A 57,671-nucleotide genomic window follows, 5' to 3' on the forward strand; every position below is an offset into this window, starting at 1 on the left:
TCAAGCAACTGAACAATCGCATCAATTGCATCTGGCATGTACATCATATCCATGAAAGTCCCTTTTCCGATAAAGGAATCATAATGTCCTTTTTTGAGTGCTTCATAATAAATATCTACGGCATAATCGGTTGTTCCGCCACCAGGAAGAGTTTTGTAAGAAATAAGACCTGGGAAGCGCACACCACGTGTGTCAACGCCGAATTTTGTATAGTAATAATCACAAAGAAGTTCCCCCGCTACTTTTGTTACTCCATACATAGTTGTTGGTCGTTGCAACGTATCTTGTGGCGTGTTTTCACTTGGTGTTCCTGGGCCAAATGAGCCAATTGAGCTCGGTGTGAAAAATTTCAAATTGAGTTCGCGAGCCACTTCAAGTGCATTCATAAGACCTCCCATATTAAGATCCCAAGCAAGTTGAGGTTTTGCTTCCGCAACCGCTGAAAGAAGAGCTGCCAAATGGATTAAAGTGTCTACTTCATATTTTTTAGCTAAATCTTGCATTTTTTGTTTATCGGTGACATCTAAAATTTCAAAGATTCCTTCATTGCAAACAGGGCTATCAATCTTACGAATATCTGTCGCAACCACATTGTCTGTTCCATAATCTTCACGCAAGCGAGTAGTCAATTCTGAACCAATTTGTCCAAGGCATCCTGTAATTAAAATCTTCTTCATTCAAATTCCCTCCAAGTTTTAACTTCCTTTTTTTGACTAGCTTTATTTGTGCTTTAATCAGCTGATTACACCAAGTTCTTTTCCAACTTTTTCATAAATCGCGAGAACTTGATCAAGCATTTCTTTCGTATGCGCTGCTGTTGGCATGTTACGTACACGACCTGTTCCTTTTGGCACCGTAGGGAAGACGATCGATTTTGCATAAACACCTTCTTCAAGCAAGCGGCGCGAGAATTTTTGCGTCAAGTTTTCATCACCAATGATACATGGCGTGATCGGTGTTTCTGAGTGACCAATATCAAATCCTAGCTCTTTTAAGCCAGCTTTCAAATAAGTTCCATTTTCCCATAGTTTATCAATCGTTCCAGGTTCTTTTTCCATCAAATCAAACGCAGTGATACAAGCTGCTGCTGAGCCAGGCGTAAGCGATGTGGAGAATAAAAACGGGCGAGCGCGAACTTTTAACCAGTCGATGAGTTCTCTAGAGCCTGCAACGTATCCACCGACAACCCCAATTGCTTTTGAAAGAGTCCCAATTTGGAAGTCGATTTTGTCCGATAATCCGAAATGTTTCACGGTTCCAGCACCACCGCCCATAACGCCAGAGCCGTGTGCGTCATCAATATAAGTAATGAGTCCAAATTCTTGGGCGATTTCAACGATTTCTGGAATTTTCGCCACATCACCATCCATTGAGAAGACGCCGTCACTGATATACATGACTTTTTCATATTCGCCACTTTCTGTCGCTTGTTTGGCAAGTTCGCGCAAGTGATCCATATCTTGATGGCGTGCCCGGATGACTTTAGCACCTGAGAGTCGACAGCCGTCAATGATCGAAGCATGATTTAATTCATCTGAGATAATCGCATCCTTTTTCGTCATTACTGCCGAAATTGCTCCCATGTTACAGTTGAATCCAGATTGGAATGCGATGGCAGCTTCGGTATGTTTGAATTCCGCGATGCGTTTTTCAAGCTCATCATGAATTGTCATCGTTCCGTTAATCGTACGTACAGCACCAGCACCAACGCCAAATTCTTCTGTCGCTTCTACACAACTTTTCTTAAGACGAGCATCATTTGAAAAACCTAGGTAGTTGTTAGAAGATAAATTGATGAGCTGTTTACCATTAATTTCGATTTCTGCGCCATTTGGACCTTGCAAAGAATCAATTTCGTTATACAATCCTTGTTCGCGAAGCGCTTTCAAATTTGGTTCTAAAAAATCATGTAATGTTGAACTTGTCATTTTTAAAATTCCTCCTGTTTATTTAAAAATATTCTTTATGAAAAGAAGTTTTGCGTCTTTTTTTGTTCCAGAAATTCGCGCAGACTAACAGCAAAGAACGCCTCTAAATTTTTCTTACCACCAGATTCAGCTAGAGGTACGAGGCTATCGTCTTCTGTTAGCATATTCAGCAAATACGTAATGATTTCAAGCTCCGCCGCATTAAGTTCATAAGGTAAAACAAAAATCATCACAAGTGAAACCCCGGATTTGACTTCTCCGTCCATCTGAAAATCAATGGAATGAGCCAGCTTGAAAGCGAAAAGAGCCGCCCGGTCAACATTTTCATTCACAACAAAAATCCCCGTATTCATACCTGCAGAAATCATTTTCCGATTCGACTCAAGCGAATTTAGTTTTCCAAAAAGTCTTGCTCCGTCAATGCTTTCATTTAGCTCAGCGATACGCCCGCTTAATTTTCGAAGGTTGTCTTCTGCGTTTCGTGTCATAGCACTTTCCTGCTCAATGACAATGGATTCAAGAAACGAAAGGACGAGCAGAGAGTAATTATGTATACGTTTAAGTTCCGCGATGGTACCCGTTAGACTCGTATCAAATAAGTGATTTTGAACCGCTTGTGTGTTTTTTTCAGCACTTACTTTTTGCTCCAGTTTCGCTTCGATTTTTGCGATTTCCTCGTCAGAAATGAAAATGCTAATCCATTCATAGTCCATAGAAAAATCGCTTAATTCCGTTGTAGAAAGAATGATGTCATATTTTTCGAAATCCGTTTCTTTCGTAAGCTCAAGTGGCGTGACAAATTTCATTTTTTGGAGTTTCGGCAGCCGTTTTTTAAACTTAGCCCGAATCCAAGTGGTGACACCGTTACTTCTTGAAGTTACAACGAGCGCGCTATAAGGACGTAAATTTTCAGCCTGTAAAATCGCGGCTTCAAAGTGTAAAACGATAAAACCACTTTCTTCTTCTGGTAAAGCAGGAAACGGGTAGAGTTCAGACGCAATTTTGTGCACCGAATCAAACAACTCGCCAAATTCGGAGCGAATCAAACTGAGGAGCGGGTTGTTTGGTGGCAGATTCTTTTTCAGCCGCACAAGCGAGTATTGAATATGCTCAGAAAGCCCTAGCAAAAGTGGCATTTCAGCAAGTGGGAGCCCTAGTTCACGCGTTACACGTGAAATCAATTTTTTAGCAATCCGAATAGCTTGAACCTTTTCGTTACGATAGAAAACCGCTTCTCCCGTGTGAATTTCCGATTCGAGAATTTGCATGGTCAATTCCGTTTTTTCCGTTTCAGGAATGGAAAATTCTGGAAGAGTATCTTGCAAAATTCGCTCGGCAATATCATATTCTGGATAGTCTTGGATAAAAATGGGTTGATCCTCTTTTTCAGCGGCAAACTGACCAAGTTCCATTTGCTTAACAGCAATCAGTAGATAAAGCAGTAAATGCAGATAAGAATCTTCTTGAATTTCGTAAGGTAGCTTTTTCATCCAACGTGTCAAGACATAATCCGTTTGCTTCAGCGAGTCAAAATTGATGAAAGCGCTTAAAAAATTAAATTCTTCTGGTGACGCGACAGATAGATCAGGATGACTGAAATAGTGCTGCAATTTAATTTTAGGAATCAACTGGAAAATTAATTCACGAATGAGTTCTCGTTTTATTGTAATCGAGGCCTCAAGTACCATGCCAATCCCGCGACGTCGTTTAATTCGCAATTTGCCATGCCACTCTTCTTCAATATGCGAAAGATCACTACTTACAGTGGACACCGTAACGCCAAGTTCGTAGGCAAGCGAAACAAGTTTAACGGGTTCTGTTTTCTTAAGCAAAATTTGAAGCAACTGCTGTTTGCGCTCAAAAGGTGTAAACTCATGTTTCCCGTTTTGAAGCAATGTCCGAAGAATGGTTTCACGGTTTTCATCGGCACCAGTTACAGATAAACGACTTCCTTTTTTGTTGAGCACAAGTTCAAATTGAGCCAAAGTTTGGCGAACCTCTTCCAAATCACGGCGAACAGTTCGCTCGCTGACATTTAGCCAGTGGGCAAGCTCCGAAACACTCAAATCCTGTTTTTTAGAAAGTAATTTCTCAAGAATAATGCGTGCTCTTGCGGACAAATACATCAGGTTTCTTCCTTTCCAAAAACGCCGGTCATTCTGCCATTTACAAGAACTGCTGGTGTAGACTTGGCTGCTTTATTCTACATCTATATCTTATGACCGCGCTAATTAATAAGCAATATAAACAAATTGTCAATTTGTCCAAAAAAGTTCAATTGAAATGGACAAAATCATGTGAACGATAGAAAAAATCGGAAGGAATCATGGAGAGAGTCTTAGAGGGAGAATCCATTTGCCATTTATATTTTGGCATGTTTGTGAAAAATGAATACTGACTGTTCTCTAAGTATACCGAAGAAAGCTCCAATCGTGAATTAATACCCATCCAAAAAAGAACTTGCGCGACCGTCAAGACAGTCGCGCAAGTTCCCGTTTATACTTTTTAATTTTCTTAATCGCCCAGTCATAGTGGCTGGAAGTGCTAGAAATGAAATACGATCCAAGGGACGTAGTGTTTGTCCAAGGATAGTAACGCTTCGTAAACAATTCCTCATCCGTATGAGCGCGGATCAATTCCATCATTCGAAGATGACTTTCCTTAAGCAACCGCTCGGCACATTCCAAATCCGTATCTTGATAGGCTTTCCAAATTTCAAAATTAAGAGCAGGAAGCGTTTTAAAAGTGTAGCCTTCTCTCGGGATGGCTGGCTTTTCCCCGCTCATGCCTATCTTATACCAGGTTTCCATCATATTGTGCCATTCGTGTAAATGGATGAAGACATCACGAATGTTGCGGTCGCGGTCTTCAAATGGAAAGGTTCCCTGTTTCGCATCTGCGCTAAGCGTTTCGATCTCTTTAAAAAGGCGATCAACCTGTTTCTTGCTCGCATCCAGTAATTCGGTTTTAGTTGCAGGTCGAACCATTCTTATCAGCTCCTTATAAAGTTAGTATAAAGGCTGACACGGTGTAAGAGTCAAATTTTTGGCATATACACGATTTCAAATAAGTGGCCATTAGGATCGTAAAAACTCTTGCTTATCATCTCGCCTTCGTTCATTTCCATGCCTCGTTCCGCTCCAGCTGCAATGGCTTTTTCATAGAGCTCATCAACTTCTTGTTTGGAACTCGTGGCTAAAGCAGTGATAACAGATGTTTCAGTATCAAATGAGCCAATTGGCTTTTTCGTAAATTGTTTCATAAATTCGGTTGTAAGTAGCATGATGAATAAATGATCACCGAGCACCATACAAGTAGCATTTTCATCAGTGTATTCGGGATTGAATTCAAAACCAAGTTCTGTAAAAAAAGCAATAGATTCGTCGAGATCATTTACGGGCAGATTAACAAAGATACTATCAAAACGTCTTGCCATACTATTCTCCTCCAATTTTAAAGCCCCGGGTCAATCTTTTACGAAAGGCTCCGGGGCAGTTGATTTAGTCTAATATTCTTCTGTGAAAATGCGGTTTTGCTTCTTGTTGCTGTTTTTGTTTCATTTGATTTTGCTCGGCATGCGGGTCATCTCGCTCATTTTGCTTAGCAATATCTTTAATGTCTGGCTGCTGCTTCTTTTCCTTTGAGAGATCCTTCAAGTTGGGTTTTAAGTCATCTTTCACGTTAAAATCCTCCTTAAAATAACGAACTAGTCTTGATATACCCGAAGGGAAAAGAACGAAACCAAAAAAGAAAAAACACTTCTGAAAAAGGGAATAAAAGCGATGAGAACGAGCTTGCAAACGGTTTCTCCGTATACTATAATAAAGAAAGATAATGAAAAAGGATTGTTACTGTTCGGCAGGCAAAACCTGGGTTAATTTAAGAACTGTTTTTGGTGTGCAGTGATTAAATTGATTAAGGTTTTTTTCTTTTGAAAGGAGGAGGAAACTGTATGAAAATCAAGAAGGTGCTGAATAATAATGTGGTGTGGGCAGAAAATGAACATGCAAAAGAGATTGTTGTGATGGGCCGAGGGATAGCCTTTCAAAAGAAAGTCGGGGATGAGGTTGATGAAGCAAAAATTGAAAAAACATTTATAATGCGATCAAATGAAATGTCAGAGCAGTTAATGGAATTACTAAATGAAATTTCTCCGAAAACCTTCCGTGTTGCGGATGATATTATTCAATATGCAAAAGAAACTTTGGATGCTGAACTGAGTGATAATATTTATATTACACTGACCGATCACATTAACTTTGCAGTTTCTCGGCATAGACAAGGCCTGGATATGAAAAATGCATTATTATTTGAAATAAAACGATTTTATCATAAGGAATATTGTATTGGCTTAAAGGCACTTGGAATGATTCAAGAGGAATTAGGTGTGCTTCTTGGAGAGGATGAGGCCGGTTTTATGGCGCTTCATATTGTGAATGCTAGACAAGACGGTCAACAAATGCGGACAACGTTTGAGATGACAAGGATCGTACAGGATATTCTAAATATCGTGACATATCACTACGGTATGGTTCTTGACGAAACGTCTTTAAACTACACACGTTTTGTTACTCATTTACAATATTTTGCACAGCGGATGTTGACCGATGAAATCAAAGAGTCTGGAGACGATTTTTTGTATGAACAAGTTCGAGTGAAGTATCCAGAAGCGTTTCGCTGTATGCTTAAAATCGATCAATATTTAAAGAGTACGCACCAAGCTGAATTAACACGTGATGAGCAAGTGTATTTAACTATCCATATTTACCGGGTAACGGAGGAAGCTAGGTAAGGTGCATGACGAAATAGATAGGTAAACGAATGAAGCTGAGCGATGATGGAACGAAATCGTCATCGCTAAGAATTTTTTAAAAGTGTTTTTTTATTAGATTAGTTTTCTAGATAAAAGTCGGAATAATCTAACTTTAATGATTTGTAAAATGCTAAACTTTGAGATGAGCTAGGTTTCGTAAGGGGGCTCATTAAGTTAAATACTTAGAGGATTGGCGCTTTATTTTTTCAGAAATTAAATGGGGAGGGAACGATTTAAGTTTCATGCTCGCGCACGTCAAATTGAAAATCATCAAAAGGACATGGCAAATTTAGTAAAAATCTAATGGAGGTGTGGTGCTGGATAGGAGCCCATTTTTCACTATTTATACAATATATACGCAATTATAATACAATATCAATACAATATTAAATGATTATGTGATACAATGAACAAATCAATCTTAATTAGATTGATAACAAAATAGAGAGGAAGATGGAGATGTGCACAAGTATTACTTTACAATCTAAAGAGGGGAATATGTACTGGTCTAGAACCCTAGATGAGACATTTGAGGAAACGGTTGAAGTTAAAATGTTTCCAAAAAATTACCCTGTACAAGGAAAGGAGGAAACCTTTACAAGTAAATTTAGCTTTATGGGTGTAGGCGTATCGTTTTCGAATGCCTTAGCTGATGGCATAAATGAAGAGGGGCTTGTTGGCGGATTATTAGTATTAAAAGAAGCAAGCTGGGCTGCAAGAGATGAAATTCTAGCAGAGGGTAAAAAGCCAATGTATGGCGAAGAAATAGTGACTTGGATTTTAAGTCAGTGCGGTACAGTAGATGAAATTGAAGAAGCCGTTAAGGAGATTGTATTAGTAGACGAGGATTATGTGGAAGGAGCTCATTTCCCTTTACATTATTGTTTCACAGATCGCAATCAGGAACACGTTGTTCTTCAACCAACTGAAAAAGGTCGCTTTAAAGTTTATCGAAATGCGATTGGAATACTAACCAATAGTCCAGAATATCATTTTCATATTAGTAATTTAAGAAATTATATGCATTTGTCTGGATACGACCGCAATGAACCAAATGAAATTCGTGGAGAAATCGTCAAACAAATTGGTTCAGGTTCAGGTCTATTAGGACTACCAGGGGACTATACTTCTCCAAGTCGCTTTGTCAAAGCTGCTTATTTAAGTGAGTTTGTAGATAAGCCATCAGATAGTGAAGCGATAATGACCCTATACCGTGTGGCAAGATCTGTTGCCATTGCACCTGGTTGGGAAAAAATTGATGAAACGGGAGAAAGTGATCGAAACATTTACTGGTCTGGATACGATCAAAATGAACGGGCGATCTACATTCAACCGGCTCGAACAAATACGTTTTCCAAAGTAACGTTAGATCCTTCTAAAACTACTCCTACAAGTTATGAGGTATCTTACAATCCTTCTATTTTTGAAAGTGCAGAGCGTGTACCAAATGCTCACACGATTGAAATAGAACGTGAAAAATTTGGAAAAGATATTTCAAACAAAGTTTTTAACTAATTTCTAGTAAGAAATAAAATAAATAAATGAACCGCCTCTAAAAGAACTGGATTTTTGGTCTATTCTTTTGGAGGCGGTTTGCAGTTACATCAATAAATTTTGGTTAAACAAAGAAAAAGGACTAATCATTAGCTGATAAAGTTATGATTCGACATATCAAATGAATAAGCAATTAAGGAGCAAGTGAGAGGCCGATATGAGATGAGAATGAACTGATTTATTATAAGCAAATCCATGCATTTAATAAGTCTCATTTTAGCGTATCTTTTAAAAGAGTAAGGGTATACTTGTTGTGTAAATAGATATTGGAGATGTAGAAATGAGACCATTACAAGAACTTGATTACCAGACTCTTATTTATCTTTACGAAAAAAATATTGAATTAGATAAGGGCTTTTTAACTGCCCGTTATCCTAGTTTATATCATTTACATCAATATGGATTTTTAACGGTTATCTATAATGAAAAATGGATTCCTTACTCTGTTATACTCACAAAGAAGGCGCTAGCTTTTTTAGGGGAAAGAAGGAGATATCGTTGCTACTACAAATGGCGTATAACGAGGAATTGTTTAAATGAAAAAGACAAACTTTAGAAACTAAGAAAGATTTTTAACGGATTTATAGAAATCAGAAGCCAATTGATGTCCCGAAAAGAAATGAAAAAAGAACCATGTCATATATACATGGTTCTCACAAGAATTTCACTTATAAAGTCGTAAAATGATTAAAATTTGGAACGTTTTGGTGTAACTTAAGCAAATAAATCAGCAAGCGCCACATCCGCAACAGATTTTGCTGCAACGAGGAGGGCTTCTTCATCAATATCGAACTTCGGATGGTGATTGAAGTAAGGATTTTCGACGCTTTTAGGAGCGGCACCAACGTAGAAGAATGAGCCCGGAATTTTTTCAAGATAGTAAGCAAAATCTTCAGATCCAGAAAGTTGTGGGAACTCGCTAACCGACGTTAGATAATCACCGATTCCTTTTTGCTCAAGCGTTTCAGCAATTTGCATGGTGATTTTTTCATCGTTGTAAAGTGGTGGATAGTCACGAGTAAGTTCAAGCTCGCAAGTCACACCAAATTCTGCTTCGATGCCTTTTACGATTTCACGAATGCGTTCGTCGAGTTTATCTGCCACTTCGTTTGTCATGTAGCGCATATCGCCTTCAAGCGTCACGTGATCTTTAATGACGTTAAATTGCCCCGCACCGTCGAACGAACCAATCGTCACAACTCCCATATCAAAAGGATTTAATGAGCGAGAAACGATAGTTTGGACGGCGTTCACAAAATGGGCACCAGCAACGATGGCGTCATTTGCCATATGTGGTGACGAGCCGTGACCACCTTTCCCTTGGATACGCAACTTGAAGTAGCTTCGGCCGGCCATTGCGTAGCCGGGATGGTAAGCCACTTCACCTGCTTTCTTGAATGGAAAGAAGTGAATGCCATAAATGTGTTCCACATCATCTAGCAAGCCGGACTCTACCATGCTTTTTGCCCCACCAGGAGGAAGCTCTTCAGCATGTTGATGAATAATTTTAATCGTGCCTTTTAGTTCATCTTTCAGTTCAATCAGGCAATCCGCAAGTACAAGTAAGTAAGCCGTATGCCCATCATGACCGCAAGCGTGCATCACGCCTTTTTCGGATGAAGTAAAGGGAAGGCCTGTTTCTTCTTCGATCGGAAGCGCATCAAAATCGGCGCGAAGACCAATTGTTTTGCCGGGTTTAGCACCTTCGATGGTGACGATAATGCCGTGGCCATTTCCGACTTCTTGATCAATTTTAACTGGCTTTCCTTGATAGAAATCAAGGACGAACTGAGCGGTTTTTTCTTCTTGAAAAGACAGTTCGGGATGATTGTGGAGATGGCGTCTGATTTTGATCATTTCATCTTGGCGCTCATCTAGCATTTTCATTAATTTTTCACGCATTCGAGACAACTCCTATTCGTTAGTTTGCACAGTTTGGATAGCTTTTTTGGTTTGTGGCGTCATGAAGATAACGGCAAGCAGGGAAAGGACGCAGAAAGCTACGTTCGTAAGTAAGCCAACCATTGCTGCGACTTCGATATTTCCACTTGCTGCGATAACGCCGTACACAGTGGCAGAAATCGCAACGCCGAAAGATCCACCAAGTGAGCTTGCCATTTTGTAGATTCCTGATGCTACACCGACTTTATCTTCTGGCGAGTTGGATACGGCTGTATCGGTTGAAGGCGTTGCATAGATGCCAAGTCCTAGACCGAAGAAAGCATATCCGATGAAGACAAAGATCAAGTAAATCAAATTAGGCAAGAAGGTCATGGCCATGAGTGCAATCCCGATCGCCGTGATGAGGGAGCCAAAAATCATCGGTTTTCTTGCTCCAATTTTTTGTAATAGTTTTTCACCGACACGAATCATTGCAAGCACGCAGACTACATAGCCGAGCGTGAGCAAACCTGATTGGAAGGCGGTAAAGCCGCGCCCTACTTGGACATAAGTGTTTGCAACAACGAGTGTTCCGGCTGCTGCATTTAGCAAGAAGTTGGAAAGTGTTGCCCCGCTATAAGCCATGTTTTTGAAGAGGCTGAATTCGATAAAGCCATTTGTTTGGCGTAGTTCAATGCGGAAGAAGAAAAAGGCACTGATTAGGAAGACAAGGATCATAATGATTGTTGTTGGACTTGTCCAACCAAATGTTGATCCACGTGTAATGACAAGGTTCAAACAAACCATTGCGATGACAAAGGTAACAAGACCCCAAGTATCAAAACGGCCTTTACTTCCTGTTTGCGCTACTTTGCTTTCTGGTGTGCCTTTAATAAGAAGCATGCCGAGAAGTGCGATGATGATCGAAATGATGAAAATCCAGCGCCAACCCATGTAAGTGGCGATGGCACCACCAACGAAGGAACAGAATCCAGAGCCACCCCAAGAACCGATCGACCAGTAGCTTAAAGCACGTTGGCGGTCTTTCCCGTCAAAGTAAGTTTTCATAAGCGAAAGGGTTGCCGGCATGATGCAGGCAGCAGAAAGTCCTTGGATAACACGACCAATGATGAGAAGTGTGGCTCCATGAGCAAGGACAATGAGTAGTGAGCCAAAAATACTTAAAACAAGTCCGATATAAGTGAGTTTCATTCGACCAAATTTATCAGCCAGTCCGCCAGCAACAACGATAAAGATTCCAGAGAAGAGGGCGGTAAGGCTAATTGCGATATTGAGCAAATCGGATGAAATCCCGATGTCACTTTGAATGGCGGGGACAATATTTACCATCGACTGTGCGAACAGCCAGAAGGTTAGAACCCCAAATACGATTCCGATAATCAGTCGGTTTGTTCCTTTATAAGTGGTTTGTTCTTGTTGCATTAGTTTGCACTTCCTTTCAAGTATTCAGAAACCACTGCGCCCATTGATTTAGCAGCAATTAGCAAGCAGTCTTCGTTAATGTCAAATTTTGGATGGTGATGGGGATAAAAGACTCCGTTTGCAGGTTTTGCGCCCACGTAGAAGAAACAGCTTGGTACTTTTTCAGCATAGTAAGCAAAATCTTCGGATGGAGGTTGTGGTTCGCAACGTGTCACTTCAGTTACTTCTTTAATATCTGCATCTTTTAATGTTTGGGAAACAAAATCGGTCAATTTTTCGTCGTTCATAAGGACGGGATAGTCATTTTGATAGTCAAGGTCGTAAGTGATGCCAAACATGGCTTTAATGCCATCAAGAATACGTGTAATCTCCGTTTGAATAAGTTTACGTGTTTCTTCTGTCATGGCACGAACATCGCCTTCAAGAGTTACGTGATCTTTTATGACATTAAATTGACCTTTTCCATCAAAAGAGCCAATTGTAATTGTCCCAACACTGAATGGGTCCAAACGCCGACTGATGACCGTTTGAACAGCAGTTACAAAATAGCTTGCTGCAACGATGGCATCATTTGCCATGTGAGGGGACGAGCCGTGTCCGCCTTTTCCGTGGATGGTCACATTGAAATAGGAACGACCGGTTTGGATGGCACCTTCACGGTAGAAAACGCCGCCTGTATCCATGGGACTCATCACGTGAATGCCGATAGCATTGTCGACGCCGTCTAAAGCGCCATCTTTAATCATTTGAAGTGCTCCGCCTGGAGGAACTTCTTCGGCAGGTTGGTGTAATACTTTGATTTTGCCTGTGAATTGATCTTTTAATTCAATTAAAGTTTCTGCGAGGATAAGCATGTAAGCTGTGTGACCATCATGGCCGCAAGCATGCATCACGCCTTCGTTTTGCGAAGCGAAAGGAAGGCCTGTTTCTTCTTTAATGGGAAGCGCGTCAAAGTCGGCGCGAATAGCGAGAGTTTTCCCAGGTTTCCCGCTATCGATTGTGACTACTACGCCGTTTCCGCCAGTAAAGGTTTGAACGTCGCAATCTTTGTCGCGGTAGAAGTCAACGATGTATTGTTTGGTGTTTGTTTCATGGAAGGATAATTCTGGGTGTTCGTGTAAATGACGTCGAATGCTCACGATGCGATCCTTTTTGTCGTCTAAACGTTTGAAAAGTTCTTCTTTCATGTCGTTCATGTTTTTTTCCTCCTATAATAATGAATAATCTATAATGACATTCTTATTATAGCCAGTTTGAACGGCCGGATAGGGGCGTTTTTTGTGTTGTTTGGGGACTTTTTTTGTTTTAAGTTTGTGATTGGATTTACGAAGGTTGAAATTCAGGGGTGGATTTTTGACATTAAAATGAAAGTAGACAAAAATGAAAATGCGAACAAAGAAAAAGCCAAAAAGACGAATGCCTTTTTGGCTTTTATAAGAGTTATTCGACAAGCTTCAGCCGTTCGATATTCAAATACTTCTGTGCGGTGAAGGCGAGCGCCCCGTAAAGCGTGGAATTCTCGCCAAGGGAAGTGTTTTTGATGATGACATCGGCAGCGAGACGGTTAGCGACACGTTCTTTAATGAAATCAATCGTAATCGGGATTTTTCTTGTAATCGAGCTGTTGATTACAACGATTTCTGGCGCATACATCATAATGATATTATTAATGCCTACACTTAGAATATCAGAATATTTTTGGAGCAGAGCTAAAGTTTCCGGATCTTTTTCTTCATAATAACGAACAAGCACATCTGAATTGACTTTTTCAAGTCCTTTTAATTCGCGAAGTTCACTGTAGATCACTTCATTCGCTCCGTAGCGTTCTAAGCAGCCACTATTTCCGCAAGGACAAGCCTTACCGTGTGGTTGAAAAATGGTATGCCCGATTTCGCCTGCTTTCCCATCTTTTCCGAGATGCAACTTACCGGCTTCAACAATCCCAGCCCCAATTCCGCTGTGCATGCTGATTGCGATCAGTTTTTCGTATTCTGATGAAAACGTGTATTCACCGAGTGCTGATAAATTGGCTTCGTTCTCGATGTAAATCGGAAAGGCGTATCGCGCGCCGAGCTCAGTAAATAAATCCAGTTGGTCAAGATCGTAGTAGGGCGTGAAAATAATTTCTTCATTCGACACTTGCCCGTGAATCGCAAGCGTCATTCCAACAATGCCATGTGGAGTTTCTGGAAGATCTGCCGTTAAATTGCGCACCGTTTCTTCTATAACAGAAATCGCATTTTCTGAGGAAATCAGTTTGTCTTTTTGGCTAATACTTTTAATAATCGTACCATCGATATACGCTAAAGCAGCTTCGATGTAGTTGTAGCCAATGTCGAGTGCGAGCAGTAAGGACGATTTTTTATTGAAAGATAACATGATCGGCTTTCTTCCACCAACGTTCGAGGAGTCACCGATGCGTGTTTCGAAAATTAGATCAATATCCATGAGCTTTTTCGTGATTGACGAAACGGAAGCCTTGTTTAGTTTGGATAGCTCGGATAGTTTTGCTCTCGAAATTTCTTTGTTTTGAATAATAAAATTTAATATTTTCGCTTCGTTTTGTTCACGAATGGTGTATTTACTGGAAATCATAAGGCGGCTCCTTTCGCTTTTGTCTATAATCATAGCATATATTTTTTGAAAGCGGTTGACAATTATTTTAGAATCTTTTATATTAGTTCTTGTAAGTTAGTTTATCGTACAAATAAACCTAAGTCAACTTTGAATGGAAGGAAGTGAAGGTCTAGCCCAGTTCAGATGGAAACAAAAATTAATTGTAAAGTTTCGCTTGAATTGAAAACGCTATCACTATAAAAGACTTTAAGAGTTTTGATTGAAAATAAATTAGGAAGTTTTATGAAAGCGTTGCCTTTATCAAGCAACATGCATTCGTACAATAGTCATTTGCGGGTTCTAGCAAAAAAATCTTATTGATAAAACAGAAATGAGGGAGCAAAGTGGAGCAAAATCTAGATCAAAAAAATGTGGCTGGCGGGGCAATCAGCACACTGGCAAAAACGGTCAGAGCGAATCAAGTGCCTTGGAAAGAGCGAATTGCATATGCAATGAGTGACTTTGGCTGTAATACAGTTTTTCAAATTTTAGGAACGTATTTTCTTGTATTCTGTACGGATACACTTGGCGTTGCGGCAGCAGCGACTGCTGGACTTTTCGCGTTAACAGCCATCATCGATTCAGTTGACGGCATTTTTTGGGGACAACTGATCGACCGGACGCACACTAAATGGGGAAAATCGCGGCCGTACTGGCTTTGGTTCACGATTCCATTTGCCATTTTTTGTGTCATGGCTTTTTCAGCTCCAAGCTTTATTATGGGCAGCGAAACAGCGAAGATTGTATGGATTTATATCGCGTATATTGGCGCGAAAGTTCTTTATTCGGCTATTAATATTCCCGTTACTTCAATTTTACCAGCACTCACCTCTAATCCTAAAGAGCGTGTGACACTTTCAACGATTCGTCAATTTTTTGGAAACTTTGGGTCGGCGCTATTCTTGCCGTTAACCCTTCCCGCTGTTATTTTCTTTGGCGGATTGATGGGCGATGGCGCGAGTGGTTCGAAATCAGCTTCTGGTTGGACGATTTGGGCGATTATCCTCGGCGTTATTACGATTATTGCGATGTTTACTGCGTTTTTTGGAACGAAAGAACGCGTTGTAACGCGAGACTCGAAACGTTCAGTTCCCATGCGAGAAAGCGTGAAAGCCATCAAAGGAAACTATCCGTGGTTTATCATTATTTTCATCAACTTTGTTTTCTGGGGAGCTTTTGCGATTCGCTCAAGCGCGCTTCCTTATTACTTCAAATATAATCTAGGCCAAGAAGCGCTCGGCTCGCTTACACTTCTCGGAACTACGCTTCAACTGGCTACAACCGCGCTTGTTCCGTTTTTTGTCGGCAAAATCGGGAAACGCAACACGATGATGATCGGAATGATTGGAACGATCGTATCCCAACTTTTACTATTTTTCTCTGAACAAATGGGCGGGAATGTGCCGGTTATTTTAACAGCCGTCGTTTTCTTCTACCTAAGCCAAGGTTTGATCGGAGCACTAATTGCCGTCATGCTCTCGGACGCAGTGGATTTTGGAGAATGGAAAAATGGCATTCGTGCTGAAGGTTTTGTTACCTCTTTCTCTTCTTTTTCCGCGAAACTGGGGATGGGACTTGGTTCGATGCTTCTCTCTGCAGTACTTGCCATGGGTCACTACATCGAATCGACGGGCGCAAACGCAACGAGCCAGCCAGATACAGCTCTAAACGCGATTTCGCTTGGCTTCATCTGGATTCCACTGATTGGCTACATTCTATCCGCGATTGCCCTTTACTTCAATAACTTGGATAAATTTGAAGACCAAATGGCATCCGAACTTGACGAAAAACATGCTCGTGAACTATCCGAGTAAAATAAATCATAAAGGAGAATGATGATGAAATTTACAGATGGTTATTGGTTAAGTAAAGAGCAATACAAAATTGAAAATCCAGTTGAGGTTTATGAAGCTTCCGCTGTGCCAGATGAAGCTGGAAATGACTCGCTTCTTGCCTACGCTACGTACCGGAAAATCATCGAACGCGGGAACACGCTTAACGTTGGGAATACTACGATTCGTGCGTTCTCGCCGATGGAAGACGTGATTGGCATTCGGTTGACACATTTCGACGTGGATGACAAAAATCCGCGCTACACACTTTACCCTGAGAAAAACGTGGCACCGAAAGTCGAAATTGAGGAAGGTGAAGTAAACGGACAAGGCGCGGGCGTTCGGGCAGGAAATGCGAAACTGAGCTCCGGTCGGCTTGATGTAGAACTGCCGCTTCACGGCGACTTTAGGATGGCTTTTCATTTTACAGACGCATCAGGAGAGCGCCATGAGCTAACCGCTTCGGAGCAAGCCGCACAAGCGTCGATTGATGACATTACGACTGGGTCCATGTATCCGCTAAGTGTGTCTGGTGCGCAAGCGAATTATCAGGATGCGCGTCAGGCGGGGACAATTTTGAAGCGTTCGAAGCATTTTATGCGCGAAATGTTGAATCTTGATGTGGATACGAAAATTTATGGAACTGGGGAACGCTTTACACCATTTGTGAAAAACGGCCAAACGGTGGAAATTATCAATAAAGATGGTGGTACAGGTTCGGAACAATCGTATAAAAATATCCCGTTTTACTTGGCGTGTAAGCCAGGGCTTAAAAAGCAAGATGGACTTTACTACGGCGTATTCGTGAATCACAGTCAACCTGTGAGTTTTGAGATTGCATCCGAAAACGTGCAACGCGTGCAATTTGCAACAGAAGGCGAGCATCTGGAATACTTTGTCATCGCAGGGGCATCTGCAAAAGAGGTACTCGGCAAGTTCAACAAATTGACGGGTGGCGGCACTCTTCCTCCTGCTTGGACGTTCGGGCTTTGGCTTTCAACTTCGTTTACGACGGATTATTCGGAAGAAACGGTGATGAAGTTTATCGATGGTATGGAAGAACGGGATTTGCCGCTTGATGTGTTTCACTTTGACTGTTTTTGGATGAAGGGGTTTGAGTGGAGTAATTTTGAGTGGGATAAGGAGGCTTTCCCGGATCCGAAAGGGTTGCTTCGTCGTTTGCATGATAAGGGTCTTAAAATCTGCGTGTGGATCAATCCTTATATTGCGCAAAAGTCGCCCCTTTTTAAAGAAGGAGTCGAAAAGGGATATTTTATTACGCATGAAGATGGCACGCCTTGGCAGTGGGATCTTTGGCAAGCGGGCAATGCTTACGTTGATTTCACGAATCCAGATGCGGTTTGTTGGTATCAAGCTCATTTGAAACGCTTGTTAGAAATGGGCGTCGACTGCTTTAAAACGGACTTTGGGGAACGTGTGCCAATGTATGATGCTAAATTTTATGATGGCTCGAATCCACAAGGGGCGCATAATTTCTACACACACCTCTATAATGAAGCGGTTTATGAAGTGCTTAAGGCCGAAAAAGGGGACCGTGAAGCAGTTGTTTTTGCGAGAAGCGCGACCGTTGGCGGACAACAATTCCCAGTTCATTGGGGCGGGGATAATGTTTCAAGCTATACGTCAATGGCAGATACTTTACGCGGCGGTTTATCCTTCTTATTAAGCGGTTTTAACTTCTGGAGCCATGATATTGGTGGGTTTGAAGAAAGTACACCAGCTGATCTTTACAAGCGCTGGACGCAATTTGGATTGTTATCCTCGCATTCACGCTATCACGGAAACATCCAGTACCGTGTGCCTTGGCTATTTGACGAAGAAGCCGTTGAAGTAACGCGCAAATTTACGAAGCTCAAAGTACAAATGATGCCATATTTGTATCCGCAAGCGCGCAAAGCTGTGGAAGAAGGAATCCCGCTTATGCGCCCACTTTTCCTTGAATTTGCGAATGATCCAAACACTTACGGGCTTAATTTGCAATATATGCTTGGGGATAGTTTACTTGTTGCACCAATCTTCAACAAAGAAGGTAAAGCAAGATTTTACTTACCAAAAGGAAAATGGACACGTCTTGTTAAGGATGAAGGCATGGCAGATGTGGTCGAATCAGATGGTGAATGGTTTGAAGAAACGCATAGTTTTCTAAGCTTACCGCTATTCGTCCGTGAAGGCCACGAGGTGAAACTTGATACGAATCTTAAAAAAGCAGGGGACTACAAGGAAAAAGCATGAAGCCTCACAAAATCCACTGTGTTCTTGCAAAAAAAGAAAGAAGTCGTTTTCAGTGCGGCTTCTTTTTTGTGCGTGAAAATAGTTGTTCATTTTTCGAAAGTAAAATTTGGAAAAAGGGTTATAATAAGAAATAAAGAGAGCGAAAAGTCACAAAGGAGTGAGGGAAATGGCTATTTCAGAAATGAAAGCCCGAGAATTTTACGAGGCGCTGCTTCATAAAAATAAACAGTATGACGGCACTTTTTTTGCAGGAATCAAAACAACGGGGATTTTTTGCCATGCGAGCTGTCCGGCTAGGAAGCCTAAGTTTGAGAACTGCGAATTCTTTTTGACGGCAGAAGAAGCGTTACTGGCCGGATTTAGACCATGCAAACGTTGCATGCCACTAACTTATCCGAATAGCATCCCAGAAGAAGTCGAAACGCTCGTCGCTGCCGTTGAGGCCCATCCAGAAAAGCGCTGGAAAGAAGCTGATTTTCACGAACTAGGGATCCATTCTGCTACAGCGCGCCGCAAATTTAAAGAGATTTACGGCATGACTTTTGTGCAGTACGCGCGCTCAAGACGAATGGGGATTGCTTTCAAAGAAATCTTAGCGGGCGAAAAAGTCATAGACCAGCAAGTTTCGCTTGGATATGAATCCGCAAGTGCTTTCAATGATGCTTTCACTAAAATCATGGGGAATCCGCCGAAGAAAACCGAAGTGAAGCCGCTTTACGCCAATATTATCGCGACGCCAGTTGGGCGAATGTTCAGCCTCACAGATGAAGAAGCGTTGTACCTGCTTGAATTCATGGATCGGCGTGGCTTAGAACGTGAAATTGAACAGCTACGAAAAAAACACAACGCCCGAATTTTAGTGGGGAAAACAGAAACGAATGCTAAACTCGAACAAGAGCTAGAAGAATACTTTGCGCAAGAACGAACGGATTTTACGATACCGCTTCATTTGGATGGCACGCCGTTTCAAAAACAAGTATGGCAGTCACTACTTGAAATCCCTTCAGGCGAAACAAGATCCTATCAAGAGATCGCACTCACACTTGGCAATAAGAATCTCGTTCGAGCGGTTGGAAATGCCAATGGCTTGAATAAAATCGCGATCGTTATCCCGTGTCACCGAGTGATCCAGACAAATGGAGAACTTGGTGGCTACGGAGGTGGCATCAGGCGCAAGAAATACTTGCTTCAATTAGAAGGTCATAAAATGGAATGAAACTTTTCGAAACACTCTTAACCGCTACACTTTTTAGTGGTTAAGAGTGTTTTTCTGCTTAGCTATCGTTTTCGTGCAAATAATGAAAAGGGAGTGGAAAATTATCACATGTGGAGAGGAATCACTAGGGATTTGCAAAATCAAAATGGCAGGTGTAGGTTATATTTCTCTTTGGGAAAATCATTAGCTGAAGTTTACTTCGCAAATGCTTCTTTCTCTCGTTGCAAACTTCATTTTTATTGTGTATGATGAATGCGGGTAGTTTTTAGAATAGTCAGAGGTGAATACATAAAATGGATAGTTAAGTACAAAAGTAGAAAAGAAAAAAATGGTCTTGAAAAAGTGACTCTTACGCATTTTGGAGATTCAACAGATAATTTAGAGGGAGGGGCTTATTATCGGCTTTTTTGTTTTTACGGTTTTACCGCTAGTCGCGGTAGGTTTATTGATTTTAATTATTTTACTGTCCATGTTTTTTCTAAAAGGAAAGGAAATAAAACCTATGAAATCGTTGATATGTATAGCATTCAAGAGGGAACACCCATCTATTATAAAGATTACCGACATGTGAAAGTTTATTTATCACGTTTTAACACGGAAAAAGCGATTAACCGTTATATGACTCAAGAAGGGCTTTACTTTGAGACGGTTGCAAGATCCATGTTGGATAAAGAACTAACGGTTTTAGATAAGTCGGTTTTTGTATTAGTAATAGAAGATACTGAGGCGAATAAATTGACGATTAGCTATGATATGGAACGTGTGTCTCAGGGATACTTAGAAACACTCATGCAGCTATCTATTGGTGAGACTGTGCAATTGAAAGATTTGACTCAAGAAGTTTCGCTAGATATTCCTTCGTATGCTTATGTTTTGGTGAATGAGAAATGAATGGAATTCTGTGACTAAGACTATTCCGATGAAGAGGAGATGTGCTATCAGGAACTTGTTGCAGGCTTGGAAAAACACGCAGTATATAAAGCTTAATTGAGATTAAATCAAAACCATCCTTTGTTTTATATTTTTAAAACAAAGGATGGTTTTTTATTGATTTTCTTGATAAAAGCTTTTAAGTTCTGCTTTTCGCTGAATGGGGATCTCTTTTTTAGGAATGTTACAAATGGCCCCCTCAAGAGCATAAAGAAAATGCAAGCAAGCCCCTTTGTCTACAAGATGTTTCGTTTTCAAATAAGCCGATTCTGTTCCGATCGCTACAAGTTCTTCGGCAGTCCTAATACCAGCAAGATTTAGTTTTTCTTCATTCACTTTCCCTAGATTTGGCATGTTTGAAATCTGCATGATGTGCACTCCTTTGGCTAACTGTCTATATTATTAAATATATACTCTCAAAAAGTGAAAAGCAAAAATTCATTCCAAGTGATAGAGGTTACAGTTCTCGCATCTGGGCTTATCAGAGATTTTAAGGCAACAAGTCCCCATTGATTTTGATAAGTCTATCCTTACGTTTCCTGCTAGTAGGAAAAAAATTTAAATGAATGCGCTTTCTATAACTGATATGCTTGATTTAACAAAGGAGGAATGAACGATGACGAAAAAAATCTTACTTGTCTGTGGTGCAGGAGCTTCTTCAGGATTTGTCGCAGCGGCGGCAAGAAAAGCCGCAAAAAAAAGTGGCTTGGATTTCGAGATCAAAGCTAAAAGCGAATCGGAGTTAAATGATAATTTGGAGACGACAAACTTACTTTTAGTGGCGCCGCATTTAAAATACATGATCGACGAAGTAAAAGATGTCTGTGTGGAAAAAGGTGTGAAATATGGTATTATCCCTCAAAAGATTTATGGTTCTCTTGACGGGAAGGGGCTAGTTGAATTTGCTGAAGAAGTTTTAAAGGAAGGGAACTAGTATGGAAAAAGTAAAAAAAGAAGAATTGAATTTGCTTTCCATGGAGGTCATTTTACATGCTGGAAATGCGAGAGATTTTGTTTTTAAAGCAATTGAACAAGCCGCAAATGGCGATTTTACAGAAGCAGATAGCTTGATGGAGCGAGCAAACGAAGAGATTCATCAAGCTCACAGGGTGCAAACGAGTACACTACAAAAAGAGGCAGAAGGAATTGAAATTCCCTATTCCCCATTGTTTGGACATGCGCAAGATACACTGATGACTGTGAAAACGGAATTTAACTTAATTCGAGAATTTATAAAGTTGTATAAAAAATCAAGTGAGAGGTGACAGACATCATGGATAAATTTATGACATGGATGACAGATAAATTTTCTCCAAAAGTAAATAAAATTGCTAAAAATGCTTGGGTCGCTTCCATTCAAGATGCCATTTTAACGGCTATGCCAATGGTTTTTATCGGCTCATTTGCTACGATTTTAGCGATTATTAAAGATTACTGGCCGGCTTTTCCAGATTTGTCTCCCATCAGTACATTTTCTTTCGGATTATTTTCCCTGTTTATTTCTTTTCTTATTCCTCAGTCAGTAATGAAACATAAGGGAATTAAAGGAGTTGAAAAACAGGCGGGCTTAGCGGGTGTTGCCTTTTTCTTAATTATGATTTTCCCAACGCTTTCAGGAGATGGCGGAAAAATCACATTTGATTTAAATGCTTTTGGAACAGGTGGCATGATAGCAGCTCTCTTAGCGGGGCTATTTGTTGGATTAATTATGGTGCTTTTTGCCAAACTTAAATTCATTAGTGATGATTCACCGATTCCAGATTTTGTAGCAGTTTGGTTTAATACGCTTTTGCCGATTATTGTTGTTCTTTTAGTGGGCTGGTTATTCACATTTGAATTGAGAATTAGTTTATATGATATTGTAAATAGCATCTTTTCACCACTCATTCAGCTTGGTTCCAGTTTTTGGGGGTTCGTCATTATTTATTTCTTAGGATTTTCTTTTCTATATTCATTCGGCATTTCCAGTTGGGTTATTTACCCTGTTCAAGTAGCCATCGCTTTACCAGCTATTGCACAAAATCAAGCTAATCATGCGGCTGGCGAAGCGGTTACTAACATCTTTACTTCAGAAGCTGGGCAATTGTTTTTAATTGGTGGTGGTGGGGCAACGCTATCGTTATGTATTATGCTTGCATTTATGGCGAAGTCCAATCGACTACGGATTATCGGGAAAGCGTCGCTGATTCCATCAATTTTCAATATTAATGAACCGATCGTGTTTGGTGCGCCCATTGCGTTTAATCCAATTTTGATGGTTCCTATGTGGATTAATGGGCTAGTTGGCCCAATCATAACGTGGTTTGTAATGAAATGGGGAATTGTTCCGATTCCGTATGAACCGTTTCAGTTGTGGTACTTGCCAGCCCCAATACTCGCGTGGGTAACTACAAAGTCAATTACCGGGCTTTTGCTCATCGTTGTTTTGTTCGTCATTTCTTGGTTAATTTATTACCCATTTTTCAAAGTGTATGATAAACAAGCGGTTGAACAAGATCTCGAAATGGAAGGAAAGTGATCACTATGAGAAAGAATAGCTATCCGCATTTCCCTGAAAATTTTTTGTGGGGCGGAGCGATTGCCGCTAATCAAGCAGAAGGTGCTTTTACTGCTGATGGCAAAAAGCCAAATACTTCGGATGTACAACCTTACTTAAAAGGATTATCCAACCAAGAAATTCAGGAGATTGAAAAGGAAGGAATGACACTTAAACAAGTTCGGGAGCATTTGAATGATACTAGTCATTATTACCCAAAACGTCATGGTATTGATTTCTATCATACTTATGAAGCGGATTTGGAGCTACTTGCCGAAATGGGCTTTAAAACGTTTAGAACTTCGATAGATTGGTCAAGAATTTTTCCAAATGGCGATGAAAGGGAACCGAACGAAGAGGCACTCAGTCATTATGCACGTATGATCGACAAAATCATTTCACTCGACATGGAACCAATCATCACGATGTTGCATTATGAAACTCCGATAGGAATCACACTTCACTATGGCGGTTGGCAAAATAAGCAGGTTATTGATATGTTTGCGCGGTATGGCAAAGTTTTATTAGATCGTTTTGGTGGTCAAGTAAAGTACTGGATTGTTATTAATCAAATTAATATGATTCAAATAGAGCCGTTTCTTTCACTGGCATTATGTTCTGATCAATTTGAAAATCAAGAGGAAGCGGAGTACCAAGCTGTTCATAATCAAATGGTCGCTAGCGCTAAAATAAAAGAATATGCAAAGGAGTTGCCATTTGATCTAGAGATTGGAACGATGGTTGCAGATGGAACGACCTATCCTTATTCTTGTAAACCAGATGATGTGGTTTTAGCCATGCGCCATAACCGGATGCAATATTTCTTTACGGATGTACAGTTTAATGGTGTTTATCCAAAGTATGCGCTAAATTATTTTGCAGAAAATAAGCTTACAATTGAAATGACCGCAGAAGAAAAAAGATTGCTAAAAGAAAATACGTTGGATTATCTCGCGATTTCCTATTATTTCTCTCAAATGGTAGATAGTAGCCGCAATGAAGATAAACCGGCATCAGTGACGCCTAATCCAATGCTTCCAGAAAGCCCATGGGGGTGGAAAATTGATCCGCAAGGTCTTTACCATACCCTTTCGCAATATGCAGATCGGTATCAAAAGCCGATTATCATCGCTGAAAATGGATTTGGGACTTATGATGAAGTGGAACATGGTCAAATTCATGATGATTACAGGGTAGATTATTTAAGCAAACATATTGAGCAAGTGGGAAAGGCAATCTATGATGGAGCTCGTGTCATTGCTTACTGTGCGTGGGGGCCAATTGATATTGTCAGCTGTTCTTCACAGCAAATGTCAAAACGATATGGCTTCATTTATGTAGATCTTGATGATGAAGGTCGGGGAAGTGGCGATCGAATTAAAAAAAACAGCTTTGATTGGTACAAACAGGTCATTGAAACGAATGGCGAACAAATTTAACTGAAAAACGAAGTGGAAAACTAGCATTTTAATGGGGGCTAGTTTTTTCACTCGCTAGTGTGAGGGTGAGAAATATGCCTAATAAAGAGCGATTAGTGGCTTATTTGAAAAATGTATCACAGACGAGATTTGTTTCTGCAAGGGAATTAGCTGAGGTATTAGGTGTCACGGACCGAACGATTCGAAACTATGTGAAAGCGATCAATACAGGACCTAGTCCTTTGATTGAAGCAAATAGGGATGGTTACCGACTTCTTTTACAAAATGAGCAGACACAAGTGATAGATTCAGTGGAAGAGTCTATTGATAGTAGACGTTTTTATATTTTACGGCGCATGTTCAAAAACACAGAACGAGGAATTGATGCTTTGGATATAGCGGATACATTATATGTTTCAGATGCGAGCATTCGTGCTGATTTGGCTGCACTGCGCAAGCTAGCGGGGAAATATGATTTAGTGATTCGGCAACAGCAAGGGCGTTTTATTTTGGAAGGGAAAAGCCGGAATAAGCGACGGTTAATGGTTCAACTTATGCGCTCTACTAACCATGGCGATACTGGTTTTGAAGTAGATATTCAAAAATTTCTTGATGAGATTCCTTTAGAAGAAGTTATAAAAATTGTCACTAGGACATTTGAAAAGTTTCAACTAAAACCAAACTCGTATTTTTTACAAAATTTTATTTTGCATTTGGCTATTGCCATTGGTCGAGCAAAAGAAGAATTTGCAAAGTGGCAAACGAATCAAGAACACGTGGAAACAGGGAATGTTGTTCAAGAAATCAATCACTGTCTAGCAGAACGATTTGGGATTGAATTGCTCCAAGAGGATAGCCAGGAGTTGCAACTTTTATGTGATGGTGAATTTCGCCATACTGACGTTGAATTATTAGAGTTTGTGGAACCACAAGTTTTAAAGTCTTTAAAGCGAGCGCTGGCTGAGATTAAGGAAGTGTATTTGTTAGATTTTAATGATCAAGCTTTTAAAAAACGGCTCTTGTTGCATGTGCAAAATTTATATATACGGTCAAAACAGCAAAAGTTTTCTAGAAATTTAAGTTTGCTAGAAATCAAAGTGAAATACCCTGTTCTATTTGATATGGCTATTTATTTGTGTTCCATTCTTTCCAATGACTTAAAAGTGACGATTTCAGATGACGAGATTGCTTTTTTAGCACTGCATATTGGTTCTTTTGTAGATAATCAGAGGAAAGCGGAGACTAAAATCAGAGCGGTGATTGCAACGCCTCGCTATAACTCAAATGAAGAGCGTATCAAAAGTCGAATAAAGAAGGAACTTGGAGAAGAAGTCATTATTGAAGCAGTAGTGCAAGATCTATTAGACCTCGATTTATCTATTCAGCCAAATTTAATCATTTTCACACAAATGGTTAGCGAGAAGAAATGGGACTTCTTTTCACAAGCAAAAACAGTTACAATCAAGGAATTTATCACTACAAAGGATTTGAACTTGATACGAAGGAAAGTTGAGGAAATTAAGCAGGAAAAATATAAAACTTTTTTAGAAGCCCTTTTACCCCAACTAATCGAGGAAGCTTTCTATCAGGAAGTGACAGAACGTGTAAATAAAGCGGACATATTCGAAATGATTGCTGAGGGATTTCTCAAAAAGCAATTTGTTCCTGAAAATTTTGAGGAGAAACTCATAGAAAGAGAACGTTTGTCTGCGACTTCTTTTCCAAGTGGAGTTGCAGTTCCACATGCAATTAAATATGTTTCTTATCGCACTGGAATATTTATTATTCATTCACGTGAATGTATTGAGTGGGAAGGTGTTGATGTTCATTTAGTGATCGCTTTATCGGTCGATCAAGATGATTCAGAGGATTTTAATAAAATTTTTCCAAGAATGATTGAGCTACTTGCAGAGGAAGTGAATGTTGCCTATTTGAATAAAAGTGAAAATCGTAAGGACTTTATCAAGCGATTGATTCATTTAATGACGTCTAACGGTTACTATACCGAATAAAAAGCCGTAAGCAGGAAAGTTTTTCCTGCTTACGGCTTTTAGTTTAACTAGCTTTTACGATGATCAAACTTAGCTTCATCAAGTGGAACCATCTTGGTTTTTCTTGCAAGTTTGTATGACAACCAGAAGATCAAGAAAATCGGCAATCCAATATAAGAAATACCAATTTTTTGCCACCAAGCGGGGTTTGTGAAATCAGGGTTTAAGAATGACTGATAGTCTTGTCCGATAATCACTAGAATACATAAGATTAAAGCAAGAATGGGTCCAAATGGAAAGAATTTCGCGCGATATTTTAATTCGCTTAAATCATGCCCTTGTTTTAAAAATGCTTTTCGGAAACGATAGTGACTAATCGCAATTCCTACCCAAGCAATGAAACCCGTTAGACCAGAAGCGCTTAGTAACCATGTATAAATAATCGTTCCGTTTTCACTAAGTGTTGTGACAAAAGTGAGCGCCCCGACAATAGTTGTGACAACAAGAGCGGCCATTGGGATACCGCGTTTATTGACTTTAGCTAAGAATTTAGGTGCTTTGCGGTCTTTGGCCATGGACCAAAGCATCCGTGTTGATGCATATAATCCTGAGTTTCCAGCAGATAATACCGATGTCAAAATGACGGCATTCATAACGGAAGCTGCAAAAGCCAGTCCTGCTTTTTCAAATACAAGTGTGAATGGACTAATGGCGACATCGGTTGCTTCGCCGCCAAGTAAGTTTGGACTTGTATAAGGAATGATCAACCCGATGACAAAGATGGCAAAGATATAAAATAATAAAATCCGCCAGAAAACTTGTTTAATGGCTTTAGGGACACTTTTTTCTGGTGTCGCACTTTCACCAGCCGCAATTCCGACAAGCTCGGTTCCTTGGAAGGAAAATCCAGCAATGAGGAAAGTTCCTAAAATAGCGAAGAACCCGCCTTTAAATGGGGCTTCACCAAATGTAAAGTTTTTAAAGCCGATAAACTGACCACCGAGAATACCAAAAATGGTAAGAACACCGATGATAAGGAAAACGATAACAGTTACCACTTTGATGATAGAGAACCAGTATTCACTTTCACCGTATGCCCGAACGGAAAGAGCATTCAATCCGAAAATCAAAACTAGGAAAATCGTGCTCCATAACCAAGCGGGAGTTTGAGGAAACCAGAACTGGACGATGATCGCCGCCGTTGAGATATCAACGGCAAGTGTAATGGCCCAGTTAAACCAGTAGTTCCAGCCAAGCGCAAAACCAAAAGCAGGGTCAACAAAGCGAGTTGCATAGGTGCTAAAAGAGCCAGATACAGGCATATAAGTCGCCATTTCCCCAAGACTTGTCATCAAGAAGAAAACCATTAATCCAATCGCGACATAAGCGACAAGTGCACCTCCTGGTCCCGCTGTTGCGATCGCATTTCCACTTGCGAGGAAAAGCCCCGTTCCGATTGACCCGCCGATTGCGATCATCGATAAATGTCGTGTTTTGAGCGAGCGTTTCACGTCGCCATTTTCATTATTACTCATCAATCAAACTCTCCTTTTTTTGTGTCGATTATTCATGCACTTTAAAGGATTTTAGTCAATAAAAAAACCACTCGCTTCGCTATCAGAAGAGAGTGGATTGAATTTTAATTAACGTCAATTCATCCTTGTCAGATAGCGCACCTACTAAAATGACTGTTTTAGTAGCAGTCCAGCCGCTTTCGCAAACTGTCCCAGCAAAATAAACCGCAAAATTTATCTCACTTCGGCAACTTTCCTGTTTAACTTTCTTCGCTGGCGTTTCGCGCGCCTCCAAAAGTTTACTAGTGATCGCTGCAACCTCTACCTCACCAAACGCGGATGAGGATTTGTGTTTTAATTGTAAAAGTTCCTTTTCAATAGTAAAGCAATTCTGGCAAGAAAGCAACCCTCTTTTATAAAAAATAAAATTCAAAAGCAAAACCTTTTTTTCTTGCAAGAAACGTGGGCTTGACAACGGAAGTTTCACCCCGTAAACTGGAAAGTATAGAAAGTAAGCGTCCTAAAAATTTAATCGAGGTGCTTTTGGTGAGTGTAGTAGAATCTTAATTTAGGAACTGAATAGTAGAAATGAAAATTTTCCTCTTTTGAGGCTTATTTCTGCTTGCCTAATGAAGATGCCAACACTTTCTAAAGTTGACTCTCTTTTTGTATAGAGATATTTAGAAACTGCAGGGGTTGCTCTGCAGTTTTTTTGTTATCGTGGACGCGTGATATGGTGTCTTCTTGTTTGAAAGGAGAACGTAAAATGAATACTCTTACTTTTGATAAATTAGAATACCCAGAACTTACACAGCTATTAGCTGAAAACTGTGTGAGTGATGCGGCTAAAGAAAAAGCACAACGACTAAAACTTTTTAAAAATAAACGCACAATTGAAGCAAAACTTACTGAAACAAGTGAGGCTCGGAAAATCTTAGATAGCGGACAAAATTTGCCGTTATTTGGTATTAGTAAAATGAAACAAACTCTTATTAAACTTGAAAAGAGCTTTGAAATGACACCTGCTGAATTAATGGGCATTGCGGATTTTTTGCGAAGTACAAGGCGTATCAAACAGTTTCTTGAAAAAAATAGTGGGATCTCTCCGATGCTTGCTCGATTCGCGGAGAGCATTCAAAGTTTTATGGAGATTGAAGAAGCGATTAGTCAGGCGATCCGGAACGGGGAAGTGGACAATGCAGCAAGCGCAACCTTGCGGAAAACACGGAAGCTTCTTGAGGAAAATCAAGCAAAAACGACTGAGCGCTTGGATAAATTTATGAAAAATCCGGAAAACAAGTCTTACATTCAGGAATTCTTTGTGACGCGAAAGAACGATCACGATACGATTCCAATTAAAGCGAGCTTTCAAAAGTTTGTTCGCGGTACGGTAATTGAAGTTTCAAGTAAAGGAACGACAGTTTTTATAGAACCAGAAACGATTGCAAAATTAAGCGCCATTCGTGCCAATTTGAAGGCAGAAGAGCAAGCGGAAATCTATCAAATTCTGGCAGCACTTTCCGGGGCTGTTCTTGCTGAACTTGATGGGATTAAACATAATCTTGAAGTGATCACAGAATTTGATTTCATCTTTGCGAAGGGGAAGCTCTCAAGGCAAATGGAAGCAACAAGGCCGTCTGTGAATGAAAAAGGCGAAATCAAATTGAAACAAGCGAAACATCCGTTTCTTGCCATGAAATTAGCTGTTCCTCTTGATTTTTCGATAGGCGAAAACTATCGCGGCTTGATTATTACGGGGCCGAACGCGGGCGGAAAAACGGTTGTGCTAAAAACGGTTGGACTTTTGACGTTAATGATGATGGCGGGGCTACATGTCCCAGCTGCTGAAAACTCGGAACTTGCGGTTTTTGAGCGAGTTTTTGCGGATATTGGGGACAATCAAAGTTTAGAAAATGCACTCAGTACTTTTTCTTCACATATGCAAAATGCGGGCGAGATTTTAGCGCAGGTCAATGAGAAAACGCTTGTCTTGTTTGACGAGATTGGGAGCGGGACAGAGCCAAATGAAGGCGCTGCGCTTGCAATCGCGATTCTTGAAGAATGTTATCGCCGCGGGGGCATAACGCTTGCATCAACGCACTATGAGGCGATTAAACGTTACGGAGGCAAGCATCCAGATTTTATCAATGCACGTATGGCGTTTGATTCAGAGACACTTGCGCCGAAATATCAACTCATTATCGGAGAATCTGGTGAAAGCAATGCCCTTTATATTGCGGAAAAGATGAATATTGATCGCAAAATCTTGCAAAAAGCGCAGCATTACATGAATACGGAAGATTATGCACTTGAAAAACGGGATTTTAAGCCAAAAAACACAGCGCATCCTGTAGAACAGATTCATCAGCCATCGCTTGAAAAAGGCGACCGTGTAGAACTACTTGAAACAGGAGAAATCGGCCTTGTTTTTAGTCATGAACGTGGGGAAGTGATCGTTTATGTGGAAGGCAAGAAACGAGAGGTTTTGGCTCGAAGACTGAAATTGCTTGCCTCAAGAGTGGAACTTTATCCAGCTGATTATGACTTAAATCAGTTGTTTACAAGTTTCGAGGAAAGAAAAGAACAACATGATTTTGCTCGCGGTTCGAAAAAAGCCTTGCGACGTGTTCAAAAAGAAATCAAACAGTCACGTGAGGAAAAGTGACTGTTTGAAAAGATGATTACTTAAGCAGAAAATCTGTAGATTTTCTGCTTTTGTATTTAGTAGAAGAAAAGAGTCCAGCAGTTTTTATTTTTTTGAGTTGCGCTACAATAATGATGCTAATAATAATTAATAAAAACCAACTTGTTATTTTTCCGATATGTACAGGATGCCATGCGGCAAGCTGTTCTGGATAACTCCAAGCGCCAAAGAAGCTGGCGATATTTTCTGCCAAATAAATGAAAAAGGCAATGAGAAGAAAGGCAAGCGAAAGAGGCATTTTTAGCTCCTTTTGTGAAACCGTAAAATAAACATGTGTTCTTGCAAAAAGGAGTAAAACAAAAGCGATTAGTATATAACGAATATCGGGTAAAAAGTGATGGGTAAAAAAGTTGGCATAAATAAGGAGACAAATCCCGACTGCCAGAAAACTATTGGGCCAATTTTCAAGGCGTAATTGGAATTCTTTAAAGGCTCGACAAATATAACTGGCTACACTGGCGTACATAAAACCGCTGTACAATGGGACTCCAAATAAAATGGCAAAGCCTGAACCTGGATAACTCCAAGAGCCCATCTGTACTTTATAGATTTCGAGACCAAGCCCGATAAGATGGAACAACATGATGACTTTCAGTTCATCAAAAGTTTCAAAACCGTAACGAATCAATAAAATTTGTGTAAGCAAACAAATCAATAAAAGTAAATCGTAGCGGGTAATGAAAGGTAGTGGAAAAAATTTGGTTATTCCAAGTGCACAAAATATAATGGCGGGAAAGAGGCAGCACTTTATTTGTTTCCAAGTGAAGTCTGTTAGTCTAGTTAAAAAAATCATTTAATCACCTTTCCTTCTTTATTAGAATAACCTAAAAAGCTTTAGAAAAGTATAAAATCTAATATAGAATTACTGAAGAAGCAAAATCATATCCGATTTTTGATTTTAAAAGATAGAAGAACACATTTGTTATTAATTTATGTAATAATAAATATTAACATTTACTATTTTTATTAATAATAAAATTCCCTTATACTTGAAGAAAGAAAAACGGAGACAGAAGGATTGAAGGGAGAAAATGATGATTTTTACGAAAAAAAGTTTTTGGATTGCGGCAGTAACGACTCTTATTTGTTCGCTTGCCGGAAAATATTTAGCACTTGTTCCAGGCTTTAGCTTGGTTGGGGCCCTTGTTATTGCTCTTTTATGTGGCATGTTATTTCAAACCGCGAGTCCAGTTATTTACGCAAGTGTAGAAGGCATTGGTTTTATTTCGAATAAATTTTTGCGTCTAGGAATCATTTTATTAGGGTTTCGACTTAATTTATACACCCTTGCAGAATCGGGCATAAAAACGATTTTATTAGCCTTGATTGTTGTTACGGGAACGATTTTACTCACTTACTGGCTTTGCCGAGTTTTCCATGTGGAAAATCGTTTAGCTATTTTGACAGCAAGCGGTTGTGGAATTTGCGGAGCCGCTGCTGTGATGGGCGTTTCGCCGCAAGTAAAGGCGGATAAAGATGATGCTGTGCTTGCGGTTGCGGTTGTGTGCATCATGGGAACTGTCTTCACCTTGATTGAAATTGGCTTGAAACCATTGCTTGGTTTTTCTGATGGACAATTTGGTGTGATGGCAGGCGCTTCGCTTCATGAAATTGCTCATGCGGTTGCTGCAGGTGGCTCGGCAGGTATGGCAGGTTTAGATGCTGCGATCATCACAAAATTATCACGTGTGATTTTACTTGCTCCTGCCGCTCTTTTTATTGGCATCTGGTACACGCGCCATTCTGCTGGAAGAGGCGAACCAAAAGGGAAATTGCCGATTCCATGGTTTATGGCAGGTTTTTTACTTTCAAGTGCGATTGGGAGTTTTTTACCAATTTCGCAGACTTTGATTGAGGGACTTGTAAGTCTTGCTTACCTATTTCTTGGTATGGCCATGGCAGCCCTTGGTATGAGTGTGGATTTTAAAGTGATCGCCGAACGCGGCGGTAAAGTTTTTCTTGCCGCAGGAATCAGTTCGGTCGTATTACTTGGTTTTACAATGCTTGCGAGTAAGCTGTTTTTTTAAAAAGGAGGGAGACGCTTGTTTCAATTATTAGAGACTTTTATTGCAGTTTATGAAACGAATAGTTTTACAAAAGCCGCAAACGCACTCTATATTTCGCAGCCAACTATTTCGGTGCACATTGAAAAACTGGAAAAAGAACTGGATGTGAAACTATTTGAGCGAAATGCGCGCAACCGAATTGAAAAAACAGAAGCCGCTACTTTATTCTATGAAAAAGCTAAACAAATCTTAAATGGATGGGAAAGTGGCAAAGAGGAGCTTGCGGCTCTTTCTGGGAAGGCAAGAAGGAAGTACACGATTGCGGCTTCCCAAACGATTGGCGGATATTTGCTACCGCAAATCATGAACGCACTTGGACAGCTTTATCCGCAAATTAATTTCGAAATTTTGCTTGATAATTCGACGAATGTCTACAAGGCAGTCCATATGTTTGAAGCGGATCTTGGTCTTGTCGAGACACCTGAAGTTTATCCAGATATGAACCGAACGATTTTCATGAAAGATCAACTTGTCATTTTAGGCGACAGGGAACTAGAACGCTGGATTTTGCGCGAAGAGGGCTCAGGGATTCGGCAATATACAGAAATGTATTTGAAAGAACAGCAAATTTTGCCAGAAGAAAAAATCATCGCAAGCAGTAATGCTTTGATTTTAGAGCTCGTTAAGCAAGGGATGGGACGGACGCTTCAATCAGCTCGTGTTGCTGAAAAATTATCTCTCCCAGTTCAAAAAACAGATTTGATTCGTCCGCTTTATTTAATTTTACCAAAAGAGGATAGCGGAAAAAATGTCGAATTGGCACAATCAATTTTCGATCTGTTAAAAAAACTCGGCGATGTTTAAATAAAAAAATCATGAGAAACTGGTAAAAAAATGTTTATATTGATCCTCCTCAAGGGAAAATGTAGTAGGATAGTAAAGTGGCTAAAACAATTTTTTGAGAGGAGATTACTATTTTGGAACAGCCTTCAGTGGATGAGCTCAAAGAATGGCGAAATATCATGTTGATGCACCGGTTTGCGCTTGAAGAAGTCAACACTAAACTAAAAATTCTCAATGAGGAATTTCAATTTTTACATGATTATAATCCGATGGAACATTTAAAGTCGCGCGTGAAATCACTTGAAAGTATCGGGGCGAAGCTAGAGAAAAAGGGTGTGGATATTACACCAGAAAATGCACGGGAACACGTTCATGATATTGCTGGCATTCGAATTACCTGCTCTTTTGTCTCGGATATTTTTAAAATTGAAGAGATGATCAAGCATCAGGATGACCTGAAAATTTTACGTGTGAAAGACTATGTTACATACCCAAAAGAAAGCGGTTATCGCAGTCTTCATATGCTCTGTGAAGTGCCAATCTTTTTGACAAATCGCTCTGAGAAAATCATGGTCGAAATTCAGATTCGTACTGTTGCGATGGATTTTTGGGCGAGCCTTGAACATAAAATTTACTATAAATATCAAGATGAAGCCCCAGAATACTTAACGAATGAGTTGCGTGAAGCGGCGGACATTGTAACTCAGCTAGATGAAAAAATGAAAAATTTAAATGACGAAATTAATAAGTATAAAAATAATCTTGAAAATGAGTGATTTTGTGCGCGAATTGTTAACTTTGTTAATGATTTGCGCATTTTTGGATTTTCCTGCATAATGTTATACAGCACAAAAGGAGGAAACTGGAATTGGAGATCTTTTTATTTGTTTTACTGTTATTACTCGCTATATTAGTATCCAATTTACTCAACCGCTTCGTCCCGGTTGTCTCCGTGCCGCTGATTCAAATTGGGCTTGGGATTTTAATTGCACTTTTACCACTTGGATTTGAGCTTGATTTAAATCCAGAATTATTTTTGCTATTATTCATTGCCCCCTTGCTCTTTAATGATGGTAAGCGGACGGATAAGAAGGCATTGTGGAAACTACGCGTGCCGATTTTACTGCTTGCACTTGGTCTAGTCTTTATTACCGTGCTTGTTATAGGCTATTTTGTCAACTGGATGATTCCAACGATTCCGCTTGCGGCAGCTTTTGCATTTGCAGCTGCGCTAGCACCGACAGATGCCGTAGCTGTGAGTTCACTCTCTGGGCGAATTACTTTGCCAAAACGAGTGATGAGTCTACTTGAGGGAGAGTCCTTAATAAACGATGCATCAGGACTTGTGTCCTTCCAATTTGCTATTGCGGCAATGGTAACAGGGACATTTAGTTTATTAAATGCATCTTGGAGCTTTCTTGTCATTGCTATTGGTGGTGCTCTTGTCGGGCTCATCTTAACTTTACTTAAGTTTCAACTACTAAAGTGGGTGAGGGGACTTGGAATGGAAGATGTCACCTTCCATATGTTAATCGAAATTTTAACCCCGTTTGTGATTTATTTAGCAGCAGAAGAATTACATGTTTCTGGGATTCTCGCGGTAGTTGCAGCAGGTATTATGCATGCCGTTGAACGGAAGCGACTGGACCCACAACTTGTGAAGCTAAGTGTAGTTTCAAAAAGTACTTGGTCGGTGATTATTTTTGTTTTAAATGGTCTAGTATTTTTAATTTTAGGTACCCAACTACCATCTATTGCGAGAGTCGTTTGGGAAGATTCTGGAATCAGCAATACACAAGTGTTGATGTATATATTCTTGATTACGCTCGCTTTAATTCTCTTGCGTTTCTTCTGGGTTAGCGGCTTATGGATGTTTGACTGGCTCTTCAAAAGTGATAAATCGAAAAAAACGCAAAAACCATCCGTGCGAGCATCTATTTTAACGAGTTTATCGGGTGTCCGGGGAGCTGTTACACTTGCGACAGCTTTATCCATTCCCTTTTTCCTCGATAACGGCGATATGTTCCCGCAACGAGCATTAATTATTTTTATGGCATCAGGCGTGATATTATTTACACTGCTTATTGCAACATTTATCTTGCCGATTCTCGCTAAGGGAAATGAAGCTGATCTTGGAAATGAACGGGCGGAACGTGCTACACAGATTTGGATTTTGCGCAAAGTGAAACGAGAGTTACAGAATCAAATTACACCGGATAATAAAGCGGCAACGGAAATGGTTATTCGTAATTATAGACGTCGAATTCAGGAACTGCAGCAAGGAGAAAACTCGCAAAAGCGTGATATGACACAAGCTGAGAAGGAAAAACGGCTGGAGATTATCACTTGGGAACATGAATATACGCAGAAGCTTCTAGCTGATGGAAAGATTAGTACAGAAACGGCCTACCGCTATGGTAGCTTTCTCAACATGATGGAAAGTGCTTTAAAGCAAAGATTCAAAACGAAAATCAAAAATTTTATTCGATTTGGAAGTCGGTTGTTACACATGCTTTTACATCCAAAGCGGTTGCGCGCACTAAAATCAAAAGTGCGGAAGCAGCACCCTGAACGTACAAAAGCTTTTAAAGAAATTAATTTTGTACGAGTGGAAAATGAAAAAATGGTCATTCGAAAATTAAAAGCACAAATGAACCAAGATAATATGGATTTATTGTTGCCACTTTTGAATGAGCATAAGGAACAATTAGAACGCCTTACAACGGAGCGAATTCGTCCAAGTTCGCGAGAAAAATTTGAACAAAAAGTGCATGAAGTGGAACTTTCAGGTATTCAAATTGAGCGTGATACCATTCAAGGCTTATTTGAAGAAGGGAAAATTTCGCGCGACCTTGCACGTGAAATGAGACAGGACTTGAATCTACTCGAAACTTACACAATCGAAGAAGATTTAGTCTAACTAAGAAGACTTAAAAGAAAGCATTCAAAATGCCCTTTTAAGTCTTTTTTTATAGCCTAAACCACAGTTTGAAGAAATTTTAAAAAGTATCTTGATGTGTGATTTCAAATGTTGTATAATGATTCTTGCTTTGAGTAAACCTGTAGTTTATAAATACTAAACAAGTGTGTTTTGAAGTTTACTTTTATTAAACTTTGAGAAAGGAAGAAAAGATGGAAATCGGCAACAGAATTAAGAATTTGCGTCTTAGCAAGAACCTGACACAAGAGGAACTAGGAGAACGGACAGACTTATCAAAAGGCTATATTTCGCAACTCGAACGTGATTTAAGTTCGCCGTCGATTGAAACTCTTTTTTCGATTCTTGAAGTGTTAGGCTCTACTCCAAAAGAATTTTTTGATGAAGAAGAAGGCAAACAAAAGGTTATTTACGAACAGAGAGAACGTATTTTTTTTGAAGATGAGGAGAGAGGCTATCATATTGAATGGCTTGTTCCCGAATCGAATGAAAAAGAAATGGAACCTGTGTTGCTTGAAATAGATCCACATGGGGGGTTTAAAAAATTTGAACCCTCGCTTTCAGAGACTTTTGCTTACGTACTAAGTGGTGAAGTTAATGTATGTTTGGGCGAAGAAAGCTATACGGCAAAAGCGAATGAGACCATTTATTTTCATGCCTCAGATCGCCATCAAATTGTAAATCAAACGACTGAAAAGGCAGTGCTCATCTTAGTGGCAACGGAATCGTATTTATAGAAGGGGAGGAATACCATTGACAGAATCCATTATTTGCTTTAACAAAGTTACAAAGCAATTTGATGACGACGAACCCGTTTTGAAAAATGTCAGTTTTGAAATTGAAAAAGGAAAATTCTATACTTTGCTTGGCCCATCCGGATGTGGAAAAACCACTATTCTACGCTTGATTGCAGGCTTTTTAGAGGCAACAGAAGGTGACATCTATTTGGACGGAAAGAAAATCAATTCCGTACCGGCCAACAAGCGCCCGGTCAATACGGTATTTCAAGATTATGCGTTATTTCCACATTTAAATGTATTTGAAAACGTCGCATTTGGCCTTCGAATCAAAAAGCTAAATCAAAAAGCGATTGATGAAAAGGTAAAAGAAGCGTTGCGTTTTGTTAATCTGTCTGGTTATGAGAAACGGGAGATCAGTGAAATGTCTGGTGGGCAAAGGCAACGGGTGGCGATCGCACGAGCTATTGTGAACGAGCCAGAAGTTATTCTTTTGGATGAACCACTCTCCGCGCTTGATTTGAAACTAAGAACAGAGATGCAATACGAATTGCGTGATTTGCAAAAGCGTTTAGGCATCACGTTTATTTTCGTTACGCATGATCAGGAAGAAGCCCTTGCAATGAGCGATGAAATCTTTGTGTTAAATAAAGGGGAAATTCAGCAGAGTGGTTCACCGATCGACATTTATGATGAACCGATTAATCGCTTTGTAGCAGACTTTATCGGTGAATCAAATATCGTTTCCGGGAAAATGATTCAGGATTTTGAAGTGGGATTTGTGAATCGTCGTTTTGAATGCGTCGATCAAGGCTTTAATGAAAATGAAATCGTTGAAGTGGTGATTCGCCCGGAAGACCTTGAAATTACAACAGCTGACAAAGGAAAACTGCAAGTCGAAGTGGACTGGGTATTATTCCGCGGAGTGCATTACGAAATGGGCTGTATTGATATTGACGGTAACGAGTGGCTCGTGCATACGACGAAAAAAGCTAAAATCGGTGATAAAATTGGGCTTGCGTTTGATGCCGAAGCCATTCACGTCATGCGACTTGGAGAAACAGAAGAAGAATTTGATAAACGTTTAGAAAGTTACGAAGAGGCGTAAGTGAATGACTAGAAAAGCAAGAAACTTATATCTCATTCCTTACATTCTTTGGATTATTTTGTTTGTTGTTGCCCCGATTTTATTAATTGTTTATTATTCCTTTTTTGATGTGGACGGGAATTTTACATTTAGCAACTATCAGCACTTTTTTACACCCGTTTATTTAAAAATGACGCTGAGTTCCTTTTGGTATGCTTTTTTGATCACTTTATTCACCTTGCTGATTTCCTATCCGACCGCATATTTGCTCACGAAATTAAAGCATAAACAATTGTGGCTCTTGCTGATTATTTTACCTACTTGGATCAACCTTTTGCTTAAGGCCTACGCCTTTATTGGGATTTTTGGTACGTACGGAGCAGCTAATCAATTTTTAGATTTAGTCGGCATCGGACAACAGCAAATTCTTTTTACCGATTTTAGTTTTTTGTTCGTCTCCACGTACATTTTCATCCCTTTTATGATTTTACCAATTTTTAATGCGATTGAAGAAATCAATCCCTCCCTTATTCAAGCATCTCGTGATTTAGGGGCATCTAATTTCACAACATTTCGCCGAGTCATTTTCCCGTTAACTGCAGACGGTGTGAAATCAGGTTGTCAAGCGGTTTTCATTCCCGCACTTTCGCTCTTTATGATTACTCGTTTGATTGCTGGAAATCGCGTAATTACACTTGGAACTGCTATTGAAGAGCATTTTCTTGTGACGCAGGATTGGGGAATGGGCTCAACTATTGGCGTTTTTCTTATTATTGCCATGATTATTATTATGTTTTTAACTGGAACAAAACGCAGAAAGGGGGCTAAAAAATGAAAAAACAGAAATGGAGTCATCTTTATCTCATTTTTATTTTTATCGTACTTTATGCCCCGATTTTTTATTTGATGTTTTATTCCTTCAATTCAGCTGGAACGATGCATGGATTTGGAGGATTCACACTTGATTATTACCGTGAAGTGTTTGCTGATACGCGTTTACTTGTGATCGTTTTAAATACGTTTGTGATCGCGCTTCTTTCTTCTGTGATTGCAACAGCGATTGGAATTTGCGGAGCGCTAGCTATTCGTTTTATGCCAAAGCCGGTTGGGAAAAATTCGCTACTTAGTCTAAACAATGTCTTAATTGTAAGTCCTGATGTTATTATCGGTGCTAGTTTTTTAATTTTCTTCACCATACTTGGGCTAAAATTAGGATTCACCTCAGTACTTGTTTCCCACATTGCTTTTAGCATTCCGATCGTTGTATTGATGGTGCTACCGAAACTGCAGGAAATGAGCCCGACTTTAATTGACGCCGCGCGAGATCTAGGAGCAAGCCAGTGGCAAGTATTGTCAAAAGTCATTTTACCTTATATCGTTCCAGGCGTTCTCGCAGGCTTTTTTATGGCGTTAACCTATTCGCTAGATGATTTTGCCGTGACATTTTTTGTGACAGGAAACGGTTTTTCCACTTTATCCGTTGAAATTTACTCACGGGCACGCCAAGGCATTTCCTTATCAATTAATGCCCTTTCAACCCTTATCTTCCTATTCACGATTCTGCTTGTCATTGGTTATTACTTCATCAACCGTAAAAATACGAGCAAAACAACGAGAACGGGGGCGAATAAAAGATGAAATCCTTGCTTAAAATGTTCATCCCCGTGATCCTCCTTGCGCTTGTCATGATGTTGCTTGCTCATTTTATGAATCGTGAAGAAGGTTACGCTGGAGGAAATACTTTAACCATTTATAATTGGGGCGATTATATTGACCCAAGTTTGATTAAGAAGTTTGAGAAAGAAAGTGGCATAAAAGTTATCTATCAAACCTTCGATTCGAATGAAGCGATGATGACAAAAATAGAGCAGGGTGGAACGACATTTGATGTTGCGATCCCAAGTGACTACGCAATCAACAAAATGAAGCAAGAAAATCTCTTGATCCCACTAGATCATCAAAAATTACCAAATGCTCGGTATATTGATTCGCGTTTTATGGATTTGTCATTTGATGAAGGTAATAAATATTCGATGCCTTATTTTTGGGGAACACTTGGCATTATTTATAATCAAAAACAGTTCCCTCATGTGGATTTTTCTACATGGGATTCACTTTGGAATACGGACTTGAAAAATCAAATTTTACTAATCGACGGTGCACGTGAAATCATGGGGATTGGCCTTAATAGTCTTGGCTATTCTTTAAATGATACAAATGAAGCACATTTGAATGAAGCTCTTCATAAGCTAAAAAAAATGACACCGAATGTAAAAGCTATTGTAGGCGATGAAATCAAACTTTTAATGGCAGACGGCGAAGCAGGAGTGGCTGTTACATTTTCCGGAGAAGCCTCGGAAATGCTTGATGCCAATAAAGACTTAAATTATGTCATTCCAAAACAAGGATCAAATCTTTGGTTCGATAATATGGTAATCCCGAAAACAGCGAAAAATGTGGACGGAGCACATCGATTCATTAATTTTATGCTCAATCCAAAAAATGCCGCGAAGAATGCAGAGTATGTAGGTTACTCAACCCCTAATAAAGCTGCCGAAAAACTTCTTCCAAAAGAAATTGCAGATGATAAACGTTTTTATCCAAACTTAGATGAACTCAATCATTTAGAAGTCTATGATAATCTAGGAAAACGCATGCTTTCACACTATAACGAACTTTTTCTTGAATTTAAGATGTACCGAAAATAGTTCTGTGATTTACAGTGGGAATAAAGAGAAAACATTAGAAAAAAGACAATGTAAGTTCACTTTCTAATTTGATTTTCGCTATGAAAACAACAAATTGTCTTTGTCCCATAGAAAAAGCCTTTGAAAATCAGTTTCTGATTTTTAAAGGCTTTTTGAAATTAAATCTGAATTCTTCTGCTTTATAAAGCCAGAAAGAATAAACTTGGAAAGTTCATATTAAAAGTTAAACCGGTCCATTAACTAGTTCCCATGTAAATTGACTGGAATAATTTCCGCTTTGTGCAACACCAGGTGGAACTTCTAGGAAGAATCCGTCGTCTTGATTGTTCCAAGAAACCGAAGTGATATCTCCTGTTGAACTTGTTGTTTGTTGAGTTAGACTATCATACACAGTAGTTGCAGGAGCATCTGGTACAATCGTTTTTTCATCTCCATTCCCTTGTTTGAATAAGAATTTACTGTTGCTATCGTTTGGTAAAACATGATTGCTTGCATCATTTTTAAACGGTGAAGTTTGCTTAAAATTAATATGCCATTCCTTCTTATTCGCTCGAGAGTCCTCTACGTCGAGTTTAAATGTATCATCTTGTTTAAGATGAAGTGTCTTGTTGCTGATTTTACCGCCATTAAAATTCATCACATCTGGAACATCCACAAATTTAAGCTCTCCCGCACGAACAATGACGTTTTCTGATTTCGATAATTGGGTGAGATCAGGATCCTGTATAGAACTTACAAAAGAAGTATGGAACAGTAAAGCATCTTTTCCAGCTCCGAAAAATTCATCCTGCTCATTCTTCTCGTATGGAATAGGTTTATCTTCTGTTTTCACATCCAAACTAATCGTAAGAGCAGGTTTACCAGAAGAAACGGCAGGAATTAGTGTGGGATCTGCAAAAGTAAAGCCGTTGGGATTACTGCCAGGTGCGTTTTGAGCCCTAACCGTTTGGCTCTTTCCGTTTACCTTGAACGAATCTCCATCTATCTCCAGTCCAAGATTGTGGGCAGCATCCGAAACCCCAAAGAAGTAAGCACGAGGGTTGAAGTTATCTGGAAATGCGAAGGTGCTTTCTTCGAGTTTAGGCATTCCAGGAAGAGGAACGCCTTTTCCGCCAAGCTCAATGGACATTGTGAATTTGTCGCCAACGCCACCCTCAACAGTATTTTTCAAATTAGTGTTAGGTTCTCCCGTTTTTGAATTCACAACTTTGAACGAAGAAACGACCTCTGGATTCACCCGAAATCCACCAACTGAATAGCCTAAGACATTTTGAACGAATAGATTGCTTTTGGCGCTTTCTTTATCTACGGATTTAGGCAAAGATGAATCATTCAGTATATTTGGATTATCAATCGAAACCGTGTAATTCATCGGCTGATCGGGAACAGTGATATACGCATCTTCGTTAGGAAAGCCACTATAAATTTGTTTGTAGAGACTTCCGTCTGGTTGCCTTGTTCCATCTGCATTTGCAGCCCAAATCGTATAGATATGTTGGCTGCTGAGTTTATCGGGCAAGAAATCTAAGAAACTTAGCTTTTTCTTTAGCTCATCTGCGGATGGTGTTGGATGAGATAGCTGATATGCAAGTTGTCTTGCAAATTTATTTTTATAACCAATGGCTAATGTGTTATTGCGGGCGGGGGCACCATCTGTAAACCGAGGGGCAAATAAATATAATTTTTCATTGGGCTTAGTAAAAGCGCTCCCGATAAGCCCACCTTGGAACATATAATCCATATTTAGAGAAATCCCGTCGTAGCTTGGATCGCCGCCTTCTTTGCTAGTTGTACGAATCAAATTTCCATAGAGAGGCCCATCAGCTGTCGCGTTTTTACCATTGCGGTAATCTGATTTACTATCAAATGCGTCGTCCCAACGTTCAGTTGACTGTGTATACATTGTGTCATATATATTTTCTATACTTAATTCATTTCCTGCCAAACTGTATTTTCTGTTTGGGGCCATCATTATGAAAAAGTCCATCAGTTTTGGATCAAGTGCACCAACTAAATGGTTGAATGCCAAATTCACATTTGTTGTGTTCGTAAGTTTTGTTATCGTATCAGGGATTCGTCCATCCAGTTCATTTTTATATAAATAAAGTTTCTGTAAGTTTGTTAAATTTCCAATAGACGCTGGAATATTACCTGATAGCTGATTACGAGATAAATCAAGGACAGTTAGATTTTCTTTGTTATCAAGAAACTGCTTATTGATTCTTCCTGTTAAGTTATTATTGGACAAATCAAGGGTGGTTAAATTTTTCAAATTTGCTATTGAAGATTCAATATCTTCTATGTTTCCACTAATGTGAGACTCCATGATTGTGAGGCTTTCTAGCTTCTGTAAATTTCCGATGGATGCAGGAATGCTTCCTCTATATGTCCCTCCTAAATTTTTTATTGAACCTCCGTTTCCACCAATCATAACCTGTTCTAAGTTTGTTAATTGACCAATCCACTCTGGAACAGGATCTTCCAAGTTAACAACATTTTTTACGAATAGATATTTAAGGTTTGTCAAAGTTCCAATCGACTCAGGTAAGACAAAAGGTTGATAAGGTTCAGTATCACCGGGACCACTACCTAACCCATTTATCCACAGAAACTGTAATCCCTTAAAGACATCAAAGCGCTTAGGCAAATAGTAATTTTGATAAGTTGAACGATTGAACTTTAATTCTTTAATTTTAGCCAAATCGCCGAAAGTGACCTGACCACTTTGAATATTGATATCATCAGGAACAATCTGTTCAGTGTGTAATTCCTTATTCACAGTGTCTATAAACCAAGCCTTATTTTCAAAAAAATCGTATTGGACGGTTTGATTGGGATCATAGTCTACACGAGGCGTTAAGCTACGCGGAGTAAACTTTGGCTGTGGGTCTGTTTTGACAACGGAAGAAGTAGATGTTGGGTCTTGAATCTGAATTTTAAGTGGTTTAGATTCTAGCTTTTTCCCGTCTCGAATGGTATTTGCGACAAAAGAATAGGTACTGGGCTGAAGCGCCTTTAAAGTAAGCACCACTTTTTTATCCGAATTCGCTGGCCAATCAATCACTAGATTTCCTTTGTTTTTATCTTCTGTAATGGTTGCTTCCCCTTTGGTTTCTCCTTTGTATTCAAAATTTCCACTGATGGGTAAAGTGATCTTTGTATCCGCTTTATTGCTCGACTGAACAGTGAGGGTTAAAATCTCACCGGCAGTAAGTGCCTCGCGGTCTGCAGATACTTTCAAATCATTACTTTGCTCATCAGCAGCTTCTAATTTCGGAGTAAGAAATACAAAAGAGAGAAAAGCAAAACAAGCTATTCCAAAAGCAAGAAACCAAATGGTTTTATTTTTTGCAAGTTTTTTCATAATACCCTCCTTTTTCATCATGTAAGATCAGGTTGTAAAAATGGGAAAGAGTAAAGGGAAATTTATTTTCCTTTTAAATGAAATAAATCCGACCCTACGTAAAATGACCTTTTACAACGTTTATCATATCAAGGAGATAGGAGTTTCGATTGATACTTTGTAACGTAACACGACCGAAGTAATGAAAATTATGTGATAAAAAAATATAATATTTTACTTTCTTGTGAATTTACAAGTTTTGGAGAAATGAATTTTTCACATTCAGCGAAGCAGTCTTTTTCGTAGTGAAAGAGAGAAATTTCCACCGATCTTTACATTAAAATAGAAGTCAGATTCAGAGGAGTATTTTAATTTTTCCTTATGCACGAATGTGCTAGACCGTATAGGATTAGAATCGAAAAGCAGAAATAGATAAGCCATTTCAATCGCTCCTTACAAAAATAAAATAAGGTCTAAACAGGATTCGTTGAGTAGCAATAATTGAAATTTGAGGAACATTTGCGTTAAAATTATGAAGCGAGCAAAAAGTAATGGGGGTTACATATATGCCAGCTTATTCAATTAATTGGTCCTATGATGGAGATAAAGGGCCTGAAAAATGGGGACAAATTTGTTCCGACTTCGAGATTGCGCAATCTGGGAAGAAACAATCACCAGTAGATATCCGTTCAGAAGATATCAAGCCACTTGAGGGGAATCCACTTGAAACGAGCTATTCACGGATTCCTTATCAAGTCAAACGAGTGGAGAATTCTGTTCACTTGTTTCCGCAAGAAATGAATCAAACACTTACCTTTCAAAATGAGGTCTATCGTCTAGTCGCATTTCATGCCCACATTCCAAGTGAACACTTGTTAGATTCAGTTGCTTACCCAATTGAGTGGCACTTTGTCCATGAAAATGCGAAAGGTGAAAAACTAGTGTTAGGCGCCTTTATGGATGTTGGAACGACCGTATCCATCGATATGACTGACTTACGTCGCGTATTTCCAGAAGTTTTTCAAGATTTTTCGATTGAGCGTGAGCTTTCACTCGACATTACCGATTTCCTACCAGAAGAAAAAGCATATTTTACTTATGAAGGGTCACTTACAACTCCACCGACAGTTGAAGGTATTCGTTGGATTGTCTTAAAAAACAGACAAACAATCGGACATGTTGCGCATCGAGCACTTGAAAAAGTAATCGGTGGAACGAATCGTCCGGTACAGCCTTTAAATGGCAGAAGTATTCAATTTCATGAATAGAGGCGAACAAACATGCAAAAGATTTTTGTAGCTGGAAAATTACTAGAAAAGACAGAAGAAGTGTTAAAACAAATGGGCGCCACTTTTTGGACAGGAACTGGAAAAATTTCGGAAGAGGAGTTGAAAAAAGGGGCAAAAGATGCGGAAGCTATCATTTGTCCTCTCTCTGCTCCTATAACGAGTGATGTACTCACGGCTAGTCCGAAGTTAAAGATTGTTGCCAATGTAGGAGCTGGATTTGACAACATTGACGTGCAAAAAGCACAGGAATTAGGAATCGCAGTAACTAACACTCCAAAAGTATCCACCGAGTCAACTGCAGAACTTTCTTTTGGATTGATTCTTGATGTGATGCGCCGTATTTCAGAAGGCGATAGACTTTTGCGGACCCACCCAGAAGAATTTAAAGGTTGGGCACCTACTTTCTTTTTAGGGCGAGAGTTGCACGGGAAAACACTTGGAATTATAGGACTTGGACAAATTGGACAAGCCGTAGCAGAGCGTGCCTTTGCTTTTGGAATGAAGATTCTTTATTCGGGTCATCATCCAAAGGAAGTTGCGCAAAAATGGGATGCCCGTTTTGTTTCTCAGGAGGAATTGCTAGAGAAAAGTGATGTTGTTTCTGTCCACGCCGCTTATAGTGATGAACTTTATCATTTATTTCAGAAAGAAACTTTCCAAAAAATGAAAAAAACTGCTTTTCTAGTGAATGCTTCTCGTGGAAAAGTAATAGATGAAGCGGCTTTGGTCGAAGCACTTGAAGCAAAGGAAATTGCGGGTGCTGCACTAGATGTATTTGAATTTGAACCACACGTAAATGAGCGCTTAACAAAATTTGAAAATGTTGTATTAACACCACATATTGGAAATGCAACGGTAGAAACACGTGAACAAATGGGGGACATGGCTGTCGCAAATGTCAAAGCTGTTTTAGCTGGCGATGCGCCCATCCATTCTGTATACTAAAATCATAAAGAAGCGACGGAGAGGCGGGATTAATATGTATGAAAAAGCACTGGAATTTGCAAGAAAAGCACATGCAAGTCAAAAGCGAAAGATTACCGGTGAAAAATATTTTTCCCATCCCTTCAATGTTGCGCGCATTTTAAATGCTGCTGGTTTTCCAGAATATGTCGTTGCAGCAGGATTACTTCATGATGTTGTGGAAGATACAGATGTCACGCGGGAAGACATCGCAAGGGAATTCGGTGAAGAAACTGCAAATCTTGTGATGGCGCATACAGAAGATAAAACGAAAACGTGGGAAGAGCGGAAGGCGCATACGATTGAAACGGTTCGAGATGGGAGCCTTGAAGTCAAAGCTTTAATTGTGGCAGATAAACTCGATAATTTATCTTCTATTCGCTATGCCATGAGCATGGAAGGGAACCGTGTTTGGAACCATTTCAAGCGGGGTTATGATGAACAAAAATGGTATTATACAGGCGTTTTAGATGCGATGACCACTGGGCTTTCTCATGAAGAAATCCCAGCTTTTTTTACAGCTTATGCGAGGCTTGTTCATACTGTTTTTCGGCGCTAATGAGCAAAAATGAGTGGCTAACGAGTGTTGTCCTGCATATTTCTGGTAGGATGCTATTTTTTGGAAAGATGGATTAAAGCGGAAGATAGACTTTTTGTGAGGTCATTTGATATAATGTGAAAAAAGTAACAATTAGGAGGAACAACATGACAATACCTGAACTTTTAGGGATTAAGTATCCCATTATTCAAGGAGCCATGGCTCAAATTGCTAAGGCACCACTAGTTGCGGCTGTTTCAAATGGTGGTGGCCTCGGGATTATTGCTTCTGGCGGGATGAGCGGGGAGGAATTGCGGACTGAAATTCGTAAAACAAAAGCGCTCACGGATAAGCCATTCGGTGTCAACTTGATGCTTATGATGACGAACATTGGCGAATTAACTGAGGTTTTGATTGAAGAGAAAGTCAAAATTATTACGACAGGAGCAGGGACACCAAAAAGCTTCATGCCTGTTTGGAAAGATGCGGGCATTATTGTCATACCGGTTGTGCCTTCTGTCATGATTGCCAAAAAGATGGCAAAGCTCGGTGCTGATGCGGTTATTGCGGAGGGAACTGAAGCTGGGGGACATGTTGGCGAAACGACTACAATGGCCCTTTTGCCGCAAGTTGTGGATGCAGTCGAGATTCCAGTTATTGGCGCAGGGGGTATTGGAGATGGTAGAGGGGTTGTAGCGGCGTTTGCCTTAGGGGCCTCAGGTGTGCAAGTTGGAACTCGCTTTCTTGCCTCAGAAGAAGTCCCAGTTCATCCACATTTTAAGGAAGCGGTCTTGAAAGCTCAGGACAGGGATACAACGGTGACGGGTCGCAGTGCTGGTTCGCCGGTTCGCTCTATCAAGAATAAAATGATCAAGGAATATTTGCGGCTTGAAGCAGTCGGAGTGGATCGTGATGAACTAGAAGCATTGACGCTTGGATCACTTCGGAAAGCTGTGTTAGAGGGTGACACAGAAAATGGTTCTGTCATGGCGGGACAAATCGCTGGGCTCGTGGAAGAAATAAAACCTTGTCGAGAAATCATAACTGAAATGATGACAGAAGCTCAGGAAACGCTGAAATCACTTTCACTTACATAAAAAGGAGTCTGGGAAAGCCCCAGACTCCTTTTATTATGATTGTAGTAGTTTTAGTGATTCACGGTCAAAAGCTGGTAGATCATCTGGAGTTCTACTCGTTACAATGTTTCGGTCAACTACAACTTCTTCATCTTTTACGGTTGCTCCAGCATTTTTTAAATCTGGACGAATAGAGGTAAAGCCTGTTACAGTTCTGCCTTTTAATTTATTAGTCTGGATTAAAAGTTGGGGACCATGACAAATAGCTAAAAGAGGTTTGTCGTTTTCTATAAAATAATCTACAAAATTTACAAAACGATCATCTGCACGTAATTGATCTGGTGAAAAGCCACCTGGGATAAATAAAGCATCAAAATCACTTGCTTGCACGTCGTCGATTCCTTTATCAATTGTCACAGTCGCTTCTCCTTGCTTACCTGTTACTTGATTGCCCGCTTTTTTCTCGATCGTAACGACTTCGTGTCCTGCTTGCCGGAACGCATCTGCTGGATTTGTAAACTCAACATCTTCAAAAAGATTCGTTATAAGAGTTGCAATTTTTTTGGACATAAATAGATCCTCTCCTTTGATTATCTGACTCATTACTTTTTATTCCACATTGTTAGTCGTTTCAACCATTTTACTGTTTATGATTTTTATACCATTCTTCTGCTTTGGCTGTTGCAATCGGGATGGCGCGTTCTTCTGAATAGCCTTCTTTTAATAAGGCATTTCCAATTTCAATGGCTTTTTTTCGTTCTTCTTCTTTTAAGTTCTTCCATGAATTTGGATAATCATTTTTAGTCCATGGCATTTTTTTCACCTCAACTTTAGTGGTTATTTGTAGGATTAATTAATAGGGGCTCCGCCTGTTATCCCATAAACTTGACCAGTGATATAGCTAGCCTCATCAGATGCAAGAAGGACATAAACGCTCGCTAGTTCAGCGGGTTGCCCAGCACGTTGTAAGGGTTGATTTTGTCCGAATTCTGGAATGCTGTCTTGTGGTTGGCCACCGCAGATTTGTAAGGCTGTCCATATTGGACCAGGCGCAACTGCATTGATTCGAATCCCTTTTTTGCCCAGTTGTGCCGCTAAACTTTTTGTAAGTGAGATTTCACAGCTTTTTGTCATTGCATAATCGACTAAATGGGCACTTGGTTTTACTCCTTGAATGGATGAAGTTAAAATGATGCTACCGCCTTCGCCTAAATAATTAAGCGCTTCTTGAATTGCATATACAACGGAAAAAACATTGACCTCAAAGGTATCTCGTAGTTGCTTGGAAGTTAAATTTTGAATATCAAATTCGTATTGTTGAATTCCAGCATTTAGCACTAACAGGTCTAAACCACCTAGAGCATTTGCAGCGCTTTTTACCATGTTCTGCGCGAAGCCTTCTTCACGTAAATCACCTGGTAGTAAAACGCATGTACGACCTTCTTTTTCAACAATTGCTTTTACCTCTTGGGCGTCTTGCTCTTCATCTGGATGGTAACTGATCGCTACATCTGCGCCTTCTCTTGCGTAGGCGATAGTGGCAGCACGGCCGATTCCGGAATCTCCGCCCGTTATGAGTGCTTTTTTATGAACGAGTTTATCGCTACCTTGATAAGTTTTTTCGCCTGTATCAGGTACAGGTGTCATTTTGCTTTGTAAGCCTGGATACTCCTGTAATTGCTTTTCGAATTTTCCACTATAATAGTGATTCGTTTGTTTACTGTCTTGCATTGAAAGTCCCTCCTGATTTTTAGCATCCATCTTGTGAGACGCTTTTTAAAATTGGGTTTCCTCAAAGATGTTCCTGTTTTTTGACATTTTGACTAATCTTTTAAAGTGATGCTGACTAACCCAAATTAGTTAACATTTTACTTTATAAGGTTAGTTTGAAGATCCCTAATCTTTATCACGCTCCTATCCTCTTTGTAAGAACTATACCCGGAAATTTTGTTTTTAATACATTCACAAAGTGTGATTTATTGATGGCCATTTTACTGAAAAATTCTAAGTGGTTCCTGTTTGGTCTAATTCTTGAAAACTGATATACTTAAGTCAGAAAGTGAACTTAAAAGGAGTTGAGCACAATTGAAAAACGTATTTAAATGGGTGTTTATTTTAGTTTTCAGTGTGATCTTGCTTCCGCTTCTTGTTGTTTTCTTCATCTACAAGAAAGCAGTTGGAAAACGCGAGTATGATCCATCCGTATTGGAAAACTTGAAAGACGAGGCTACGCAAAACTATCTAAAAAATACGGCTCCACTATCTGATGTTGATTCTCGTTATAAATATATTCGCTTAAAGGAAAAAGCAACTCCTTCTGCGAAAAATATCGAAATTGGCGCGACGGAAGATAAAAAAATTGATGGGCCAGGTGGAAAAATTCCACTTCGAATTTATACGCCAAAAGAAGAAGGACCTTATGAAATTATCCTTTATTTCCATGGTGGGGGTTTTGTAACGGGCGGACTTCAATCACATGATGGGATTGCTCGAAAACTTGTACAAACAACGGGTGCGCGTGTGGTTGCTGTTGATTACCGCCTTGCTCCAGAAAATCCGTTCCCAGCGGCAATTGAAGATGCATACGCGGCATTACTTTGGGCGAATGCGCATAAGACAAGTTTGCGGAACAAAGGCACTTCTCTAATTGTGGCAGGAGACTCAACTGGTGGGAATATTGCCGCTGTCATTGCTCAAATGGCTAAAGCTAAAAATGGACCGGAAATCAGCAAACAAATTTTGCTTTATCCAGCAACAGATATTTTCAGTCGAGATGCTTCTGTCCTTTATCCATCTATGGATCAATTTGCAGAAGGTTACGTTCTTACAAAAGAATCGCTTGATAAATACTTTAAACTCTATTTAAAAAATGCTTCTGACCGGAAGTATGATCCACTAGTTGCACCGATTCGTAGTAAAGACTTAAGTGGCCTTCCAAAAGCATTTATTGTAACGGCAGAGCTTGATCCACTTCGTGATCAAGGAGAAGCATATGCTAAGAAATTAAAAGATGCTTCCGTTCCTGTCTTCGCTAAACGCTTGGATAATACACTTCATGGTTTCCTTAAAACGGAATCGAAAGCGACAGATGAAACATATGAATTGATCAGTGAATTTTTAGAAGAAAAATAGATAAAAACAGCGCGGCCGAACAGGGGTGCGCTGTTTTTATGTCTGAAAAAATCAGATTGAGAGTTTAATTGAACTGGTGTAAAATGAATGAGAATAGGTTTTACACAAACTTTAGGAAGACTGGAAGTGCAAAAAAATGCGAAAACGGAAAACTATGGATGGAAATGCGGCAGCGGCACATATTTCTTATGCGTTTACAGAAGTTGCGGCGATCTATCCAATCACGCCATCTTCAACGATGGCAGAACTTGTTGATGAATGGTCAGCCGCGGGCAAGAAGAACTTGTTTGGGGAAACAGTGAAAGTTGTGGAAATGCAATCAGAAGCGGGGGCCGCAGGAACGGTGCATGGCTCGCTTAAAGCAGGAGCGCTGACAAGCACATACACGGCTTCGCAAGGCCTACTTTTAATGATCCCCAATATGTACAAAATTGCCGGAGAGCTTCTCCCCACCGTTTTTCACGTATCTGCTCGTACGATTTCGACGGCAGCGCTGAATATTTTTGGCGACCATAGCGATGTGATGGCGGCGAGGCAAACTGGTTTTGCCATGCTTGCGGAAGGATCGGTTCAGGAAGTGATGGATCTTTCGGCGGTGGCTCATCTTGCCTCCCTTAGAGGGAGCTTGCCATTTATCAATTTTTTTGATGGGTTTAGGACAAGCCATGAACTGCAGAAAATTGAGGTTTTAGAGTATGATGAGCTGAAAGAAATGCTAGATGAAAAGGCGCTTGAACGCTTCAGAGCGCGTGCGATGACGCCAAATAATCCGACGACTTCTGGTTCGAGTCAAAATCCAGATATTTTCTTCCAACAACGGGAAACGGTTAATGGCTATTATGAGGCGATTCCTGGAATTGTTCGTGAGGAAATGAACGAGATTAATAAACGGCGTGGAACAGATTATGATCTTGTGAATTATTACGGAGCAGAAGATGCAACGGAAGTTATTGTCGCAATGGGGTCGGTGACGCCTGTAATTGAACAAGTTATTGATTCACTTCTTTTGGAAAATCGCAAGGTGGGGCTTTTAAATATTCGACTTTATCGGCCGTTTCCGGCAGATGTTTTGCTTAGAAAATTGCCAAGAACGGTTAAACGTTTAGCGGTGCTAGACCGGACGAAAGAGCCCGGATCAGGCGGGGAACCGCTTTTGCTTGATGTGGAAAGTGCACTTTATCACGCAGAAAATCGGCCTGAACGAATTATCGGAGGGCGTTACGGCTTAGGTTCAAAAGATGTGACACCAGACCAGATACTGGGCGTTTATTCGCACCTAAGAAGTGAAAATCCGAAACCTCGTTTTACAATTGGAATTGTGGATGATGTAACAAATCTCTCCATTCCAGATGTTGGGCGAAAGGATTTAACAAGTAAAGAGACGTTTCAGTGTAAATTTTATGGTTTTGGTTCTGATGGAACGGTTGGTTCTAATAAAGCGGCGATTAAGATCGTTGGAGATAAAACAGATTTGAATGTTCAAGGTTATTTTTCCTATGATTCTAAGAAATCTGGCGGATTAACGGTTTCTCATTTGCGTTTTGGTAAAAATCGAATTCGTTCGGCTTACCTTGTTCATGAACCCGACTTTGTTTCTTGTTCTACAGCTGCCTATGTAAATAGCTATGACTTACTTGATGGCTTGAAAAAAGGGGGAACCTTCCTCCTCAATACGGTTTGGCAAGGGGAACAACTTGAACGTCACTTGCCAGCTAAAATGAAACGCTACATGGCTGAAAACGAGATCAAATTTTATACGATTAATGCCATCAAAATTGCTTCTGAGGCGGATCTTGGCAGACGGATTAACACGGTAATGCAGACGGCCTTTTTCAAGCTTTCTGGTGTGATGGATTTTGATCTAGCTTTTGAGGAATTAAAAGATTCTGCGATTCGAACTTATGGTAAAAAAGATATGCGCGTTGCTGAAAAGAATATCCAAGCCATGGATCAGACGTTAGCTTATTTGAAGCAAGTGGATGTTCCAGATGCTTGGCGAAATGCGGAAGCTGTCGCTAAGTCGTCTAAAGTAGAGGAGCAAGAAAAGCCTCGATATATCGAGCAAATTCTTGAACCTATGAATGCGCTCAAAGGGGATTCTTTACCGGTTGGGACATTGATTGAAAATGGCATGGGAGACGGAAGCTATCCGCAGGGTACAGCTGCTTATGAGAAACGTGGCATTGCGCTTGAAGTACCAGAATGGATTTCTGAGAACTGTACGATGTGTAATGAATGTGCTTTTGTTTGCCCACACGCAGCGATTCGCCCTGTTCTTGTGAATGAAGCGGAAGAGGGGAATGCACCGGATAGTTTTGTTACTCGGGAAATGAGAGGAAAAGACGTTTCCTACCGGATCCAAGTTTCACCGATGGACTGCACGGGATGTAATCTTTGCGCACATGTTTGTCCGGCGAAAGATAAGGCGCTTGTGATGAAACCTTTTGATGAAGTTGCAGAAAGGGAACGCGAGAATTGGGATTTTGCTAAAACGGTTTCGCCGAAGAAAAATCCCGGCAAGAAAAACACGCTTCCAGGTAGTCAATTTGAACAGCCACTTCTTGAGTTTTCAGGGGCTTGTGCAGGTTGCGGGGAAACGCCTTACGTGAAGCTTTTGACGCAACTGTTTGGTGACCGAATGATGATCGCAAATGCGACGGGATGTTCTTCAATTTGGGGGGCTTCGGCTCCGGCGACCCCTTATACGACAAATAGTGAAGGACATGGTCCTGCTTGGTCTAATTCTCTGCTTGAAGATAATGCTGAATATGGTTTTGGCATGTATCTCGCAAACCAAACGATGCGAGCTGGGCTCTTGAAGGAAGTAGATTCGATTCTTTTGGAAGAAGAAATCTCGGAGAACTTGAACCATGCTCTTAGTGAGTGGCGTGAAAACTTCTTAATTGGGGAAGGGACACGTGAACGCGCAGAGGATCTTCAGCTGGCCCTTCTTGCAGAAATGAATGGAAATAGTCGGCTTATGGCTCTTTATGAAAAGCGCGATTTGTTTATTAAGCGGTCGCAGTGGATGATTGGCGGCGACGGCTGGGCATATGATATTGGTTTTGGCGGAATTGATCATGTGCTCGCAAGTGGCGAAGATGTTAATATGCTTGTAATGGATAATGAAGTGTATTCGAACACTGGTGGTCAATCTTCGAAAGCAACACCAATGGCTGCGATTGCGAAATTTGCGGCTTCTGGAAAGCGGATGGGCAAGAAGGATCTCGGCTTCATGGCGATGAGTTACGGGAATGTTTATGTGGCGCAAGTTGCGATGGGTGCAAACAAAAAGCAAATGATTAAAGCATTTGAGGAAGCAGAGAAATTCCCGGGCCCATCTTTGATCATCGCGTATACACCTTGCATTGCGCACGGGATTTCGGCTGGGATGAAGACTATGCTTTCGGAAACGGAAAAAGCGGTGGAATGCGGTTATTGGAATTTATATCGCTATAATCCAGAGCTACTTGCTAAAGGTAAAAATCCAATGGTGATGGATTTCAAGAAACCAGATTTCGGTTTATTCCATGATTTTTTGAAGCGCGAAACACGCTTTTCAGCACTTTACAAGTCGAATCCGGATGTTGCTCAGGCGATTTCGGATGGGACGCGTGAGGATGCTTTACGACGCTTTAAACGCTACGCTGTGATGGCTGGGCTCGATCTCGCTAAAGTACTCCCAGAAGAAAATGGAGAGAGTAGCGAGGAGAGCGCGAAACCCAAATTAAGCGAAGCGGAGAAGGAACAGCGGAAACTTGAGCGCGAGAAACGGAAACGCGAGCGTTCAGAAGATCCAGAGCGCGAAGCGCGTCGGAAAGCACGGATGGAGCGAAAACAAGCCCGTCTAAATGAAAAGGAAAATGAATAATGAGAAGGTCCCTTTTTGAGTTTTTAGATTCAAAGGGGGCTTTTTTGTTTCTTGCTAAAAAGATTTTGAATTTACGAGCAAAAAAGTTAGATTAGTGCGTAAGAATCTGCTATTTTTATATTAAAAGGGTATACACATACTAAAGGAAGTGCATGGATTTGGAAGAGAATAAACGAAAACCGATTGAAGGTCTAAATCCATATCTTGGTCTTACCCAGAAGGAAGTAGACGAACGCGATCGTCTTGGTTTGAAAAATCATGCATTAAAGCCGCTAACAAGAAGTATCAAGCGGATTTTTGCAGATAATACCCTAACGCTTTTTAATTTAATAAATTTTACGATCGCTTGTTTTATTATTTACACGGGAAGTTATAAAAATCTATTATTTCTCGGCGTTGCGCTTTGCAATACGGCGATGGGGATTTTTCAGGAGATACGTGCTAAGCGTCAAGTTGATAAGCTCACAATTTTGACAGAAGATAAGGTACGAGTCGTTCGTGAGGGGAAAGAAATTGAAATTGAACAAGAAGAGCTTGTGCTGGATGATGTTATGCTCGTTCGGCGCGGAGATCAAGCTTATGCGGACGGCGTTGTTCTAGAGACAACGGGGCTTGAAGTCGATGAATCGCAACTTACTGGTGAAGCTGATGCTGTCATCAAAAAGCAAGGAGACGACGTGTTTTCTGGTAGCTTTATTTTAAGTGGAACGGCGCATGTTCAAGCAACTGCTATCGGTACGGACAGTTTTGTTTCTAAGCTTTCCCTTGAAGTGAAGCAAGAAAAAACGGCTTATAGTGAGTTGCTTCGCTCGATTAAAATGATCATTCGTGTGCTAACTTTTGTCATTGTGCCACTTGGTGTGATCTTGTTTTTCTCGCAGTTTTCACAGTCTCAAGATATCAATGCTGCCATTTTAGGAACTGCAGCTGCAATGATTGGGATGATTCCAGAAGGGCTTGTGTTACTAACGTCAATTGCGCTTGCGGTTGGAGTTGTCAATCTGGCACGAAAGAAAGTGCTTGTCAAAACAATGCCCGCGATTGAAACACTTGCCCGGGTAGATGTTCTTTGTCTCGATAAAACGGGTACGATCACGAGTGGCAATCTGAAGGTATCAGAAATTTTGCCTGAAGAGGGATTTACGCAGGCGGATGTCGAAGAGGGGATTTCCGCTATTATTTATACGCTGCAAGATAAGAACTCGACGAGCCTTGCGCTTGAACGTAGTTTCACAGAAAATCCGGGTTGGGATGCAACCGCTCGTTTTCCATTTTCTTCGGATAAAAAGTGGAGCGGGGCTTCTTTTGGAAATCGTGGTACATACATCATTGGTGCACCAGAATTTATCTTCGAAACTTTGCCGGCGGAAAAAAGGCAACAAATTGATGAATTTGCGAAATCAGGCTATCGCGTATTATCTTTAGCTAAAAAAGCAGGCGCTTTTGAAGATTCCACGCAAAGACTTGAGCTCGTTGGTTTAGTGCTTATAACGGATGAACTACGAGAAGAAGCTAAAGATACTTTCCGCTATTTTAAAGAGCAGGGAGTTTCTATTCGTGTTATCTCTGGAGATAATCCAGCTACAGTATCAAATGTTGCTCTTCAAGCAGAAATTGAAGGCAGCCATCGTTATATCGACATGAGTCAAATCGGTGCAAATCCAGATTATGAGCAACTTGTACAAGATTATGTTGTTTTTGGACGGGTGACACCCCATCAGAAAAAGCATTTAGTACAAGCTTTCCAAGCGGAAGGTCATACCGTTGCGATGACAGGAGATGGCGTGAATGACGTACTAGCCTTAAAAGAATCTAATTGTAGTATTGCAATGGCGGAAGGAAGCGATGCATCAAAAAGTGTGGCTGATTTCGTTTTGATCAATAATAATTTTGATTCTATGGTTAGTGTTTTAAAGGAAGGGCGCCGTGTGATTAATAATATTGAGCGAGTAGCTTCACTTTATCTAATCAAAACGATTTATTCTGTCATCTTGACAGTGATTTATACTTTTCTTTCGAGTCGTTATCCGTTTCAACCCATTCAGCTTAGTCCGATTTCTTCGCTAACTGTTGGAATTCCGTCTTTCTTCCTTGCTATTAAACCGAATTATAAACGGATTCAAGGAGAATTTTTAAAGAAGGTTCTCCACAATGCATTACCAGCTGCAATTTGTGTTGTAACCTATGTGCTTGTTATTAATGTGCTTGGAGGACTAACGAAGCTAAGCTTTGCGCAAACATCCACTTTAAGTGTCTTACTTACAGGAACGGTTTGTTTTACGACCTTAATTGCTGTTGCGAAACCCTTTGATTTTAAAATCAAAATTTTGATTACACTTTTAATGACTGCTTTTGTCATGTTGTTCTTATTTGCAGGTTCCATTTTCAATTTAGCTTCCTTGCTAAATGTCAATATGATTATGGTTTATGTGCCGCTCATTTTGAGTGTCTATCCGTTCTTCCATTTTATTCGAGCTTTTATGCTTCGATTCGTAAAATAAGACAACGAAA

At 40.1% G+C, this 57,671-nt stretch carries 46 protein-coding genes and 1 riboswitch (1 of these 47 cut by a window edge); of the genes, 29 read left to right on the forward strand and 17 right to left on the reverse strand.

All coding sequences use genetic code 11. The features are described 5' to 3' along the window. From HB912_RS00660 to HB912_RS00685, 6 genes are all read right to left on the reverse strand, one after another. A protein-coding gene (locus HB912_RS00660; protein ID WP_185371758.1) for an L-threonine 3-dehydrogenase crosses the window boundary here: on the reverse strand, positions 1-677 show its 5' portion. 289 nt of this gene lie to the left of the window's left edge; only the first 677 of its 966 coding nucleotides appear in the window; it begins with the start codon at positions 675-677; its stop codon lies off the left edge, out of view. Positions 678-734: 57 nt separating this feature from the next. Continuing rightward, positions 735-1,928: a glycine C-acetyltransferase gene (locus tag HB912_RS00665; RefSeq protein ID WP_185371759.1), complete on the reverse strand. Its 1,194-nt coding sequence runs from the start codon at positions 1,926-1,928 to the stop codon at positions 735-737. Between the two features lie 35 nt (positions 1,929-1,963). Further along, positions 1,964-4,054, reverse strand: a complete 2,091-nt coding sequence (locus HB912_RS00670; protein ID WP_185371760.1) for a PRD domain-containing protein — start codon at positions 4,052-4,054, stop codon at positions 1,964-1,966. A gap of 345 nt (positions 4,055-4,399) precedes the next feature. Continuing rightward, entirely contained in the window at positions 4,400-4,915 is a 516-nt protein-coding gene (locus HB912_RS00675; RefSeq protein ID WP_185371761.1) for a ClbS/DfsB family four-helix bundle protein, read from the reverse strand. 50 nt (positions 4,916-4,965) lie between these two features. Continuing rightward, positions 4,966-5,364: a VOC family protein gene (locus HB912_RS00680; RefSeq protein WP_185371762.1), complete on the reverse strand. Its 399-nt coding sequence runs from the start codon at positions 5,362-5,364 to the stop codon at positions 4,966-4,968. A gap of 64 nt (positions 5,365-5,428) precedes the next feature. Further along, complete coding sequence (locus tag HB912_RS00685; RefSeq protein WP_036072408.1) at positions 5,429-5,608, reverse strand: hypothetical protein; 180 nt, start codon at positions 5,606-5,608, stop codon at positions 5,429-5,431. Positions 5,609-5,880: 272 nt separating this feature from the next. Between HB912_RS00685 and licT the strand changes: the two genes are divergently transcribed. The 3 genes from licT (at position 5,881) to HB912_RS00700 (ending at position 8,851) form a co-directional block, all read left to right on the forward strand. Further along, entirely contained in the window at positions 5,881-6,720 is an 840-nt protein-coding gene (gene licT, locus HB912_RS00690) for a BglG family transcription antiterminator LicT (RefSeq protein WP_185371763.1), read from the forward strand. Positions 6,721-7,200: 480 nt separating this feature from the next. Further along, positions 7,201-8,256 carry a linear amide C-N hydrolase gene (locus HB912_RS00695; protein ID WP_280529503.1) on the forward strand — a complete coding sequence of 352 codons (1,056 nt, stop codon included), beginning with the start codon at positions 7,201-7,203 and terminating at the stop codon, positions 8,254-8,256. Between the two features lie 319 nt (positions 8,257-8,575). Next, positions 8,576-8,851 (forward strand): hypothetical protein, encoded by a 276-nt coding sequence (locus HB912_RS00700; RefSeq protein WP_185371765.1) that lies wholly within the window; start codon positions 8,576-8,578, stop codon positions 8,849-8,851. 158 nt (positions 8,852-9,009) lie between these two features. Here the strand turns inward: HB912_RS00700 and HB912_RS00705 are convergent, their stop codons facing one another. The 4 genes from HB912_RS00705 to HB912_RS00720 form a co-directional block, all read right to left on the reverse strand. Beyond that, positions 9,010-10,197 carry an amidohydrolase gene (locus HB912_RS00705; protein WP_185371766.1) on the reverse strand — a complete coding sequence of 396 codons (1,188 nt, stop codon included), beginning with the start codon at positions 10,195-10,197 and terminating at the stop codon, positions 9,010-9,012. A 12-nt stretch (positions 10,198-10,209) separates the two neighbouring features. Then, on the reverse strand, positions 10,210-11,619 hold the full coding sequence (locus tag HB912_RS00710) for an MFS transporter (RefSeq protein ID WP_185371767.1): 1,410 nt from the start codon (positions 11,617-11,619) through the stop codon (positions 10,210-10,212). Further along, complete coding sequence (locus tag HB912_RS00715) at positions 11,619-12,806, reverse strand: M20 family metallopeptidase (protein WP_185372815.1); 1,188 nt, start codon at positions 12,804-12,806, stop codon at positions 11,619-11,621. Before HB912_RS00715 ends, HB912_RS00710 begins: the two co-directional genes overlap by 1 nt. Before the next feature lie 253 nt (positions 12,807-13,059). Then, entirely contained in the window at positions 13,060-14,214 is a 1,155-nt protein-coding gene (locus tag HB912_RS00720; RefSeq protein ID WP_185371768.1) for an ROK family protein, read from the reverse strand. A gap of 365 nt (positions 14,215-14,579) precedes the next feature. Here HB912_RS00720 and HB912_RS00725 point away from each other — a divergent pair, with 365 nt between their 5' ends. The 4 genes from HB912_RS00725 (at position 14,580) to HB912_RS00740 (ending at position 20,427) form a co-directional block, all read left to right on the forward strand. Next, entirely contained in the window at positions 14,580-16,049 is a 1,470-nt protein-coding gene (locus tag HB912_RS00725; protein WP_221635589.1) for a glycoside-pentoside-hexuronide (GPH):cation symporter, read from the forward strand. Positions 16,050-16,073: 24 nt separating this feature from the next. Continuing rightward, positions 16,074-18,320: an alpha-xylosidase gene (gene yicI, locus HB912_RS00730; RefSeq protein ID WP_185371769.1), complete on the forward strand. Its 2,247-nt coding sequence runs from the start codon at positions 16,074-16,076 to the stop codon at positions 18,318-18,320. Positions 18,321-18,486: 166 nt separating this feature from the next. Further along, entirely contained in the window at positions 18,487-19,536 is a 1,050-nt protein-coding gene (locus tag HB912_RS00735) for a bifunctional transcriptional activator/DNA repair enzyme AdaA (protein ID WP_185371770.1), read from the forward strand. 252 nt (positions 19,537-19,788) lie between these two features. Continuing rightward, positions 19,789-20,427: a hypothetical protein gene (locus HB912_RS00740; RefSeq protein ID WP_185371771.1), complete on the forward strand. Its 639-nt coding sequence runs from the start codon at positions 19,789-19,791 to the stop codon at positions 20,425-20,427. A 153-nt stretch (positions 20,428-20,580) separates the two neighbouring features. Here HB912_RS00740 and HB912_RS00745 read toward each other — a convergent pair whose 3' ends face one another. Then, positions 20,581-20,835: a TfoX/Sxy family DNA transformation protein gene (locus HB912_RS00745; RefSeq protein WP_185371772.1), complete on the reverse strand. Its 255-nt coding sequence runs from the start codon at positions 20,833-20,835 to the stop codon at positions 20,581-20,583. 247 nt (positions 20,836-21,082) lie between these two features. Between HB912_RS00745 and HB912_RS00750 the strand changes: the two genes are divergently transcribed. The 5 genes from HB912_RS00750 (at position 21,083) to HB912_RS00770 (ending at position 26,432) form a co-directional block, all read left to right on the forward strand. Beyond that, a complete protein-coding gene (locus HB912_RS00750; RefSeq protein WP_185371773.1) occupies positions 21,083-21,400 on the forward strand; it encodes a PTS sugar transporter subunit IIB in 318 nt (105 codons plus the stop codon). A 1-nt stretch (position 21,401) separates the two neighbouring features. After that, the gene (locus tag HB912_RS00755; protein WP_185371774.1) at positions 21,402-21,731 is read left to right on the forward strand and encodes a PTS sugar transporter subunit IIA; all 330 of its coding nucleotides are present in this window, start codon (positions 21,402-21,404) and stop codon (positions 21,729-21,731) included. 8 nt (positions 21,732-21,739) lie between these two features. Beyond that, positions 21,740-22,984, forward strand: a complete 1,245-nt coding sequence (locus tag HB912_RS00760) for a PTS sugar transporter subunit IIC (protein ID WP_185371775.1) — start codon at positions 21,740-21,742, stop codon at positions 22,982-22,984. 5 nt (positions 22,985-22,989) lie between these two features. Then, positions 22,990-24,441 carry a glycoside hydrolase family 1 protein gene (locus tag HB912_RS00765; protein WP_185371776.1) on the forward strand — a complete coding sequence of 484 codons (1,452 nt, stop codon included), beginning with the start codon at positions 22,990-22,992 and terminating at the stop codon, positions 24,439-24,441. 74 nt (positions 24,442-24,515) lie between these two features. Beyond that, complete coding sequence (locus HB912_RS00770; RefSeq protein ID WP_185371777.1) at positions 24,516-26,432, forward strand: BglG family transcription antiterminator; 1,917 nt, start codon at positions 24,516-24,518, stop codon at positions 26,430-26,432. A gap of 47 nt (positions 26,433-26,479) precedes the next feature. Here the strand turns inward: HB912_RS00770 and HB912_RS00775 are convergent, their stop codons facing one another. After that, entirely contained in the window at positions 26,480-27,946 is a 1,467-nt protein-coding gene (locus HB912_RS00775; protein WP_185371778.1) for an amino acid permease, read from the reverse strand. 125 nt (positions 27,947-28,071) lie between these two features. Beyond that, positions 28,072-28,257: riboswitch (Lysine riboswitch) on the reverse strand. A gap of 434 nt (positions 28,258-28,691) precedes the next feature. On the opposite strand from HB912_RS00775, the gene HB912_RS00785 reads away from it, so the two are divergent. After that, positions 28,692-30,590 carry an endonuclease MutS2 gene (locus tag HB912_RS00785; protein WP_185371780.1) on the forward strand — a complete coding sequence of 633 codons (1,899 nt, stop codon included), beginning with the start codon at positions 28,692-28,694 and terminating at the stop codon, positions 30,588-30,590. A 16-nt stretch (positions 30,591-30,606) separates the two neighbouring features. On the opposite strand, the gene HB912_RS00790 is transcribed toward HB912_RS00785, so the two are convergent. Beyond that, complete coding sequence (locus HB912_RS00790; RefSeq protein WP_185371781.1) at positions 30,607-31,422, reverse strand: DUF817 domain-containing protein; 816 nt, start codon at positions 31,420-31,422, stop codon at positions 30,607-30,609. Between the two features lie 241 nt (positions 31,423-31,663). Between HB912_RS00790 and HB912_RS00795 the strand changes: the two genes are divergently transcribed. The 9 genes from HB912_RS00795 (at position 31,664) to HB912_RS00835 (ending at position 40,948) form a co-directional block, all read left to right on the forward strand. Next, positions 31,664-32,656, forward strand: a complete 993-nt coding sequence (locus HB912_RS00795) for a YeiH family protein (protein WP_244964400.1) — start codon at positions 31,664-31,666, stop codon at positions 32,654-32,656. A 15-nt stretch (positions 32,657-32,671) separates the two neighbouring features. Continuing rightward, entirely contained in the window at positions 32,672-33,499 is an 828-nt protein-coding gene (locus tag HB912_RS00800; RefSeq protein WP_185371783.1) for a LysR family transcriptional regulator, read from the forward strand. 113 nt (positions 33,500-33,612) lie between these two features. Further along, positions 33,613-34,254: a GTP pyrophosphokinase gene (locus tag HB912_RS00805; protein WP_036072436.1), complete on the forward strand. Its 642-nt coding sequence runs from the start codon at positions 33,613-33,615 to the stop codon at positions 34,252-34,254. Between the two features lie 92 nt (positions 34,255-34,346). Continuing rightward, the gene (locus HB912_RS00810) at positions 34,347-36,398 is read left to right on the forward strand and encodes a Na+/H+ antiporter (RefSeq protein WP_185371784.1); all 2,052 of its coding nucleotides are present in this window, start codon (positions 34,347-34,349) and stop codon (positions 36,396-36,398) included. Positions 36,399-36,610: 212 nt separating this feature from the next. Then, on the forward strand, positions 36,611-37,153 hold the full coding sequence (locus tag HB912_RS00815) for a helix-turn-helix domain-containing protein (protein ID WP_185371785.1): 543 nt from the start codon (positions 36,611-36,613) through the stop codon (positions 37,151-37,153). Between the two features lie 16 nt (positions 37,154-37,169). Next, positions 37,170-38,261 (forward strand): ABC transporter ATP-binding protein, encoded by a 1,092-nt coding sequence (locus HB912_RS00820; protein ID WP_185371786.1) that lies wholly within the window; start codon positions 37,170-37,172, stop codon positions 38,259-38,261. Positions 38,262-38,265: 4 nt separating this feature from the next. Then, on the forward strand, positions 38,266-39,075 hold the full coding sequence (locus HB912_RS00825; protein WP_185371787.1) for an ABC transporter permease: 810 nt from the start codon (positions 38,266-38,268) through the stop codon (positions 39,073-39,075). Next, positions 39,072-39,878: an ABC transporter permease gene (locus HB912_RS00830; protein WP_185371788.1), complete on the forward strand. Its 807-nt coding sequence runs from the start codon at positions 39,072-39,074 to the stop codon at positions 39,876-39,878. The genes HB912_RS00825 and HB912_RS00830 overlap by 4 nt, the downstream gene beginning before the upstream one ends. Next, entirely contained in the window at positions 39,875-40,948 is a 1,074-nt protein-coding gene (locus tag HB912_RS00835; RefSeq protein WP_185371789.1) for an ABC transporter substrate-binding protein, read from the forward strand. Before HB912_RS00830 ends, HB912_RS00835 begins: the two co-directional genes overlap by 4 nt. Before the next feature lie 223 nt (positions 40,949-41,171). Here HB912_RS00835 and HB912_RS00840 read toward each other — a convergent pair whose 3' ends face one another. After that, a complete protein-coding gene (locus HB912_RS00840; RefSeq protein WP_185371790.1) occupies positions 41,172-44,312 on the reverse strand; it encodes an adhesive domain-containing protein in 3,141 nt (1,046 codons plus the stop codon). A gap of 545 nt (positions 44,313-44,857) precedes the next feature. Between HB912_RS00840 and HB912_RS00845 the strand changes: the two genes are divergently transcribed. From HB912_RS00845 to HB912_RS00860, 4 genes are all read left to right on the forward strand, one after another. Further along, positions 44,858-45,559: a carbonic anhydrase family protein gene (locus HB912_RS00845; protein ID WP_185371791.1), complete on the forward strand. Its 702-nt coding sequence runs from the start codon at positions 44,858-44,860 to the stop codon at positions 45,557-45,559. Between the two features lie 12 nt (positions 45,560-45,571). Beyond that, positions 45,572-46,525, forward strand: a complete 954-nt coding sequence (locus HB912_RS00850) for an NAD(P)-dependent oxidoreductase (RefSeq protein WP_185371792.1) — start codon at positions 45,572-45,574, stop codon at positions 46,523-46,525. Between the two features lie 34 nt (positions 46,526-46,559). Beyond that, positions 46,560-47,102, forward strand: coding sequence for an HD domain-containing protein (locus HB912_RS00855; protein WP_185371793.1), 543 nt, complete (start codon positions 46,560-46,562; stop codon positions 47,100-47,102). Between the two features lie 146 nt (positions 47,103-47,248). Then, positions 47,249-48,178 (forward strand): nitronate monooxygenase, encoded by a 930-nt coding sequence (locus tag HB912_RS00860; protein ID WP_185371794.1) that lies wholly within the window; start codon positions 47,249-47,251, stop codon positions 48,176-48,178. A gap of 33 nt (positions 48,179-48,211) precedes the next feature. On the opposite strand, the gene HB912_RS00865 is transcribed toward HB912_RS00860, so the two are convergent. The 3 genes from HB912_RS00865 to HB912_RS00875 form a co-directional block, all read right to left on the reverse strand. Further along, positions 48,212-48,727 carry a type 1 glutamine amidotransferase domain-containing protein gene (locus HB912_RS00865; RefSeq protein WP_185371795.1) on the reverse strand — a complete coding sequence of 172 codons (516 nt, stop codon included), beginning with the start codon at positions 48,725-48,727 and terminating at the stop codon, positions 48,212-48,214. Between the two features lie 70 nt (positions 48,728-48,797). Further along, a complete protein-coding gene (locus HB912_RS00870; protein ID WP_185371796.1) occupies positions 48,798-48,971 on the reverse strand; it encodes a DUF2188 domain-containing protein in 174 nt (57 codons plus the stop codon). 35 nt (positions 48,972-49,006) lie between these two features. Further along, complete coding sequence (locus HB912_RS00875) at positions 49,007-49,888, reverse strand: SDR family oxidoreductase (RefSeq protein ID WP_185371797.1); 882 nt, start codon at positions 49,886-49,888, stop codon at positions 49,007-49,009. A 354-nt stretch (positions 49,889-50,242) separates the two neighbouring features. Between HB912_RS00875 and HB912_RS00880 the strand changes: the two genes are divergently transcribed. The 3 genes from HB912_RS00880 to HB912_RS00890 all read left to right on the forward strand — a co-directional run bounded on the left by HB912_RS00880 (position 50,243) and on the right by HB912_RS00890 (position 57,661). After that, complete coding sequence (locus HB912_RS00880) at positions 50,243-51,289, forward strand: alpha/beta hydrolase (RefSeq protein ID WP_185371798.1); 1,047 nt, start codon at positions 50,243-50,245, stop codon at positions 51,287-51,289. Between the two features lie 136 nt (positions 51,290-51,425). Continuing rightward, on the forward strand, positions 51,426-55,160 hold the full coding sequence (gene nifJ / locus HB912_RS00885) for a pyruvate:ferredoxin (flavodoxin) oxidoreductase (RefSeq protein ID WP_185371799.1): 3,735 nt from the start codon (positions 51,426-51,428) through the stop codon (positions 55,158-55,160). Between the two features lie 158 nt (positions 55,161-55,318). Then, the gene (locus HB912_RS00890) at positions 55,319-57,661 is read left to right on the forward strand and encodes a cation-translocating P-type ATPase (protein ID WP_244964401.1); all 2,343 of its coding nucleotides are present in this window, start codon (positions 55,319-55,321) and stop codon (positions 57,659-57,661) included. Positions 57,662-57,671 lie beyond the last annotated feature (10 nt).

Source organism: Listeria aquatica (assembly GCF_014223975.1).
Classification (GTDB): domain Bacteria; phylum Bacillota; class Bacilli; order Lactobacillales; family Listeriaceae; genus Listeria; species Listeria aquatica.

Excerpts from the sequence above, each read along its gene's own strand:
- HB912_RS00705 (WP_185371766.1), bottom strand. The coding sequence starts at position 10,197 with ATGCGTGAAAAATTAATGAAAATGCTAGATGAGCGCCAAGATGAAATG.
- HB912_RS00740 (WP_185371771.1), top strand. The coding sequence starts at position 19,789 with ATGCGGGTAGTTTTTAGAATAGTCAGAGGTGAATACATAAAATGGATA.
- licT (WP_185371763.1), top strand. The coding sequence starts at position 5,881 with ATGAAAATCAAGAAGGTGCTGAATAATAATGTGGTGTGGGCAGAAAAT.
- HB912_RS00700 (WP_185371765.1), top strand. The coding sequence starts at position 8,576 with ATGAGACCATTACAAGAACTTGATTACCAGACTCTTATTTATCTTTAC.
- HB912_RS00760 (WP_185371775.1), top strand. The coding sequence starts at position 21,740 with ATGGATAAATTTATGACATGGATGACAGATAAATTTTCTCCAAAAGTA.
- yicI (WP_185371769.1), top strand. The coding sequence starts at position 16,074 with ATGAAATTTACAGATGGTTATTGGTTAAGTAAAGAGCAATACAAAATT.
- HB912_RS00830 (WP_185371788.1), top strand. The coding sequence starts at position 39,072 with ATGAAAAAACAGAAATGGAGTCATCTTTATCTCATTTTTATTTTTATC.
- HB912_RS00835 (WP_185371789.1), top strand. The coding sequence starts at position 39,875 with ATGAAATCCTTGCTTAAAATGTTCATCCCCGTGATCCTCCTTGCGCTT.
- HB912_RS00790 (WP_185371781.1), bottom strand. The coding sequence starts at position 31,422 with ATGATTTTTTTAACTAGACTAACAGACTTCACTTGGAAACAAATAAAG.
- HB912_RS00865 (WP_185371795.1), bottom strand. The coding sequence starts at position 48,727 with ATGTCCAAAAAAATTGCAACTCTTATAACGAATCTTTTTGAAGATGTT.
- HB912_RS00785 (WP_185371780.1), top strand. The coding sequence starts at position 28,692 with ATGAATACTCTTACTTTTGATAAATTAGAATACCCAGAACTTACACAG.
- HB912_RS00850 (WP_185371792.1), top strand. The coding sequence starts at position 45,572 with ATGCAAAAGATTTTTGTAGCTGGAAAATTACTAGAAAAGACAGAAGAA.
- HB912_RS00695 (WP_280529503.1), top strand. The coding sequence starts at position 7,201 with ATGTGCACAAGTATTACTTTACAATCTAAAGAGGGGAATATGTACTGG.
- HB912_RS00720 (WP_185371768.1), bottom strand. The coding sequence starts at position 14,214 with ATGATTTCCAGTAAATACACCATTCGTGAACAAAACGAAGCGAAAATA.
- HB912_RS00765 (WP_185371776.1), top strand. The coding sequence starts at position 22,990 with ATGAGAAAGAATAGCTATCCGCATTTCCCTGAAAATTTTTTGTGGGGC.
- HB912_RS00860 (WP_185371794.1), top strand. The coding sequence starts at position 47,249 with ATGACAATACCTGAACTTTTAGGGATTAAGTATCCCATTATTCAAGGA.
- HB912_RS00680 (WP_185371762.1), bottom strand. The coding sequence starts at position 5,364 with ATGGCAAGACGTTTTGATAGTATCTTTGTTAATCTGCCCGTAAATGAT.
- HB912_RS00710 (WP_185371767.1), bottom strand. The coding sequence starts at position 11,619 with ATGCAACAAGAACAAACCACTTATAAAGGAACAAACCGACTGATTATC.
- HB912_RS00795 (WP_244964400.1), top strand. The coding sequence starts at position 31,664 with ATGATTTTTACGAAAAAAAGTTTTTGGATTGCGGCAGTAACGACTCTT.
- HB912_RS00855 (WP_185371793.1), top strand. The coding sequence starts at position 46,560 with ATGTATGAAAAAGCACTGGAATTTGCAAGAAAAGCACATGCAAGTCAA.
- HB912_RS00815 (WP_185371785.1), top strand. The coding sequence starts at position 36,611 with ATGGAAATCGGCAACAGAATTAAGAATTTGCGTCTTAGCAAGAACCTG.
- HB912_RS00670 (WP_185371760.1), bottom strand. The coding sequence starts at position 4,054 with ATGTATTTGTCCGCAAGAGCACGCATTATTCTTGAGAAATTACTTTCT.
- HB912_RS00870 (WP_185371796.1), bottom strand. The coding sequence starts at position 48,971 with ATGCCATGGACTAAAAATGATTATCCAAATTCATGGAAGAACTTAAAA.
- HB912_RS00755 (WP_185371774.1), top strand. The coding sequence starts at position 21,402 with ATGGAAAAAGTAAAAAAAGAAGAATTGAATTTGCTTTCCATGGAGGTC.
- HB912_RS00845 (WP_185371791.1), top strand. The coding sequence starts at position 44,858 with ATGCCAGCTTATTCAATTAATTGGTCCTATGATGGAGATAAAGGGCCT.
- HB912_RS00735 (WP_185371770.1), top strand. The coding sequence starts at position 18,487 with ATGGCTATTTCAGAAATGAAAGCCCGAGAATTTTACGAGGCGCTGCTT.
- HB912_RS00715 (WP_185372815.1), bottom strand. The coding sequence starts at position 12,806 with ATGAAAGAAGAACTTTTCAAACGTTTAGACGACAAAAAGGATCGCATC.
- HB912_RS00770 (WP_185371777.1), top strand. The coding sequence starts at position 24,516 with ATGCCTAATAAAGAGCGATTAGTGGCTTATTTGAAAAATGTATCACAG.
- HB912_RS00825 (WP_185371787.1), top strand. The coding sequence starts at position 38,266 with ATGACTAGAAAAGCAAGAAACTTATATCTCATTCCTTACATTCTTTGG.
- HB912_RS00665 (WP_185371759.1), bottom strand. The coding sequence starts at position 1,928 with ATGACAAGTTCAACATTACATGATTTTTTAGAACCAAATTTGAAAGCG.
- HB912_RS00745 (WP_185371772.1), bottom strand. The coding sequence starts at position 20,835 with ATGCAGATTTCAAACATGCCAAATCTAGGGAAAGTGAATGAAGAAAAA.
- HB912_RS00840 (WP_185371790.1), bottom strand. The coding sequence starts at position 44,312 with ATGAAAAAACTTGCAAAAAATAAAACCATTTGGTTTCTTGCTTTTGGA.
- HB912_RS00875 (WP_185371797.1), bottom strand. The coding sequence starts at position 49,888 with ATGCAAGACAGTAAACAAACGAATCACTATTATAGTGGAAAATTCGAA.
- HB912_RS00775 (WP_185371778.1), bottom strand. The coding sequence starts at position 27,946 with ATGAGTAATAATGAAAATGGCGACGTGAAACGCTCGCTCAAAACACGA.
- nifJ (WP_185371799.1), top strand. The coding sequence starts at position 51,426 with ATGCGAAAACGGAAAACTATGGATGGAAATGCGGCAGCGGCACATATT.
- HB912_RS00750 (WP_185371773.1), top strand. The coding sequence starts at position 21,083 with ATGACGAAAAAAATCTTACTTGTCTGTGGTGCAGGAGCTTCTTCAGGA.
- HB912_RS00675 (WP_185371761.1), bottom strand. The coding sequence starts at position 4,915 with ATGGTTCGACCTGCAACTAAAACCGAATTACTGGATGCGAGCAAGAAA.